Raw genomic sequence first — 54,763 nt, forward strand, 5'->3', positions numbered from 1 at the left:
GGCTCACCGTCTGCCGCTGCGCCTCCAGCACCGCGGCCTGGTCGTCACCGGCCTGCTCGACGAAGACGTTCTTGACGTACTGCTGCGTCAGCGTCGAACCGCCTTGGGACACCCCGGCCGAACCGACGTTCTGCGACAGCGCCCGGAGCGTGCCCTTGAGGTCGATCGCGCCGTGCTGGTAGAAGCGGGCGTCCTCGATGTCGATCAGGGCGCTGCGCATTACCGGGGCGATCTGGTCCAGCGGCACCACCGTGCGGTCGCGCGAGTACACCTTGGCGATGACCCCGCCCGCCGAGTCGTAGAGCGTGGACGCCTGCGACAGGGCCGGGGCGGTGAAGCTGTCCGGGATCGCGTCGAAGTCGGACACCGCGGCCTTGCCGGTCAGTCCGAGCCCGCCCACCAGCGGGACGGCCAGCCCGGCCACCAGGCAGCCCGCCACCACGCTCGCCCCCAGCAGCCGCACTCCTTGGGTGGCCAGGTGCGCGGGGGACCCAGGACCGAAACGCTTCGCCGACATACCAACACCCTAGGCAGCGGTCCGAGCACGTAGCGTGATCTGTTAGCCCGGCCGTGTCGCGCCGCTCGGGGGCTCGGCCGCTCGGGGGCTCGGGGGCTCGGGGCTCGGCCGCTCGGGGGCTCGGGGGCTCGGGGGCTCGAACACCTTACGGTGCGTCAGCGGACGCGGGGTCACTTGCGCGGGTTCAGCCGCCGGGTCGGCGGGGCGGTGGACGGGTCCTCGGGCCACGGGTGGCGCGGGTAGCGCCCGCGCAGGTCGGCGCGGACCGCGCGGTAGCCGTCGGCCCAGAACGAGGCCAGGTCGGCGGTGACGGCGGCCGGGCGGCCCGCCGGGGAGAGCAGATGGACCGTCAGCGGGACCCGTCCCCCGGCCAGCGCCGGGGCGTCGGTCCAGCCGAACAGCTCCTGGAGCTTGACCGCCAGCACCGGCCGCTCCCCGGTGTAGTCGACCCGGACCCGGGAGCCGGACGGGACGGCGATCCGCTCGGGGGCGAACTCGTCCAGCCGTCCGGCCGCGCCCGAGGCCCAGGGCAGCAGTCGGGACAGGGCGGAGGCGGTGTCGATCCGCTCCAGGTCGGCGCGGCGGCGGGCCCGGGAGAGCTCGGGTTCCAGCCATCGCTCGGCCTCGGCGAGCAGCGCCTCGTCGGCGACGTCGGGCCAGGGGTCGCCGAGGGTGCGGTGCAGAAAGGCCAGCCGAAGGCGCAGCGTGGCCGCCCGCTCCGGCCAGTTCAGCAGCGTGCTGACGCCCTCCCGGGCGAGGCCCTCCAGCAGGGCGGCCCGGACCAGGGCCCGGTCCGGGGCGGTGAGGGCCTTGGCGGAGAGCTCGACCGCGCCCAGGGCGCGGACCCGCCGCGCCGCGACATCACCGCGGCGGCTGCCCGGGGGCACCGCCCAGCGGACCTCCTCACGCTCGCTGAGGAGCGCTGCCCCGGCCCGCAGCGCGGTCTCCTCGTCGAGCACGGCCGCCAGCTGGATCCGGGCCGAGGCCCAGCCGGCCGGACGGTCCGCCACCGCCACGGCCAGCCATCCGGCCGCGGCCAGCGGGGAGCCTGCGGCGGTGGCGGCGGCGGTTCCCGAGGCCATCAGGAAGGAGGCGCTGGCCCCGACCTCGGGGGCGGCGGCAGGAGCGGTGGCCCGGGTCCGGGCGATGCGTTCGGGGAATGCCAGCGCGGCGACGAGCCCGGCGGCGGCCCCGTCCGCCAGCCCCAGCGAGCCGTCGCTGCGGCCGGCTCCCCTGGCTCCGTCGGTTTCGCCGCCGACATGGCGGCGCAGCCGGCGGACCTCCTCGCGCCAGCGTCCCGCGTAGGGGTCGTGGGCCTGGCGGACCGCGCGGCGGACGGCCGCCAGGTCGTCGCCCAGGGCGCGCGGCGGCTCCTCCGACAGCAGCGCGACCAGCTCGGCCGCCCGGACCGCACCGACCAGCGGTGCTCCGTCCAGCAAGGCACGGGCCAGCCGGGGGTGCAGGGCGGTGCCGGCGATGCGGCGGCCCCGGGCGGTGGCCTGGCCTGCGGCGTCGACCGCGCCCAGCGCGGTGAGGGTCTCCCGGGCCGCCGCCATCGCCCCGGCCGGCGGGGGTTCCGGCAGGGCCAGGCCGCGGGCCTGCGGGTCGCCCCAGCAAGCGGCCTGCAGAGCGAAGGTGGTGAGGTCGGCCAGGGCGATCTCGGGCGTGGGCAGCCGCTGCGCCATCGCCTCCTCGGCCTCCGACCAGCAGCGATAGACCGTCCCCGGCGCCTCGCGTCCGGCTCGGCCGGCCCGCTGACGTCCCGTCGCCAACGAGGCCCGGACCGTCACCAGGCTGGACAGACCCCGCGCGTGGTCGGTGCGCGGCTCGCGGGCCAGCCCGCAGTCGACCACCACCCGCACCCCCGGCACGGTCAGCGAGGACTCGGCGACCGAGGTGGCCAGCACCACCCGGCGTCCGCTGCCCGCGGCCAGCGCCGCGTCCTGGACCTGGGCCGGCGCCCGGCCGTGCAGCTGCAGGATCTCGGCCGCGCCGTCCAGCAGCCCGGCCACCCGGGCCAGCTCGCCCGCACCGGGCAGGAAGCACAGCACGTCACCCTCCCGCTCGCGCAGCGCCCGGCGCACGGTGGCGGCGACATGGGCCAGCAGCGCCGGGTCGGTACGGGTGCCCTGCGGCGGTCGGACCGGGCGCGGCGGGGGCGACCACAGCACCTCGACCGGGTAGGACACCCCGTGCGCCTCCACCACAGGGGCCGGACCGTCCTCCGCGCCGAGCAGCTCGGCCCAGGCCGCGGTGTCCGAGGTCGCCGAGGCGCAGAGCAGCTGCAGCTCGGGACGCAGCGTGGCGCGGACGTCGAGGAGGAAGGCCAGCGCGGTGTCGGCGTCCAGATGGCGCTCATGGCACTCGTCCAGCATCACCGTGTCCACGCCCGGCAGCTCCGGGTCGCGCTGGAGCCGCTGCAGCAGCACCCCGGTGGTGACCACCTCGACCACGGTGCGCGGGCCCACCCGGCGCTCGCCGCGGATGGTGTGGCCGACCCGCCCGCCGATGCTGTCGCCGGGCTGCTCGCCCGCTCGCTCGCCCGGGCGCTCGTCCGCTCGCCCGCCGGGTCGCTCGTCCAGCAGCCAGGACATCCGGCGCGAGGCGGCCCGCACCGCGAGTCGCCGCGGCTCGGCGACCAGGATCCGCCGGGGCGCGGTCGGGTACGCCTCGACCAGTCCGGCCAGGGCCAGCGGGACCAGGGTGGTCTTCCCCGTCCCCGGCGGCGCCGCGAGGACGGCCGTCCCCCGGGCGGCCAGGGCCTGCTGCAGTGCGGGGACGGCTTCGCGGACGGGGAGGTCGAGCCAGGCGGGATTCACCCCAGAAGTGTCGCCGACTCCGCGGGGTGCCGTTCCACGGGGTGCCGTGCGTTGGCCGCCCAGGTGAGCAGTGCGGCGATGGCCACAAAGGCCACCGTGACCAGCGCCGAGGCGGCCGCGACATGCGCGTAGCCGTGCGGCCGGGGGTCCAGGAAGGGGTACGGGTACCAGTGCGCGTGCGGGCCCCTGAGCAGGGTGTAGACCAGGTAGGCGAGCGGGAAGACGAGCCAGCGCGCGGTCTCGGACCAGCCCAGCCGCCGGACGGTCCGCAGCAGCAGCCAGTCCCCCAGGGCCACCAGCGGCAGCAGCTGGTGCAGCACGGTGTTGGTCCAGGGCAGCATCGCCGTGTCGATGTCGGACAGCGCGACCGCGTAGACCAGGCCGGTGACCGCCATGTAGAGGGCGGCCGCGCCCCGGAGCAGGTCGGGGCAGCCGGGCCGGTCCAGCAGGACGGCGAGGCCGCCGTAGCCCAGCACCAGGACCAGGACGCAGTTGCTCAGCACCGTGAAGTAGCTGAAGAAGTTGTCCAGGCCGAGCCCGGTGGCGCGGGCGTGGACGGCGGTGGCGGACAGCGCCGCCGCCCCGAGCAGCGCGAACGCGATCCGCAGTACCGCTACCAGGCGCACCAATGCAGACCTCCACCTCGGACGGGCCGGTCCCGCCGCGGGGGCCGGTCCGATCATCCTCGGTCGCCCGGAGCGGTTCGGCCCGGAGGCGGGGCCGATTGGATCAGCCCGGACCCGAGGAAGTCGCGCCCGCCCGCCATCCCCGGCAGCGCGAAGAAGTAGCCACCGCCGGTCGGCTGGACGTAGTCCACCAGCGGCTCCCCGGCCAGCCGGGCCTGCACCGCCTCGAACTGGCGCACCACGTCCTGCTGGTAGCTGCAGAACAGCAGGCCGACGTCCAGGTTGCCGTTGCTGTCGACGCCCCGGTCGTAGTTGTAGCCGCGGCGCAGGATCTGCTGGCTCCTGGTGGCCCGGTCGCGCGGGTTGGCGAGCCGGATGTGCGCGCTGAGCGGGACGGCGACGCCCTGCGGGTCGGCGGCGTAGTCCGGGACGTCGGTCTCGGCCGTGCCGTCCAGCGGGGCTCCGCTGTCCCGGCGGCGGCCGATCATCGTCTCCTGCTCGTGCAGCGAGACCCGGTCCCAGAACTCGACCAGCATCCGGATGATCCGCACCACCTGGTAGCTGCCGCCGTCGGTCCAGGCGGGCTCGCCGTGCTGCCCGCCGCTGGTCCACAGCAGCGCGGCGGTCACCGCGGGGTCCGCGACGTCCGGGTTGGCGATGCCGTCCTTGAAGCCGAGCTGGTTGCGCGGGACCCCGCTGGGACGCGGCGCGGCGTGGAAGCCGTCGGCCTTCCAGTTCAGCTGCATCCCGGTGCGGGTGTGCTTGGCGATGTCGCGCAGCGCGTGCATCACCGTGTCCCGGGAGTCCGCGCACAGTTGCAGGCAGAGGTCGCCGTGCAGTTCGGTCGACCCGGCCAGATGGTCGTCCGGGAACACGGGCATCGGCTTCAGCCGGGCGGGCTTGCGGGTGGCCAGGCCGTAGCGGGCGTCGAAGAGCGAGGCGCCGACTGCCACCGTCACGGTCAGCCCGTCGGCCGGGACGGACGGGCCGAGGGTGGCGCTGTCGGCGGGCACCGCGGCCACCCCGGCGTCGGGCGGGGCGCCACCGGCCGTCAGAAACCGGATCCGCGCGGTGAGGGTGCGCAGCAGCTGCTCCAGGCCGGCCCGGTCGGCGGCGGTGACCCGGAACGAGGCGAAGGTGGCCGCGGCCTGGGGTGGAGTGGTGATCCCGGCCTGGTGCGGGCCCTCGCAGGGGATCCGGCGGTCGGCCCCGGGGTCTGCCGACGCCGCCGCAGCGCTCTGGAGGCCCTCGACGCCCTCGGTGCCGAGGACCCCGACGCCGACCGCCGCGGTGCCCAGGGCGGCGCCGCGCAGGAAGGTACGCCTGCCCAGAGCTGAGGGCACTGCGTCGGCGGTCATGCGGAGGGCCTTCCCTGGAGCAGGTCGGGGACGGTCGACAGCTGTTCGAGCAGGCCGTCCAGGGCGGCGTCAAGATGCTGACGCTGCGTCAAGGGCAGTGCGGCAGGCGGGATCCAGGCCCCGGCCTGGGTGCGGTCGGCGGACAGTTCCGCGTCCAGCCGGGTGAGTCCGGTGTCCAGGGCGGTGAGCAGCTCCGGGTCGCGCGGCTCGATCAGGGCCCGCAGCGTGCCCAGTACCGCCCGCGTCCCCTGGACGTTGGCGTCAAGCGTCGCCAAGGTGCTGCCGCTGCCGTAGTCGGAGGCGCCGGTGAGTTGGAACTGCAGGGCGTTCTCCAGGATCTCGTGGCTGCGCAGCGGCAGGTCGCCGGGGTCGATGTCGGCGCTGGGGAAGTCCGCGATCATGTCCTGGATCGAGCCGACCAGACCGTGGGTGAGCGGCCGCAGCTCGGTGGCGCTTTCCCCGTGCCACAGGCCGTACTCGATCCGGTGGAAGCCGCTCCAGGAGGGGTCGGCGGTGCCCCCGGGCAGACCGTCGGCGGTGCCGTCGATGGCGGCGTCGAAGTCGCCGAAGCTGTTGTAGGCCGCGCCCAGGCGCTCGTAGTCCAGGTGGGCGGTGAGCCAGGCCGTGCGGGCCCGGGGCAGGTCGCCGGCGGCGATGTCCGCGTCCAGTCGGCGGCTGTCAGCGAGCAGTGCTGGCAGCGACTTGTCGACATAGCCACGGTAGGCGTTGACGGGTGCGGCCAGCTCCAGATCGGGCAGCGGCAGCACGCCGGGGACGGGATTGGCGGCGGTGCCGGTGAGGGTGCGCACCGGGGAGGTGCGGACCGTCCCGTCGGTGAAGACGCAGCGCAGCGCGTAGCGGCCGCCGTCGAGGGTGGTGGACAGCGCCCTCGGCACGCCGGGCAGCAGCGACAGCACCTCGGCGTAGACCGCGCCGCTGCCGGGCGCGATCAGATAGACCTCGGCCGGGTCCCGGGCGGTATCGCTGAGCTGCAGCGACTGCGGTCCGGCCGCGGTCGGCAGCCATCCGGAGCCGCAGTCGCGCTGACTGACCGTCACCACGGCGGCGGTACCGGCCGCGGGCCGCAGGCCGACCGCGCCGCCGAGCAGCGCCAGCGCGGCGACGGACACGGCGGCGGCTGCCAGGGCGCGGGACGGCAGCCGCCGGGCGTTGGAATGCAAGCTGCTCAGTTCCAGATGTCGGTGATGGCGGGGGCGGTGGCGCTGGAGCCGACCGGCGTCAGCCCGTACATCTGCTCCAGGGTGGCGAGCAGGTTGTAGTGGTTGATGCTCTCGTCGTAGTGCCCGGTCTTCACGGACTGGCCGACCACGATGGTGGGGATCTGGTTGCTCTCGGTGTAGTCGTCCTCGTCCCAGGTGACGATCAGCAGGCTGTTGTTGGCCTTGGCCCAGGTCGCGTAGGCGGACAGCTTGCTGTTCAGCCAGCTGTCTGCGCTGGCGATGCTGCCGTCGTGCATGTCGTCGTTGAGGTTGGGGATGACGAACGACAGCGTCGGCAGGCTGGCGTAGTTCGTGGGGAAGGAGGTGAACGGCAGCGAGTCGGCGGTGGGGACGTTGCTGAAGTTGATCCAGGGCGAGTGCTTCCTGGCGTACTTGCCGGAGCTGCAGGTGGTCGAACCGGTGGAGGGCAGGCCCTCCGAGTAGCCCTTGAAGGTCTTGCCCGCGGCGAGCAGCTCGGAGCCGAGGTTCGCGACGTTGCCCTTGTTGACCGGGCAGGTGTCGGCGCTCAGGCCGAAGGTGCTGCCGGCGAACAGCGCCATGTAGTTGGGCTCGCTGGGGTGGGTGACCCCGAACGAGGAGGTGAGCAGCGCGCCCTGCCCGGCCAGCGCGTTGAAGTAGGGGGCACTCGAGTTGCCGATGATGTCGGCGTAGGAGTGGTTCTCCTCCATCACCACGACCACATGGGCGGGGGTGGGCACGGTGGCGGAGACGGCCTGCGCGGCAACGGGGGTGGCGGCGGGGGCGGCAGCGGGCTGGAGCACAGCGACGGTGCTGAACGCGGCGACGGCCGCGGTGGCGGCGGCCAGGGACCAGAGCGTGCGGGACCTCGAACGCATGCATGACTCCACAGAAAGGGGGGCCGGGCAGGCGGCGGCCCGCCCGTTGCTACGGATCAGCAGCCTAGGGAGCCGGAGTGACGCCGAATCGTCCGTTCCCCCCGCACTTGGTGAACTGCACATGCCATACAAGTGCCGCAGCGGCGGCTGCGGACGAGGCGACCAGCCGCCCTGGGTTGTGCTCACCAGCCCGCCAAGTCCTCCCCGACGTCGAGCCCGGTGTCGTGCAGCCACCGCTCCGCGATCTCCTCGGAGTTCCGGGTGCCGATGGACAGATAGACGGTGTGCACACCCGGTGCGGACGCGCTGCACTGCACGGTCCAGACGCCGTTGAGGCACAACTGGACGCCGCAGAGCTTGGGGGCCGGCAGGCCGCGCAAGGGTGAGTCCCAGGCGATGTCGACGGTCAGCGGGCCGGCGGCGGCAACGGCGATGTCAATCTCCGGCTCGATCCATGTGTGTGCCGCACTGAAGGGGAAGGTGTCCGGCGTCCTCCCCTCCTGCAACTGGAACTGAACGCCCTCGGGCAACGGCCACAACGCCGCGAGCTGGGGCTGAAGTTCCGTCTCCACCCAGAGGCCCTCGTACTTCTCCTCGAAGCCCCAGCGCGCCAAGGTCCGCCAGAACTCACGGTACCGGGGGTCGTGGAGGTAGCGCTCATCGCCCATGAACGTCCCGTGGTTGAAGTACCGGCGCGCGTATTGGAACTGCTCCACGGTCGCTATGTCATTGAGGGAGAAGTCCGCGCGTGCGGCCGTCCCGGTCCCGAATCGGGTCAGCAACTGACGCGCGAACGCAAGCGCGCTGCTCACGTCGGGCAGCGCGTCCCCCACCTGGTACAGCGTCGATGCACCCACCGGCGACCTCCTGCCCGAACACTACTGGCGACCGTCAGCCGGTTGCATCGGGAATACGCCTCGGGAGTCCGGCTCCGCACCTGACCACGTGCCATGACCTCACCCCACCGACGCACCCGGCGCCAGCACCAGTCCCGCTGCCGCGAGAAAGTCCTCAAGGCTGATGACACCGCTGTCGGTGCCGTCGTCCCATTCGATCAGGAGTCCCGAGAGGCCATCGTTCCAGGACTCCGGCGTGTCGGCATCATCGTCAGGGCCGGGATGCCACTCGACGCAGCCCTCACCATGCCGGTATCGGAGATACAGGTACTGGCCGTCCGCCGTCCAGGCATCCCACTGTGATGGGCATGCCGAACACGTCTGCACAACCCGCGTCAGCTTCCGACCCTCATCCCTCTCCATCCGACGATGGTCGCGCACCGGCGGACGCCCGGCAATCGACATCAGGCCCCTCGTCACATGCGCCTCAAGCAGCAGCCAGACGCACGTCATCAATGATCGGCCGGACAGCTCTCAGGAGTCGGCCCTGGTCCAGAACTGACGAGGAGCGAAGCCCTCACGTCTCAGCCAGTGCTCCGTATAGACGATCCGCTCGGCCTCCACCAGAACCACGGGTCCGGTCGGTGGCTCGGTCAGCGGAAGGGAACGCTCGACATGGTCGGACTGCCACCGGAAGGCCGGCCAGTAGTGCGCGAATTCCGCGTCATCGGGCCCCAACACCCGGGCCTGCCCGAAGATCTGAGCCCCTCGGCTACTGGCCTGGCCCACCAGCGGGGCGAAGACGCCGATCGACACGCGGGGGTCCGCCGCGATGTTCCGCATCTTCGGGGACACCGCCGACGCGGTGAACATCAGGGCGAAGTCGAGGTGGTAGTAGCGAACCGGCGTTGCCAGCGGCCCAGCAGCCCCCGACGTCGCCACCACGCACATGTTCTGGGACGACAACAGGTTCAGGATGCGTTCTTCAAGGCGCTCACGATCGAGCCGATCCTCGGGGGCTGAACCGGCCAGCCACGGGTTGGTCACAGGCATGGCCAATAGTCGCACAGCGCCGGCCCGACCCACCGGCCACCAGGACGCCGCCCGCATCGTGGCGCGTGGCGGTGGCGTGCGCCTCAGCGTCGATTTTTATATCTCGTAGCCGAGTTCAGGACTAGGGGCAGGTCGCTCCGTCGTCTGGCGCACCCCGTGGACGGCACATGCAGCAGGCGGGTCAGTCCAGGCAGAACTCATTGCCCTCGATGTCCTGCATCAGCAGGCACGACTCGTTCTCCTCGTCGGCGAGCAGCAGCCGCCCGCGCACCGCGCCCAGCGGCAGCAGACGCGCGCACTCCGCCTCCAGCGCGGCCAGCCGCTCCTCGCCGACGAGCCCGGTCGCGACCCGAACGTCCAGGTGCACCCGGTTCTTGACGACCTTGCCCTCGGGCACCCGCTGGAAGTACATCCGGGGACCGACGCCCGAGGGATCCATGGCGACGAATCCCATGTCCCGCTTCTCGGGCGGCAGCGAGGCGTTGTAGGCGTCCCAGCTGTCGAACCGCTCCGGCGGCGCCGGCACGACGTACCCCAGCACCTCGCACCAGAAGCGGGCCACCCGCTCGGGCTGGGCACAGTCGAAGGTGACTTGGAACTTCTTGATCGTCGACATCGCGCCACCCTAGTGCAGCGCACTCCCGTTCACACCAACAGCGCATCGAACGGGGAACGTGAACGTCCGGTCGAGTCGTTGGTTCACCTGGAGAGGGGTTTCGGTGAGGACACGTCAGAGGGACCGCGGGGCACCCGAACCGCAGGCGCCGTGGGACGAAGTGAGGCCGGGGCTGTGGCTGGGCGGACACTTTTGGGCCGGATCTGACGGGGAGGTGCAGACCGCTGTGGTCGGTGCTGAATTCGACCTGGTCATCAGCCTGTTCACTCGAGCGGGCCACGGGCCTGCCCCCGGCGTCGACCATCTGGTCAGGGAGATCCCCGACGGTCCGCTGACGGCCGAGCAGCTCCACTCGGTCCAGCGGTTGGCGGTCACCGCCACGGAGGCTGTACGGAACGACCGCACCGTGCTCGTGCGCTGCCACTCTGGTTACAACCGCTCCGGCCTCGTCGTCGCACAGACCCTGATCGAGCTAGGCCAGGACGCCACGTCCGCCATCGCCCTCGTCCGACAGAGACGATCGCCGTGGGTCCTGAACAACCCGATCTTCGAGCAGTACCTGACCACCGGACTCGACGTCGCCTATCTCCTGGCCGGACTCGAATCCGCTTCCTGAATGTGCGATCTCGCATGAGCCATGACTCCTGACGAGATGCTGTTGGCCGCGATCACTGTCGCGGAGGAGGGGCTGGCCGCCGGGGAGTTGCCGATCGGGGCGGTGGTGGTGATGGGGGACGAGGTCGTCGGCCGGGCTTTCACTGAGGACATGGGGCGGAAGCGGCGGCTGGTCCATGCCGATCTGCTGGCGATGATCCAGGCCGACGAGCGGCTGGGGTGGGGTCGGCGAGCGCAGCCGCTGCGGCTGGCGGTGAACCTGGAGCCCTGCGTGATGTGTCTGGGCGCGGCGATGGCGCTGGGGGTGGCCGAGGTCTACTTCGGGTTGGAGTCACCCGCGGACGGCGCGGCCGGGATCGCGGCGGGCTGGCAGCCGGCCAGTGCGGACCTGCCGGGGTACGGAGTTCCGGTCGTGGTGGGTGGCCTCCGGCGGGAGGAGTGCCGGGAGCAGTTCAGCCGCTATTGCCGGACGGCGCCGGACAACGGGTTCCGCCGCTGGGCGCAGACGCTCGTCGACCTGCCGGGCTGAGCCGGTTCCCGCGCAGCGATGACGGACGCGTCCGGGCGGCGGCGCAGGCGGCGTGCCCTCGGCGCAGCTTCTACCCGGGTGGGACGACCAGGCCCAGCTCATAGGCCTTGATGACCAGTTGCACCCGGTCCCGGGCTTCGAGCTTGGTGAACAGCCGCGCCACATGGGATTTGGCGGTGGCCACGGTGATGAACAGCTGCTCGGAGATCTCATGGTTGGAGCAACCGAGGCCGACCAGGGTCAGCACCTCGCGTTCGCGTTCGGTGATGCCCTCGACGGCGCGTGCGGGGCGCCGGCCGGAGGCAGGGGAACCGGCGGACTGGGCCCCGGGGCGGGCGACGAAGTCGGCGATCAGGCGGCGGGTGACCCCGGGCGCGATCAGTGCGTCCCCGGCGGCGACCACCCGGATCGCCGTGAGGATGTCGTCCAGGGCCATGTCCTTGACCGCGAAGCCGCTCGCCCCGGCCCGCAGCGCGCCGTAGACGTGGTCGTCCTCGTCGAACGTGGTGAGCATCAGGACCCGGGTGGGGCCGCCGGAGGCGGTGATCCGGCGGGTGGCCTCGATCCCGTCCATGCCGGGCATCCGGATGTCCATCACCACCACGTCGGGACGCAACTCCCGGGCCAGGTCCACCGCCTCCTGGCCGGTGGCGGCCTCGCCGACCACCTCCAGGTCGGGGGTGTCGGCGATGAGGACCCGTAGGCCGGAGCGGATCAGCGGCTGGTCGTCGGCGAGCGCGACGCGGACCGTCATCGGACCGGCTCCTCGGCGGAGGCCCCCGCAGGGGCGGGTGCGGCGGCGGCGGCCACCTCCGGCAGGGGCAGTCTCGCTGCGACCCGGAAGCCGCCCCCAGCCCCCGGTCCCGCGCTGAACTCCCCCCGCAGCAGCCCGGCCCGCTCGCGCATGCCGGTGATGCCGAAGCCCCGCCCGGGTCGGCGCCCGGCGCCCCCGTCCCCGTGGTCGACGACCTCCAGCGAGAGCGCGTCCGTCCCGTAGTCGACGGCCACCCGGCACTGCCGGGTTCCGGCGTGGCGGACCACATTGGTGACCGCCTCCTGCACGATCCGGTACGCCGACAGGTCGATGTCCGCCGGCAGCGGACGCCGCTCCCCCGTCCAGTCGATCTCGACCCGGACGCCCGCTTCGGCGGTGACCGTCGCCAGCCGTCCGAGGTCGGCCAGACCCGGGGCGGGCAGCAGCGCGGCCTGGTCGGCCCGGGCCGCCGGATCGCTCTGGCGGAGTGCGACCAGGGTGCGGCGCAGCCCGGACAGGGTCTCCCGGCTGGTGGCCTCGATCGCGGCCAGCGCCTTGCGGGCCTCCTCGGGCTGGGTGGTGATGACCCGGCTGCCCACCCCCGCCTGGATGGCGATGATGCCGATACTGTGGGCGACCATGTCGTGCAGTTCCCGGGCGATCCGCAGCCGCTCGGTGGTGACGGCCTGCTCGGTGGCCTGCGCCAGGGCGGTGGTGGCGGCCTCCCGGCTCTGGTGGATCGAGTTGCCGAGCAGCCAGGCGAAGACCATCACCATGACCCCGGGCCAGTCGATTCGGTTCAGCAGGACGGCCCTTCCCTGCATGGTCTGGTTGACCTGCATGGCCCGGTCGACCTGGTAGACGGCGAGCATCACCAGCGACAGGCCCAGGGCGGTCAGCCCCACCCGGCGCGGCCTCGTCGCCGCGATGTAGCAGAGGGCGACCAGGGCGGGGAAGCTCTGGGCCAGCGTCACCTGGCGCTGCCAGGGATCCGACACCGCCATGGCGAGGGCGAAGGTCAGCAGCAGCCCCAGCACGGTCATCGGGAAGCGCCGCAGCAGCAGGGCGGCCAGCACGTCCGAGGCCGCCACCGACAGCGGGCCCAGGTGCTTGACGCCGCCCTCGTCGCTGAACGGCGGTTGCAACTGGTTCGCGCAGAAGATGATGACCAGGATGGTGGCCGCCGCCCACAGCAGGGCGTTCCGCAGGCGGTGCGGGGGGCCTTCGGTGTCGCCGGAGGGCGACGGCTCGGCCGGTGTGGCGTCCATCCCGCTGGCGTGCATCCCGCTGGCATCCATCCCGCGAGCGTAACCGGCGGCCGGGCGCCGGACATTGGCCCGGGGACGTACGCCCACGGGATGACCGCCGGTGCGGCGATTGTCGTCCCCGGACCGATGCCCGGCCCCGGCCCTGCCCGGCAGGGTTGCGGTTGTGATCGAAGTCAGCGAACTCTCCAAGCGCTACGGCCGCAAGACCGCCGTCGACCAGCTCTCCTTCACCGTGACGCCCGGTCAGGTCACCGGGTTCCTCGGCCCCAACGGGGCCGGCAAGACCACCACGCTGCGGATGATCCTCGGCCTGGACGCGCCCACCGGCGGCGGCGCCACGGTCGGCGGGGTCCCCTTCCGCACCCATCCGCGCGGGCTGCGCCACGTCGGCGCGCTGCTGGACGCGCAGCAGGTGCACGGGGGCCGCAGCGCCACCGCGCACCTCCAGGCCCTGGCCCGCAGCAACGGCATTCCGCTGCGGCGAGTGGACGAGGTGCTGACGGAGGTGGGCCTGACCGAGACGGCGCACCGCCGCATCGGCGGCTACTCGCTGGGCATGAAGCAGCGGCTGGGCATCGCCGCCGCGCTGTTGGGCGACCCGCCGGTGCTCATGTTCGACGAGCCGATCAACGGCATGGACCCGGAGGGCGTGCTCTGGGTGCGCCACCTCTTCCGGCGCCTGGCCGCTGAGGGCCGCACCGTCTTCCTCTCCAGCCATCTGATGACGGAGATGGAGAACACCGCCGACCAGCTCGTCGTCATCGGCCGGGGCCGGCTGATCGCCGCCGAGTCGGTGCGCGCCTTCGCCGCCCGCGGCAGCAGGATCGGCGTCCTGGTGGGCACCCCGCAGGCGGCGGAGCTGACCGTGCTGCTGACCGCCGCGGGCGCCTCGGTGCAGCCGGAGGGCTCGGCCGGGACCGAGCGGCTCACGGTGACCGGGCTGCCGGCCGAGCGGATCGGCGCGCTGGCCCTGGAGCACCGGATCCTGCTGCACGAACTGACCACCCGTACCGCTTCACTGGAGGACGCCTTCATGGAACTCACCGCCCACAGCGTCGAATACCTGGCAGGGCAGCCCCGATGACCGCGCTCACCGAGGTCTCCCCCGCTCCGTCGGCCAGGGCGACGGCCGAGCCGCAGGCCCGGTTCGCGGACCTGGTCCGCTCCGAGTGGATCAAGATCCGCTCGCTGCGCTCCACCCCGTGGACGCTGCTCCTGCTCACCCTGTTCGTGGTCGCATCCTCGGCCTTCGCGGCGCTGGCTGACAACCACGACCGGCCGACCCCGCTCCCCGCCGGGCAGGTCAACATGGGCGCGCTGCACGACGCCTTCGCCCCGGCCGGATATATGACGCTGATGCTGGTCGCCGGCTGCATGGGCGCGATCGCGGTCGTCAGCGAGTACAGCAGCGGGCTGATCCGGACCACCACGGCCGCCGTCCCGGCCCGTGGATCGGTGGTGCTCGCCAAGGCCGTGGTGCTGACTGTGCTGTGGACGGCAGTCGGCGCCGTGGCGGCCTGCGGCTCGTTCTGGCTCTCCCAGGCCGTCCTGAGCGAGAAGAACGCCGGGATCCCGATCACCCACCCCGCCGCGTTCCGGGCGCTGGCGGCGTCGGCGCTGCTGGCTCCGGTCTGCGCGCTGATCGGGCTGGGGCTCGGCGTGCTGATCCGGCACAGCGCGGGCAGCATGGTCAGCGCCGCCTTCACCCTGCTGATGCTGCCGGCGTTCTTCACCTCCAACCACCGCTGGTCCGCCGACCTGGCCCACACCCTGGTGGAGAACGGTTGGGAGCGGCTGACCGTGGACTGGACGCCGCCGAGCGGGTTCCACGGGATCTACTTCGCCACGGTCACCGGCTCCTGGGTGGTGTATGCGGTCTGGCCGGTGGCCGCGGTGGTCCTGGCCCTGCTGGTGGTCTGGCGCCGGGACGTCTGAGCTGGTCGACAATGCGGAAAGCGGGCGGTCAAGGCAGGATCTCGACGTAGCCGTCGGTCCCGTGCACGCGGATCCGCTGCCCGTCCTGGATCAGCCGGGTGGCCCGGTCCACGCCCACCACGGCCGGCAGGCCGTACTCCCGGGCGATCACCGCGCCATGGGTCATCAGCCCGCCCACCTCCGTCACCAGGCCCGCGATCCCGACGAACAGGGGCGACCAGCTGGGGTCGGTGTGGACGGTGACCAGGATGTCGCCCGCCTCGAGATCGGCCTTCGCCATGTCGAGGATCACCCGGGCCCTGCCCTCGACGGTCCCGGCGGAGACCGGCAGGCCGATCAGGGCGCCGGCCGGGGCGTCGTCGCGCCGGTACGCTCCGTTGACGGCCTCGCCGTCCGAGGTGAGCACCCGGGGCGGGGTGAGCGCCTGGTACGACCGGAACGCGTCCTTGCGCTGCTGGATCAGTCGGCCGTCCACCTGGTGCGAGCGCACGGCGTCGCGGAACTCCTGGAAGGTGAGGGAGAAGACGTCCTCCCGCTCAGCGAGCACCCCCGCCTGCACCAGGCGCTCGGCCTCCGCCAGCAGGGCCTGCTTGTAGACGAAGTAGCGGCTGACGATGCCGTACTTCGGATACTCCCGGTAGCCGATGAAGCTCCTGACCTGGTCGATCATCCGCTTGGTCTGGTCGGCTTTCCGCTCCCCGTCCGGCAGGGCCCGCAGCCGGGACAGCACGTCCTGTTCCTTCTGCCGCGCCTGCTGCCGCCCGTGCTCGAAGCGCCGCTCGGCGGCGCCCGGCTCGAAGTTCCTGACATTGTCGAGGATCACCGGCACCAGCGTGCTGGGGCGCTCGCGCCAACGCGGTCTGCTGATGTCGATCTCGCCGACGCAGCGCATGCCGTACCGGTCGAGATAGGCCTCGATGGCGTCGCGTGCTTCGGCTCCGCCCGCGAGCTTCGGCAGTTCGTCCAGGAAGTCCTCGTCCTCGACGGCCCGCAGGAACGCCACCACCTCCGGGTGCGGGCGGATCACGTCGGCGACGTCGAGCAGCGCCAGCCCCATCTCCGAGGTGACATTGTCGGGGGCGGACAGGGTGAGCGTGTCGGCCGCGTTCTTCTCGCCCAGCCACTCCAGCAGCTTGTCGTTGAGCCACCAGGTGGCCTCCATCCCGGCCATGATCGCCTGAATGTTCAGCGGATCACTGAGGACCCGCTTGTGCTCCTCGAAGGCCTCCAGCAGGAAGTCGAACAGCGCCGGTCCGCTCTTCGTCCGGATGTCGCGCTCCAGGGCGGCGATGGACGCCCGGCTGCGCCCGATCAGCGCGGTGACGATGGCCGGATCAGCCTCGACCGGGGCGGACCCGGCCCGGGCCGGCGGCCCGCCGGGAGCCGCGTCCGGGAGCGACGGGACGAAGTCGCCGCGGTCGAGGACGGTCTCCAGTGCGTCCCTGACCAGCGGATCTCCCCTCCCCATGACGTCCAGCAGGGCGGCCCGGCTCGCCGGCGGGCCCAGCCGGGCGGTGACGTCGACGAACAGCCGGCCGCCGGCCTCGTGCATCGGCACCATGGCCGTGAGCTGCCACATGGAGAAGCCCAGGGGCTTCATGGGGTCGGTCATCATCTGCTGATGGCCGACGGAGACATAGACATGGTTCTCGACATCGCCGGGCGCGGGCGCCGGGACGGGGAACAGGGTGGTGATCGGCCGACTCTGGACGATCTGGAAGTCGTCGTCGGCCAGGCACCACTCGATGTCCTGCGGGCGGCCGAAGTGCGCCTCGATCCGCCGCCCGATCCGCACCAGCCGCAGGACCTGAGCATCCGTCAGCGACGGTCGCTGGTCGGCGACGATCGCCTTGGCGACGACCGCGCCGTCGCGCACCGTGAAGACGTCCGGGTTCACCAGGCCTGAGACCAGGGCCTCGCCGAGACCGAAGCCGGCGTCCACGGTGGCGGTCCTGCGGTTGCCGGTGACCGGGTCGGCCGTGAACAGGACGCCGGACGCCTCCGGGACGACCATCTGCTGCACGACCACGGCCATCTGGACCGTGCGGTGGTCGATGCCGTTCCGCCGACGGTATGCCACGGCCCGCTCGGTGAACAGCGAGGCCCAGCACCGGCTGATGTGGTGAAGGATCGCTGCCGGCCCGACGACCTTCAGGTAGGTGTCCTGCTGGCCGGCGAAGGAGGCGGTCGGCAGGTCCTCCGCCGTCGCACTGGAGCGGACGGCATAGGCGGTCTGCTCGCCGTAGCGGGCGAGCGCGCGGGTGATCGCCGCCGCGAGATCGTCGGGGAGGGCGATCCCTTCGATGGTCGAGCGGATCTCCGCGCTGAGCGTGCGGATCGCCTCCCGGTCGTCCGGGCCGATGCCCGACAGCTGATCGAGCAGATGGTCGATCGACGGCGCTTGCGCCAGGATCCGCCGGAAGGCCTCCGTCGTCACACAGAAGCCGACCGGCACCTGAATGCCCTCGATCCGCGACAGCGCACCCAGGGACGCGCCCTTGCCGCCGACGACCGCGACCTCGGCCCCGTCAATGTCCTGAAGATCCCGCACGTACTGCTCAGTCACCGCTGTTCCTCACGTCGTGCCCTCATTTCCGCAGGTTACGGCCTCGGTCGACGATTCTGCGGGACGACCCGGGCCTTGCCGCAAGCCCCCAGGTGCGCTATACGTTAGGAGTGGCAGGGAGAGGGATCTCCTTGCCATTTGTCTTTGTCCCGGCAGCGATGAGTTCGGGTCCGCTGCTTCGTCCTATGTTCCGGAGGAGCCCGCACCGGGCCCCGGGACAGAGGAGCAGAGAGATGAGTCTTCCGCGGATCGCCTCACGCGAGGAGTGGCTCGAGGCCCGCCGGGATCTGCTGGTCCGTGAGAAGGAGCAGACCCGGGCCCAGGACGCGCTGAACGCCGACCGGCGGCGGCTGCCGATGGTCCTGGTCGACAAGGAGTACCGCTTCGAGGGGCCGGACGGCAAGGCCGACCTGGCCGCGCTCTTCGGCGGGCGGCGGCAGCTGATCGTCCAGCATGTGATGTTCGACCCGGCCTGGGAGGACGCCTGCGACAGCTGCTCGGCCGGGCTGGACGAGGTCTCCCCCGGCCTGATCGCGCACCTCGGGGTCCGCGACACCGCGTTCGCCCTGGTCTCCCGGGCGCCGCTGGCGAAGATCGAGCCCTACCGCAAGCGCAAGGGGTGGTCGTTCGCCTGGTACTCCTCGTTCGGCAGCGACTTCAACTACGACTTCCATGTCTCGGTCGACCCCGCGGTGGCCCCGGTGGAGTACAACTACCGGGGCGGTGAGGCGCTGGCGCAGGCAGGGCAGGGCTGGCTGCTGGAGGGCCCCATGGAGATGCCGGGCTTCAGCTGCTTCCTGCGCGAGGGCGACCAGGTGTTCCACACCTACTCGACCTTCGGCCGGGGAACCGAGCAGCTCGGCAGCGCCTACGGGTTCCTGGACATCACCGCGCTGGGCCGCCAGGAGGACTGGGAGGAGCCCAAGGGCCGCGCCGACGTCGCCCGCCCGGCGAACCCCAACTTCGCGGAGTAGCAGGGCAAGTGAACGAACTGCGGCCCTCCCGCCCGGCTCCGTCAGGGGAGCCGGTGGGAGGGCCGCAGGCCGGTCAGGAGGTGTAGAGGTTGGCCTCGGCGACGCTGAACCAGCTGCCGGAGCTCCCGGTCTGGGTCACCCGCACATACCGCGCCGTGGTGGACGGGAAGGAGACCGTGGTCACCTGGCCCGAACCCGCCCCGGTGGCCAGCGTCGCGCCCCAGGTCACACCGTCGCTGGAGGTCTGCACCGTGTACCCGCGCGGGTAGTCACCCGTACTGGCCGAACCCGTGTCCAGCACCAACTGGTTGAACGTCTTGGCACTGCCCAGGTCCAACTGGAAGTACTGACCCGACACCTGCGCCGCACCCGTCGACCAACGCGTCCCCGCGTTGCCGTCGATGGAGTTCGACGCCGGATCCGCCGCCGCCGAGGACGACGCGGACGCCGTCCAACCGGTCCGCGGCAGCACGGTCTCGGTGGCCGGAGCGCTGTAGAGGTTGGCCTCGGCGACGCTGAACCAGCTGCCGGAGCTCCCGGTCTGGGTCACCCGCACATACCGCGCCGTGGTGGACGGGAAGGTGATGGTGGTCAGCTGACCGGATCCCGCACCGGTGGCCAGCGTCGCGCCCCAGGTCACACCGTCGCTGGAGGTCTGCACCGTGTACCCGCGCGGGTAGTCACCCGTACTGGCCGAACCCGTGTCCAGCACCAACTGGTTGAACGTCTTGGCACTGCCCAGGTCCAACTGGAAGTACTGACCCGACACCTGCGCCGCACCCGTCGACCAACGCGTCCCCGCGTTCCCGTCGATGGAGTTCGACGCCGGATCCGCCGCCGCCGAGGACGACGCGGACGCCGTCCAGCCAGTGCGCGGCAGGACGGTCTCGGTGCCGGTTCCGCCGCCGGTCCCGGTGTTCCAGGTGAAGGTGGCGGTGGTCTGGGCCGGGAGGGTGTAGGAGAAGGTCTCACCGTTCCAGTTGACCGTCACCGCCTTGGAGGCGCCGGACTCGTTGTAGGCCACCAGCGCCTTGGAGCCGTCCGGGTTGAGCCAGGCCACGTTGGGCACGCTGGTGCTCGCGGTGGAGTCGATCCGGTAGGCGCCGGGCTTCACGAACTTGGTGAGCTGGCCCATGTCGTAGTACTCGATGTTGTAGTCCACCTGCCCGCTGCGGCTGTCGCCGTTGTGGACCGTGATCAGCCCGGTGCAGGTGCCGCAGCCGCCGTTGTGCGGGCCCATGTTCTGGTCCACCGCGAGCGACCACTTGACCACCGACTGACCCCAGTTGCGGGTGTAGTCGATGATGTTGTTCATGTCCTCCTGCTGCTGGTTGGCGATCCAGGTGCCGCCGGAGTGCTCGGTGTCGAAGGCGGGCACCGAGGGGTACTGGTTGTGGATCGTGGTCTGCTCGCTGACGTCGCCCTCGTAGCCGTGCCAGGCGATCCCGCCGAACAGCGAGTCGTTGCGGATCGCGGCGTCGTTCACGGTGGGCGCGCCGTAGGAGGCGTAGGAGTCCCAGTTCCAGTCCAGGGCGAGGACCTTGGTGCTCAGCCCGGCGGCGTGGAAGGCGGGCAGCAGGTTGGTGCCGGTGAAGTAGTCCAGGCCGTTGCCGTCCCACTGCATCGACGGGTAGCCGGAGCAGCAGGTCGGCTCGTTCTGCACGGACACGTAGTCGATCGGCACGCCCTGCGCCTGGTAGGCCTGCACGTACTTGACGAAGTACTGCGCGTAGGCCGGGTAGTACTGCGACTGCAGGTAACCCTGGCTGTAGGCGCCGCTGTCCTTCATCCACGGCGGCGCGGTCCACGGCGTGGCCATCACCTTGAGGTTCGGGTTGAGCTGCTGCGCCTGCTTGGTCAGCGGCAGCACGTCGACCAGGTCGTGGCTGATCGAGAAGTGGGCCAGCGAGGCGTCGGTCTGGCCCGCGGGCAGGTCGTCGTAGGTGTAGTTGCTGCGGGCCAGGTCGGAGGCGCCCATCGGGTTGCGCAGGAAGTCCAGGCCGATCCCGGTGGTCGGACTGAACAGGTTGTTCATCACCGTGGTGCGGGTGGCGGCGCTGAGCGCGCCGCTGCTGTTCATCAGATAGGCGGCGGTGTCCGTGAAGGATGCGCCCGCTCCGGTGAACTGCTGGTACTTGGTGCCCTCGTTGACGTTGATGACCTGGCCGCTGCTGCCGGTGCCGGCCGCGAAGTTGACCGGTGTCTGCTGCTGCAGGCCTCGGGTGACGGTGCGTCCGCCCGAGTCGGAGGTGGTGGTCAGGGCGATGCCGACCTGCTCACCCGCGGCGTGGGCGGTGGTGGCCGGCCCGGCCAGGATCAGGCCGCCCGCCGCGAGGGTGCCCGCCAGCACGGTGGGGAGGACCGTGCGGCGGCGTAGAGGTGTTCGGGTGGTCATGGAGTGCGGCCCTTCGGTGGGGGTGTCATGGGCATGACGGACCAGAGGGCAGGCCTTCACCGGCCGCCCTCGATTGACCTGACCATATTTCAACTCATGAATAAAGCCGGGGGCAAGAGTCTTGGCATGCTTCATTACTTGGAGACAGAAGATGCAGGTGGAGATGATGGGAAGGGATACGCTCGGCCCACGGGGGGATCATCCGACCCAGAAAGGCGCAGCATGTCTGACGCGCTGTTGGCAGAGACCGTCACCATCACCGGGGACGGAGGCGTGGAGATCGAGGCGTACGCGGCCCGACCGCAGCGCTCCGAGCCGCTGGGCGGCGTCGTGGTGATCCACCACATGCCCGGCTACGACCTCCCCACCAAGGAGATCACCCGCCGCTTCGCCGCCGAGGGCTACAACGCCGTCTGCCCCAACCTCTACACCCGCGAGGCCCCCGGCGCGGCCCCGGACGACGCCGCGGCGGCGGCCCGGGCGCTCGGCGGGGTGCCGGACGACCGGCTGGTCGGCGATGTCGCAGGCGCCGCGGCCTATCTGCGCGGACTGCCCAACTCCAACGGCCGGGTCGGCGTGATCGGCTACTGCTCCGGCGGACGGCAGTCCTTCCTGGCCGGCTGCAGCCTGGACCTGCAGGCCGCGGTGGACTGCTACGGAGCCTTCGTCACCGAGGCGGTGCCGGAGGGCTTCCCGCTGAAGAGCGGCCCGATCGGCCACCTGGCCAAGGACCTCTCCTGCCCGCTGCTCGGCTTGTTCGGCGCCGAGGACAGCCACCCCTCGCCCGAGGCCACGGCCGAGCTGGAGCGACTGCTCAACGAGCACGGCAAGGAGTACGAGTTCCACACCTTCCCGGACGCCGGACACGCCTTCTTCGCGGTGGAGCGGCCCGCGTACCGGCCGCAGGCGGCGGTGGAGGGCTGGAAGCTGCTCCTCGACTTCTTCGGACGGCACGTCAGCGGCGCCTGACCGCCCAGCTCACCGACGACCACCACCGACCACCACTCCCAAGGAGTCAGCCGGCCATGTGCACCTATCTCACCGAGCAGGTCGACATCGAGGGCAGCGGCAAGGGGCCGAACGGCTACTTCCCGCTCACCCGGGCCATGGTCTATGTCGACCACCCGCAGCACGCCCCCTTCGGGCACACCGTCAACGTCGACTTCCTCAACCCCGGCCTCGGCCCCTCGGCCCGGGTCGCCGTCGAGCTCACCGAGGAGGCGGCGCTGGCGCTGATCGACGCCCTGCGCTCGGCCCTGGCCTCCGCCCCGCCGGGGCTGGCCTCGGCGAACGCGCCGGTCTGAGCCGCAGCGCGGCCTCAGGGCGCTGCTCGGGCCCGGCGGAAGCCGGGGGCGAGCAGCAGCAGGAGTCCCGCGGCCTCGATGCCGCCGCAGAGGGCGTAGGCCCGGTCCAGGCCGATCGCCGCGATGGCGAAGCCGGTGGCGGCCGAGGCCAGCGGGACCACTCCGAGCGAGACCAGGGCGTTGACGGAGGAGACCCGGCCCCGGAACGCGTCCGGGGTGTGGGTCTGCGTCAGCACCGAGCAGAGCACCGCCATCGGCCCGCTGCACAGCCCGACCAGCGCGGTCATGGCAACGGCGGCGCCGAGGCCGGGGGCGAGCGCCGTACCGAGGAGGGCGACGCCCTCGACCGCCCCGCAGACCGTGATCCACAGCGCCGGGCGGCCGGTGCCGCGGATCCTGGTCGTCAGCAGCGCGCCCAGCGCCGCGCCGAGGCCGAACCCGGCGAGCATCAGCCCGATGCCGCTCGCGCCCCAGCCCCGGTCGGCGCAGAGTTCGGCCATGCCGATGTTCATCGGGCCGACGAAGCCCAGGTTGGTCAGCAGGATCACCAGGGTGAGCGGACCCAGCACCGGGTGCCGGGCCAGGAAGGCGATGCCCGAGCGGAAGTCCCCGTGGTAGGTGCTCGCTGTTGCGCCGACTGACCCCTGACTCCCGGTCAGGGCCCGCGGCCGGACCGAGGCGATCGCGGCGGCGGAGACCGCGAAGGTGGCCGCGTCCACCACCAGGGCGAGCGGGACGCCGCCCCAGGCGACGACCAGGCCGCCCAGCGGCGCGCCCAGCGAGAGCGCGATCCGCGCGGCCATCCCGGCGACCACCGCTCCGGACCCGTACTGCTCCGGGCGCAGCAGCCGGGGCTGCATCGCCCCGGCCGCCGGGAGGAACAGCGCGTCCACGATGCCGAAGCCGACGGCGAGGAGCGCGAGCACCGTCAGGCCCGGGGTGAGCAGGACCGCTCCGGCGGCGGCCAGGGTGATCGCCACCCGCACCAGGTCGCTGCCGATCATCAGCCTGCGGATGTCGTAGCGGTCGGCGATGACCCCGCCGAAGAGCAGCAGAAGCAGTCGTGGCAGCGCGGAGACGGTGAGCAGCAGTCCGGCGGTGCCGGCCGAGCCGAGGTGGACCGCGGTCCAGGACAGCGCCACCCACCAGACCTGGTCGCCCAGCTGGGACAGGCTCTGCCCGGTCAGGTAGCGCAGATAGGGGCGTTCGCGCAGAACGGAGTTGCCGCGTCGGTCGATGCCGGCGGCCGGGGCGGCGAGGACGCTCATGGCTTCTCCGGGAAGGCGTGCAGGAAGAGGAAGACGTTCTCGCGCTGGTCGTCGGTGCGGTCCTCGGGGCGGGTGTGCGGGTCTGGTCGGCCCAGGTCCGCCCAGCGCCGCAGCACCTCGTTCAGCTCGTCGTTGAGGGCGTGCAGCTCGGCGGGGGTGAGCCGGAGGTAGTTGTTGGAGGTGGTGGCGGCGCCCACCCATTCCTCCGGCCAGGTCTGCTTGCCGGCCTCGAAGGCGCCCAGCCGCTCGAACTGGTCGGCGACCAGATCCCGGTACACGGTCTCGGCGACAGCCCGGTCGGCCGGGTCGTCGAACTGCTGGAGCGACCAGGAGACCGCGCCCGGGACCACCCGCCACCAGCGCTCCCGACGGTCCCTGGCCAGCTCGGGGGCCTCCTCGATGAAGCCGCGGCGGCCGAGTTCGCGCAGGTGGTAGCTGAGCTGTCCGGGGTCGGCGTCGACATGCTCGCCGAGCAGGGTGACGGTGGCGGGGCCGAGCTGCATCAGCAGCCGGTAGAGCCGGCGGCGCAGCGGGTGGGTCAGGCCCTTGAGCATGTCCGGGTCGGTCAGTCGTCGGGGCTCGGTCATGGCCCCACCGTAGATGCAGTAGATTTCTTCTGCAAGAGAATTACCGCAATATAGTTACTGCGATGTTCCGGCTGCGGGCCCACCAGGGGCGGCCCTTAGGATCGCCTTCACCCCCCGGAAGGATGCCGATGGACCAGAACCGCGCGCCCTATGAGTACGCAGTCGCCGCAGCCGATGAGATTCGCTCCCTCAACTACGGGACGCTGCAAGGGGGCTATCAGACCCCCGGTGATGTCTACGATGTCGCGCACGCGCTGAAGACCCTGTCCCAGCGGCTGCCGCAGGCGATCGAGCAGCTCGGGATCGGGTTGGCCGTGCTCGCGGACGGCGACCAGGTGCGGATCACCTCGGGCGCGGCCGGGCACGACACGGTGCCCGAGCGGCGCGAGAAGATAGCCGACTCGCTGAAGTCCGCGCTGGAGGCGGTGGGCACGCTGGAGGAGGCCATGGCCGTGGTCACCCGGCTGACCAGCGACCTGGTCTGATGGCCTGGCCCGACACACGGACCGGGCCGGTCCCGCGAGTGCGGAACCGGCCCGGCCGGGACGTTCGGGGTGTTCGGGGCGTTCGGGGCGTTCGGGGCGTTCGGGGTCAGGCGGCGGGGACGGCGGCGACCGCGGCGGCGACCTTGGCCAGCACCAGCGGGAGCTGCTCGGCGACCTCGGCGTCGTCCTTCGGGTGCAGCTCCGCGAAGCGGACGACCGAGCCGGGGACGGAGAGCGCGGCGTCCTCGACCAGCACGCCGCCGGCGATGCCGACCGACTTGCGGGTCTCGTCCTGCGCCCACAGGCCGCCGAACTGGCCGTAGGCGGTGCCGACCACGGCGACCGGCTTTCCACTGAAGGCAGAGGCGCCGTAGGGGCGGGACAGCCAGTCGATGGTGTTCTTCAGCACCGCGGTGATGGTGCCGTTGTACTCCGGGGAGAACAGCAGGAAGGCGTCGGCCGAGCCGGCCGCCTCACGCAGCTTGGCGGCGGCGGCCGGGACGTCGCCGGCCACGTCGATGTCCTCGTTGTAGAAGGGAACCTCGGCCAGGCCCTCGTAGATGACGACCTCGACGCCCTCGGGGGCGTGGTGGACGGCTGCCTCGGCAAGCTGGCGGTTGTGCGAACCGGCGCGAAGGCTGCCGACGAAAGCAAGGATGCGTACGGACACGACGGACTCCTGAGGAAGATGAGCAGGCCGGTCCGTGAATGCGGACCGTGCTACGAGTACAGGTGTAGCACCCAAAGCGGACTGCGGTCCACTTTCCTGGTTTCCGGACTATCCTGCTTGCATGGACCTGCACCTCCAACCCCACGCCGACCGCGAGCTCCCCGTCCTCGGACAGCCCCCCAGGGAGCGCGCCGACGCCGCGCGCAACCGGGCCCGCCTGCTCGACGCCGCCGCGGACCTGGTCGGCGAGCTGGGCGCGGAGCACGTCACCATGGAGGCGGTGGCCGCCGCCGCCGCCGTGGGCAAGGGCACCCTGTTCCGCCGCTTCGGCGACCGGGCCGGGCTGATGCTCGCCCTGATCGACCACGCCGAGCAGGAGTACCAGCAGGCCTTCATCTCCGGACCGGCCCCGCTGGGCCCCGGCGCGCCGCCGCTGGAGCGGCTGGAGGCGTTCGGGATCGCCACCATCCGCTTCGGCCTCCGCTACCTGGACCTCTTCCTGGCCGCCGAGCCGTGCGCGTCCAAGCGATGTCTGGTGCCGGCCAGGGCCGTGCGGGTCACCCATGTCTCCGCACTGCTGCGCCAGGCCGGCAGCGGCGGGGACACCGAGCTGCTGGCCCAGACCCTGGTCGGCTATCTGGACCCGGTCCTGCTGAACCACCTGCACAAACAGCGCAACCTCCCGCTCGCCCGGATCGAGGACGGCTGGCGGGAACTGGCCGGGCGGATGACGGACCGTCAACTTCCCTGTACGAACCCTTGACAGAGTGACCCCCGGCGCGGGCGGGGCGGTCCCGGCACGGTAGCCTTCACGCCGTTCGAGACGCTTTCGTACGAGAGCGATGACTCCGGACGTAATATGCTATTTCCGTATATACCTTCCGTAGGATCATCCATGGAGGCGGGAGGAGCTGTCCGATGGGTCCGACCGAGGAGTACGACAGCGTCGTCCCGCCCCTGCGGAGCGTGGACGTGCTGGCCGCCGTCGGCATGGGGGTCTGGCGCTGGAACAAGGCCGAGGACGCGCTGGAGATGGACCCGGTCTGCGCCCGGCTGCTCGGGCTGGACGGGTCGGTCGGGCGGCTGCGGGAGCGCAGGCTGAGGTCGCTGCTGCACGCCGAGGACTTCATCCGGCTGCGGTCGACCGCACTGCTGTCCATTGCCGAACGGCGGCCGTTCGAGCTGCGCGTTCGAGTGCTCACCGAGCAGGGGCGGCTGCTCCGGGTGCTGCACCTCCAGGTCGCCGTGGGCACCCCCGAGGACGCCTACACGGTGCAGGGCACGGCGCTGGACGGGCACGTGGCGGAGGCCGAGGGCGAGGCTGCGGCCCTGGGGGCCCGCTCCGGGAGCAACGGCTCGGCGCCGGACCCGCTGAAGCCGGACTCCTTGGCGGTGGACCCCTTGGCGGTGGACCCCTTGGCGGTGGAACGGCAGCAGATCGACGCGCTGAACCAGGCCAGGGGCCCGCTGACGCCCGCCTCGACTCCTCCGGCCCCGATCCGGCCGCCGGCCCGGCGCGACCTGGAGTCGCAGTTCCGCGGCCCGCTCGCGCCCGCCCCGCCGCCCCGGCACCTGCGCCGCTCGCGGGAGGCGTTCCTGCTGGACGCCGGACGGGCGCTGGCCGAGGCCGGCACCACCAGCGAGGTGCTGCGGGTGGTGGCCTCGCTGTCGATGCCGGGCTTCTCCCCCGATGGCCTGGCGGTGTTCGGGGTCGAGGGCGGGCTGCTGACCGTGGTCGGGCAGCACGGCCACCAGGAGGGCGCCGAGCACCCCTTCACCATGCCGCTGGAGACCGACTACCCGGCCGCCGAGGTGGTCCGCACCGGGCGGGCGGTGTACCTGTCCACGCCCGAGGAGTACCAGCGACGGTTCCCGGCCACCTGGCCGCTCGCGGCCGGCTTCGGCCGGCAGTCCTGGGCGTTCCTGCCGCTGGTCAGCGCCGGACGCACGACCGGGGCCTGGCTGGCCTCGTTCCGTACCCCGGTCAGCTTCTACCCGGACGAGCGGGCGGTGTTGTCCACCGTGGCCCGGATGCTGGCGCACGCCCTGGAGCGGGCCCACACCAATGAGTCCGAGCGGGCGCTGTCCCGGGGGCTGCGCCGCAGCATGGGCACCGGCACCCCGACCACGCCGGGGATGACCGTCGCCACCCGCTACGTGCCCACCGGCGGCGGACTGATGGTCGGCGGCGACTGGTACGACATCATCGACCTGCCCGGCGGCCGGATGGCGCTGGTGATCGGCGACGTGCAGGGCCACGACGTGCACGCGGCCGGACTGATGGCGCAGCTGCGCACCGCCGTGCACGCCTACGCCGCCGAGGGCCACCGCCCGGACGCGGTGCTGGCCCGAACCTCGCGCTTCCTGGCCGCGCTGGACGACGACCGCTTCGCGACCTGCATCTACATCGAGGCCGACCCGGCCCGCGGCACCCTGCACATCGCCCGGGCCGGCCACCCGCACCCGGTGATCCGGACCCCGGACGGCACCTGCCTGATCCGGCACGTCGAGGGCGGCCTGCCGCTGGGGCTGATGCCGGAGGAGGAGGACTGCCCGGTCACCACGCTGGAACTGCAGCCCGGCGAGGTGATGCTGCTCTGCACCGACGGGCTGATCGAGACCGGCGGCCACGACATGTTCACCGGCTGGATCCGGGTGCGGGACACCATGTCCCCCGGGCCCGCCGAGGATCTGGAGGGCATGGCCGACGCGCTGATCCAGGCCGTGCATGGGCCCGCCTCGCACGGCGACGCCGGGCACCTCGCCGACCGGCGCGAGGACGACATCGCGCTGCTGCTGCTCCGCCGCGACTCGGTCGGCGTCCGCCCCGAGCCGCCCGGGCGGCGGCTGGTGCTGACGGTCGCCCAGGACCAGCCGGAGCGGATCGCCGGGGCCCGGCAGGAACTGCGCTCGATCATGCACGACTGGGCCACCCAGGACCAGGTGGACGCGGCGGTGCTGCTGGCCTCGGAGCTGCTGGCGAACGTGCTGGTGCACACCGAGACCGAGGCGGTGCTGGTGGCCGGGATGACCGGCCCGGCCGGCACCCGCCGGCTCCGGATCGAGGTCGCCGACCGCAGCGACGAACTGGCGCACCGCCGCTCCCCCGGCGAGATGGCCTCGTCCGGCCGCGGCCTGATCCTGCTGGACCTGCTCTCCGACCGCTGGGGGATGCAGCCCAGGGGCGAGGGCAAGGCGATCTGGTTCGACCTGGACGAGGCCCAGGAGGGCCCGGCGGCCTGACCCGTCCGAACCGGGTGGAGTTGCCACTGGGTGGTCTGTCGCGGTTCCGCCGACGGGCGGCACAATGATCCGATGCGCATTCGGACTGCCCGCGTCGAGGATCTGCCGCTGCTCCAGGAGATCGAGCGGGCCGCGGGCGATCCGTTCCGGGAGATCGGGATGGCGGAGATCGCCGACGACGAGCCGCCCTCGCTGGAGGAGCTGGCCCGGTACCAGCAGGCCGGCGCGGCCTGGGTGGCGGTGGGCCCGGACGACCGGCCGGTGGCGTACCTGGTCGCCGAGCGGGTCGACGGCTGCCTGCACGTGGAGCAGGTCTCGGTCCACCCGGCCCACGCCCGCGGCGGCGTGGGCCGCTCCCTGCTCGACCACCTCGCCGAAACTGGCCCGCGGCGCAAGCGTCCCGGCGCTGACCCTGACCACCTTCACCGACGTCCCCTGGAACGCCCCGTACTACGAACGCTGCGGCTTCCGCCGCCTGGCCGAGGCCGAGCTCACCCCGGAACTGCGCGCCGTCCGCGAGTGCGAAGCCGCCCACGGCCTGGCCCGCTGGGCCCGCGTCTGCATGCGCCGCGACCTCTAGGAACCGGGGCGGGTCGGCGGCTACGACGTTGCGTCGGGAGTGGCCCTCGCCGGTTCGCGGACGGCGGCGCGGCGCTGCTCGGGACGGGTCAGCAGATAGCCCGACGCCAGGGCGGCCAGACCCGCGACGGCCAGGAGCAGGAGCCGGTAGTCCATCAGCGCGATCAGCGCGGCGCCCACGGCGATCGCGATCGTCTGCGGGACGGACAGCACCAGGCCGAGCGCCGCGTCCGTCCGGCCCATCAGCTCCGGTGGAGTGCGCCGCTGAAAGAGCGTCATGATGCCGACCGTGATCCACGGCAGACTGGAGCCGATGAGTGCGCAGCCCGTGAGGACGGCAGGCGTCGACGCGGCTGTCAGCAGCAGGAACCCGACCGCGGCGCCGGCCAGGCCCAAGGCGACCAGCAGGCCCTCGCTGAGCCGTCGCATCAGTGGGGCCGCGGTCACCCCGGCCGCGACCGCGCCGACTCCCTGGGCCGAGATCAGGACGCCCAGGAAGGCGTCCGGACGGTGCAGCCCCGTACTCACCACGGCGAAGACAGCGGTCTCCGAGAATCCGAAGGCAATCATGATCAGCGCACCGGCCAGGGTCAGTTGCCGCAGCACGGGGGTGTCCCGGATGTGGCGTGCCCCGGCGGCGGCCTCGGTGAACCGGCGGTGGCCGGACGGGGCCGGCGATTCCTCGCGCACCCGCAGGGCGAGCAGGGTGGCCGTGGCGACCAGGAAGGTCACCACGTCACCGATGATCACCGGCGTCGCGCCGAAGGTGGTGAGCAGTCCGGCACCGAGCAGCGGGGTGACCAGTCTCAGCCCCCACTGCGCGGTCTGCATGGTGCTGTTGGCATGGCCCAGGAGCTGCTCGGGGACGATCCGCTGCAGCAGGGCGGTCTGGGCCGGACCGAGGACGCCGGCCGACAGGCCGTAGCCGAACATCACCAGGTAGATCAACCAGACCTGGCCCCGGCCATGGACCAGCAGCAGGAGCAGCACCAGCGCCGCGGTGGCCAGGTTGGCGGCGATCAGCAGCGGTCGACGGCGCAGCCGGTCGACGGCGCAGCCGGTCGGCGAGCACGCCGCCGACCGGCCCGCCCAGGGTGCCGAGCGCGAACATGAAGAAGGACAGGCCGGCGGCCGAGGCACTGCCGGTGAGCATCTTGATCCAGATGCCCAGGGCCAGCCACAGGGCGGAGTCGCCGAAGGTCGACAGGATGTCCCCGGCCAGGTAGAGCCGGGCGTCGCGGTTCGCCCAGAGCAGTCGCATCCCGGTCAGGCCTCCGGCTCGGCCGGGTCGGGCTTGGCGGCGTCGGGCTTGGCCGCGTCGAGGGGGTAGGTGAACAGGAGCATCTCGACCGGCAGGCTTCCGGCGGGGCGGCGCGACGCGTCCTCCAGCCGGTCCCGGTAGCGGTCGAGGACCTCACGGAGGTCGGCGGTCAGCTGCTCCGCCTCGTCCGGCGTCACATAGGCCAGGTTCTCGACGCCGCTGGTCACCTGCTGCCAGGCCCCGGTGAACCGGGAGCGGCGGGCGTTGACCGTGCCGGCCCGGTTGAGCCAGGTCTCCCACAGCAGGTGGGCCAGGGCCTCGGAGGCGTGGGACAGCTCCGGATCACCCTGGTTGCCGTCGAACGAGAAGCCGATGTGCTTGAGCCGCCAGGGCCTGCGCCGGCCGGGGGCGTCACCGGCCTCCTCGACGAAGCCGTACTTGGCCAAGGTGCGCAGGTGGAAGGCGCAGTTGGTCGGCGACTCCCCGATCACCTCGGCGGCCTCGGTCGCGGTGAGCGGCTCCCGCTGCGCGAGCGCCTCCAGCAGCGCGAGCCGGGTCGGATGGGCCACCGCCCGCATCGCCCTGGGGTCCGCAAGCGGACGGACCGGACGTGAGCGTGCTTCTTCGGAAGACATGTTTCGAGACACTACGCTCGAAACACTTCTTTCGACAAGGTTCAGTTCACGATGCCTCGGGGTGGTGGACGGTGAGGGCGGGAAGGTTGACGACGACGGCTTCCTGGGTGCTGCGGGCGATGACGACGACGGCCTCGGTCGCGGGGTCGGGGTTCTCCTCGCGGTGGGGGACGTAGGGGGGGACGAAGATGTAGTCGCCGGGGGCGGTGCGGAGACGGACCTCCTCCGTCGCTCCCCCCTCCCCCGCCTCGGCGAGGAAGACGAACTCGGGGTGGCCGCTGACGATGTAGATCGCGGTCTCGGACGCGCCGTGGTGGTGGTCGGCGGAGGAGGTCGCGGGGGCGACATGGGTCTGGCCCATCCACATCCGCTCGGAGCCGACCCGGTCACCGCTGATCGCCGCGAAGCGGCGCATCCCGCCGGTCTGGGCGGTGTCGCCGTCCAGGTCGTCGGCGCGGATGTGGTGCACTCGGCTGCGCGCGGACGGGTCGGCGGACGCACCGGTGTGCTGGTGGTCGGGCAGGTCGGGGTGGAAGCCGTCGTGGGGGGCGAGCTCGCTGGTCATCGGGGCCGTCCTGGGAGGGGTCGCGGTCTGGTGACCGTAGGAGCCGCGTGGAAAGGATGTCAAGAGGTGTCCATTGCGCGCGCGGCGCCCGGATGGGGATAATGACGACCATGCACATATCCGCGAAGGCGGACTACGCCGTGCGGGCCCTGCTCGAACTCGCCCAGGACACAGCGCGTCCGCTCACCTGCGAGAGCATCGCCTCGTCGCAGGAGATTCCGTTCCGGTTCCTCAAGTCCGTGGTCGGCGATCTGCGCCGGGCCGGCCTGGTCCGCAGCCAGCGCGGCTGCGAGGGCGGCTACTGGCTCGGCCGGCCGGCCGAGGAGATCAGCCTGCTGGACGTGGCGCTCGCCGTCGACGGCGAGCTGATGACGCTGCGCGGGGAGACCCTGGGCGGGCTGGCCTATCCGGGCCCCGCCGCCGGGGTCCCGGACGTGTGGCGCGACGTCGAGGCCCACGCGCGCCGCATTCTGGACAGCACCAGCGTGGGCTCGCTGCTGGTCGAAACAACAGCCGCCGACCGGGCCGTCGAGAGAGTCGCAGTGTGACCGCGGCGCCGCTGGAGGTGGTGGAGTACACCGATCCGCTGTGCCCCTGGGCCTGGGGCTCGGAGCCGGTGTTCCGGCAGCTGCGGGCCGCGCTCGGCGCCCGGGCGCACTGGCGCCGGGTGTACTCGATCCTGTTCGACGCCGATGACGACCCGGCGCCCGACCCGGCCGCGGAGACCGCCTGGTACAGCCGCTATGTGGCGGAGGTCGCCGGGCACACCGGCGCTCCGCGCGCGGCGGTGCTGGACCGGGTGGCGCGCAGCAGCTGGCCCGCGTCGCTGGCCGCCCGCGCGGCCGAGGCGCAGGGCCCGCTGGTGGCGGATCGGGTGCTGCGCCGGCTGCGCGAGTCGATGTTCGTGCTGGGCCGGCCTGCCGACACCGAGGCCAGGGTCAGCGACTGCGTCCGGGGCGTGCCGGGGCTCGACCTCGAGCGGCTGATGGCCGACGCGGCCTCACGCTTCGTCGCGGCCTCGGTCGACGCGGACCGGGTGGAGGCGCGGGCGCCACTGCCCGAGGTGCTGGAGCTGGACGGCCCGGCCCCGCATCCGGGCCGCGCCAAGGAGCTCGACGAGGGCTTCCGCTACGCCCTGCCCACACTGATTTTTCGCAGCGCGGCCGGGCACCGGGTGGTGCCGGGCTGGCGTCCGGCCGAGGCCTACGCGGAGGCCGTGCTGCAGCTCCGGCCGGGCCGCCCGGCCGTCCCGGCCCGACTGCCGTCCGCTCAGGTGATGGACGTTCAGCGCAGCCTGACCGGGCGGGACTTGGAGCTTCTGACCGTGGACGGAGCGATTCCGGACCGGGCGGTCCGGGTGGACACCGCCGGGGGTCCGCTGTGGCTGCACCCGGACGAGGCGGCCGGGCATCCGGCGCTGAGATCGAACTCCTGAGCTGCTGAGGAACATCCGTCCGACCAATGGGACACCTTTTGGTGTCCATTGACAGTGGCAGGTCGGGCCGCCACGATAGGCACATGCTTACGACGCACCCCGCCGTGGTGTGCCGCTACGTGGACCTGCGGCGCACCTCCAGCGCCCTCTGTCGCTGACCCGCCGACCTCCCCCAGTCGGCTCCGACGGACTGCCCCACGTCCGCACCGTGCCCAGCGCCGGTGCCCCGCTCTGACTTCCTGAACTTCCCCTGCCCGCGCCGACGGCCGTTCCGTCGCGGCGCACAGCGCTGCCCGGATCCCCCCTTCGCGGGGCAGTTCGGCGCGCCCCGACAGAAGGTGACGATCCGTCATGACTGCTGCCCTGAAGTCCGCTGTCGCCAGCCCGCTCGCCAGACGCTCGTTCCTCGGACTCAGCCTCGGTGCCGGCGCGGCCCTCGCTCTGACTGCCTGCGGAAGCGGCACCTCCACCGGTGCGGCCGGCGGCTCGACCGGCACCGTGAAGTGGGGCTGGGAGCTGCCGACCTCCTGGGACCCGATCTTCTCCTCGGCCGGCTGGGACGTCCACGACCTCTCGCTGGTCTACGCGGGGCTCACCAAGCTGGACCCGCACGGCACCGCCGTCCCGGCCCTGGCCAGCGCCTGGTCGTACAACGCCAAGGGCGACGAGATCACCTTCACCCTGAAGCCGGGGCTGACCTTCAGCGACGGCAGCCCGATCGACGCCACCGCCGTGAAGAAGAGCCTGGACCGGGGCCGCACCGATCCCAAGTCGCTGGTGTCGGCGCAGCTGGCGCACGTCGCCAAGGTCACCGCGAGCAGCCCGACCACGGTGGTGCTCAGCCTCACCCAGGCCGACTACCAGATACCCAACCTGCTGGCCGGCAAGACCGGGATGATCGTCAGCCCCAAGGCCTTCGAGGCCAACGCGGCCGGGCTGGCCACCCAGCCGGTCGGCGCGGGCCCGTTCACGCTCACCTCGTACACCCAGAACGCCAAGGCGGTGCTGAAGCGCAACCCCACCTACTGGGACGCGGCGAGCATCAAGCTGGAGAACTTCGAGGTCTACCCGCTGCCGGACGCCTCGACGGTGATCGCCTCGCTGCAGTCGGGCCAGTACAACGTGGCCCAGATACCCGGCAGCCAGGTCGCCGCGGCGAAGGCGGCCGGGCTGGAGGTGCAGGTGATCCCCTCGCTGGTGGTCGCGGTGCTGGACATCAACGCCGCGAAGGCCCCGTTCGACGACCCCAACGTCGCTCTGGCGCTGCAGTACGCGATCGACCGGCAGGCGCTGCTGAAGACCCAGCAGTTCGGCTACGGCAGCGTCAGCAACCAGCCCTTCCCGCCCGGCTACGTCGGCCACGACCCGGCCTCGGACAACCTCTACCCGTACGACCCGGACAAGGCGAAGGCGCTGCTCGCCAAGGCCGGCCACGCCAACGGCCTGGACGTCACGCTGACCACCACCGCCGCGGAGGGCGTGCCGGAGCAGGTGCAGGCGCAGCTCAAGGCGGTCGGCATCAACGCCAAGATCTCGGTGATCCCGGCGGCGCAGGCCACCCAGATCGTCTATGTCCAGCACTCGCAGCAGATCTTCACCGACCAGTTCGCCGGACGTGACTCGGCCGCCCAGGCGTTCCAGGTGCTGTTCGGGCAGCAGGGTCTGATGAACCCGGGCCGGACCACCCCGCCGGACCTGCTGGCGGCGGTGGCCAAGGTGTCGGCAACGCCGCTGGACTCCCCCGACTACCCGACCGTGCTGCAGGCCGCGACCGGGCTGGCGGTGCGCAGCATGCCGAACGTCTTCCTCTACACCGTGCCGCGGATCCTGGCCCGGCACCACAGCGTCTCGGCGATCCCGTCCGACCTCGTGGTGCAGCGGTTCGAGGGGGTGTCGGTCGCATGAGCGCGGTGACCACGCCCGTCGGCGCGAGCGGGACCGGGGTCGCCGATCCCGGCGGCCTGCGGCTGCGGACGCTGCTGGGCGGGGCGGCCCGGGCGCCGAAGCCGCTGGGGCGGGGGCTGGTGACCACCGGCACGGTGTTCCTGCTGTCCTCGCTGCTGACCTTCGCCCTGGGCGCGCTGTCCAGCTCCAACCCGGGCGCGGCGGTGCTCGGCGACACCGCGACCCCGGCCGACATCGACCGGATGAACCACCAGTTCGGCCTGGACCGGCCGCTGCCGGTGCAGTTCGTCAGCTGGATCGGCCATGCGCTGCACGGGGATCTGGGCCGCTCCTGGTTCACTACGGTGCCGGTGTCGCAGAGCATCAGCCAGGCGCTGCCGGTGGACCTGTCGGTGGCCGGTCTGGCGCTGCTGATGGCCATCGTGCTGGGCGGCGCGGCCGGGATCGCGGCGGCGCTGAGCAACGGCGGGCGCCTTGACCGTACGGTCACCGCGGTCTGCGCGGTGCTGGGGACGCTGCCGGCCTTTGTCATCGCCATCGGACTGATCGCCGTGGTGTCGGTGCAGCTGGGGGCGCTGCCCTCGGGCGGCTATGTGCCCTTCGGGCAGAACCCCGGGCAGTGGCTGCGGTTCGCGCTGCTGCCGGCCTTCGCGCTGAGCCTGGAGGCGGCGGCCGGGATCGCCCGGCAGCTGCGGACCTCGCTGGTGGGGGCGCTGCGGGAGAACTATGTGACCGGCGCGTCGATGCGCGGCCTGTCCAAGCGGCGGGTGCTGTTCGGCCATGTGCTGCGGAACGCGGCCGGCCCGGCGCTGACGGTGCTGGGGATGAGCGTGCCGATGCTGATCGGCGGGGCGGTGGTCACCGAGCGGATCTTCAATCTGCCGGGGATCGCGCAGCTGTCGCTGCAGGCCGCGCAGGAGCACGACGTCCCGGTGATCCAGGGCACGCTGCTGGTCACCGTGGCGGTGGTACTGGTCGCCAACCTGGCCGTGAACGCGGGGCTGACGGCGCTCAACCCGGCCGGGCAACGGCGGCAGGCCGCCGAGAAGCGAGGGAAGTCGGCATGAGGACGTTCCGCAACACCTGGCGGGTGCCGATCGCGCGGGGGGCGCTGGTGGTGCTGGTGCTGGTGGGTCTGCTGGCGGTGTTCGGCGGGCAGTTGGCGCCGCAGGACCCGCTGGGGCAGGACACCGCCCATGTGCTGCAGGGCCCGAGCGGAGCGCATCTGCTGGGCACCGACTACCTCGGCCGGGACGTGCTCAGCCGGCTGCTCTCCGGGACCGGCCTGTCCGTGGCCGGGGCGCTGGAGGCGGTGGGCGCGGCACTGGTGCTGGGGATCCTCCCCGGGCTGGCCTCGCTGTGGCTCGGCCGGGCCTTCGAGTGGATCTCGCTGCGGGTGGTGGACTCGCTGATGTCGCTGCCGTTCACGCTCTTCGTCATCGCCGCGGTCGGCGTCCTCGGCAATGGGCTGCACCAGGCGATGCTCGCCCTGGGCGTGCTGCTGGCGCCGCTGTTCTACCGGGTGACCAGGGCCGCCGCGCTGGGGCTGCGCCAGGTGCCCTATGTGGAGGCCGCCGAGCTGATGGGGGCCTCCCGGAGCTGGGTGCTGCGGCGGCACATCTGGAGCAAGGTGCTGCCGACGGTCGCGGTGACCACCGCGCAGGCGCTGGCCACCGCGCTGCTGACGGTCGCCTCGCTGACCTTCCTGGGCCTGGGCGTCCAGCCGCCGGCCCCGACCTGGGGCGGGATGCTCGCCTCCGACCTGGGCTTCCTGGCCCAGCAGCCGTGGGCCCCGGTGCTGCCCGGGCTGCTGGTGATGGTCACGGTGGGGGCGCTGCACCTGCTCGCCGACGCCATCAGGGACGGCGGCGCCGCACCCGTGCTGCCGGTCGCGGCGGCGGCTTCCGTCGGCACCGCGTCAGATCCGGTCGCCGACCGTCGATTCAGCGAGGAGAAGGCCGATGCCGATATCGCCGCCTAGCGAGGCCCCTGGGGAGGCCCCGGTCCTTGCCGTCGAGGGGCTGCACATCACTGTCAACGGCGGTGCCACCGAAGCGGTGCGGGATGTCTCCTTCACCGTGCGGGCCGGGGAGTCGGTCGGCCTGGTCGGCGAGTCCGGCAGCGGGAAGACACTGACCTGTCGCTCGGTGCTGGGGTGCTGCCCCCCGGCTGCGAGGTGTCGCAGGGGTCTGCGAACCTGTCCGGCACCGAGCTGACCGCGCTTGACCGGCGCGGCTGGGAGCGGCTGCGCGGGGTGAGCCTGGGCGCGGTGTTCCAGGACCCGGCCTCGTACCTCAACCCCTCGCTGACGGTGGGTCGGCAGCTGGCCGAGCCGCTGCGGGTGCGGCACGGTCTCTCCCGCAGCGAGTCCCGCCGCCGCGCGGTGGAGCTGCTGGGCTCGGTCGGGCTGCACAAGCCCGAGGAGGTGTTCCACCGCTACCCCTTCGAACTGTCCGGCGGCATGCTGCAGCGGGCGCTGATCGCCACCGCGATCGCCGGGGAGCCGGAGCTGCTGGTCGCCGACGAGGCCACCACCGCGCTGGACACCGTGGTCCAGGCCGAGGTGCTGGACCTGCTGGCGTCGCTGCGGGCCGAGCGCGGCCTGGCCCTGCTGCTGGTCAGCCATGACCTGGCGGTGGTCGCCGAGGTGTGTGACCGGATCCTGGTGTTCTACGCCGGGGAGATCGTCGAGGACGGCCCCACCGAGCAGGTGCTCGCCGCCCCGGCCCACCCGTACACCCAGGCGCTGCTGCGGGTCGCCTCGATCGGCGACTGGGAGCGGCGCGAGCTGGCGGTGATCCCCGGACGCCCGCCGGAGGCCGGCGCGGCACCGTCCGGCTGCCGCTTCGCCGAGCGCTGCGACTATGCGCGGGCCGAGTGCGGTGCGGAGGAACTGCTCTCGCTGCGGCCCTTCGGGGAGCAGGGCTCGCTGGGTGAGCGGCGCACCCGCTGCGTGCGGGCCGATGAGTTGTCCCTGTCCGGCACGGTTCTCCAGGAGGTGGGGGCATGAGCGAGGCGCTACTGCGGATCGAGGAGCTGTCCGTCGCCTTCGGCCGGCGCGGCGGTCGCGGCGGGCAGCAGGTGCTGGACCAGGTGTCGCTGGAGGCGCGCTCCGGGGAGATCCTGGGCGTCATCGGCGAGACCGGGTCCGGCAAGACCACGCTGGCCCGGGCCGTGGTCGGGCTGTCGCCGGTGACCGGCGGCCGGATCTCGGTGGACGGGGTGGAGCTGACCGGGCTGCGCGGCCGGGCGCTGCGCGAGTACCGCCGCTCGGGCGCCACGCAGTACCTGTTCCAGGATCCGCTGCGGGCCCTCGACCCGGATCTGACGGTGCGTGACCTGGTCTCCGAGCCGCTCGCGGTGACCGGCGCGGCCGGCCGGGAGCAGCGCGCCGAGCGCGCCGCCGCGGCCCTGCAGCAGGTGGGCCTGGACCCGGCGCTGGCGGACCGGCTGCCGGGGCAGCTGTCCGGCGGCCAGCGGCAGCGGGTGCTGCTGGCCCGGGCCGTGGTCACCCGGCCCCGGCTGCTGCTGGCGGACGAGCCGGTGAGCGCCCTGGACGCGTCCAACCGCAACCATGTGCTGCGGCTGTTCGACCGGCTGCGGCACGAGCTGGACGTCGCGGTCGTGGTGATCTCGCACGACCTCAGCTCGCTGGCCGGGATCGCCGACCGGATCGCGGTGCTCTACCGCGGCCGGCTGGTCGAGCAGGGGCCGACGGCCGAGGTGCTGTCCCGTCCGCTGCACCCCTACACCGCGCTGCTGACGGCGTCCGCGCCGAGCGTGAAGCGCGAGCACGACCTGCGTCCGGCGCAGTTGCTGGCCACCACTCCCTGGGAGGGGGCGGGCTGTGTGTTCGCCGCGCGTTGCGCCTTCGCCGAGGACGCCTGCCGGGTCGCGCCCGCGGCGCAGGCCCGTCCGGGCGACCGGGAGGTGGCCTGCCACCACGCCGACGACTGGCGGGCTCGGCTCGCCCAGCCCGTGCTCACGCACTGACCATTGATCAATTCATCGACAAAGAGATGAGGACAGCCATGTCCATTGAGTTCATCGGCATCGCCAACACCGCCCCGTTCAGTGAGAGCGGGGGCGCCGGCGGATGGTCGATCATCGACCCCGCGTATCTGAAAGAGCTGGCCCGGGCGCATGAGACGGCCGGTTTCGACCGGGTGCTGGTCGCGCACTCCTCGGCCAGCCCGGACGGCTTCACCATCGCCGACCAGGTGCTGACCCACACCGACAAGCTCGGCGTGCTGCTGGCGCACCGCCCGGGCTTCGTCTCCCCCACCCTGGCCGCCCGCAAGTACGCCACCCTGGACGCCTTCCACCCCGGCCGGATCGCGCTGCATGTGATCACCGGCGGCGACGACGCCGACCAGGCCCGCGACGGCGACCTCAGCGACAAGCCGACCCGCTACCGCCGCACCGACGAGTTCCTGGACGTGGTCCGCAAGACCTGGACCGCGACCGAGCCGTTCGACTACGAGGGCCAGTTCTACCAGGTGCGCGGCGGGAAGTCGGCGCTGCTGCCGTCCCAGCCGATCCCGGTCTACTTCGGCGGGGCCTCCGACGACGCGGTCCGGGCCGGGGCCAAGCACGCGGACGTGTACGCGTTCTGGGGCGAGCCGCTGGCCGGGATCACCGAGCGGATCAAGCAGGTCCGCGCGGCCGCCGCGCCGTACGGCCGCACCCCCAACTTCAGCGTCAGCCTGCGTCCGATCCCGGCCGCGACCGAGGCCGAGGCCTGGAAGCGGGCCGAGGAGATCCTGAAGCTCACCAAGGAGCGCTCGGGCGAGCTGCGCAAGGCCTACAACATGGACCACTCGGCGCAGGAGGGCTCCAAGCGGCTGCTGGAGACGGCGGCCAAGGGCGACGTGCACGACAAGCGGCTGTGGACCGCGGTCGCCAAGGCCACCGGCGCGGCCGGCAACTCGACCGCGCTGGTCGGCTCGTACGAGCAGGTCGCCGAATCGCTGCTGGACTACACCGCGCTGGGCGTCGGCACCCTGCTGATCCGCGGCTTCGACCCGCTGGCGGACGCCCGCGACTACGGCACCCTGGTGTCGCTGGTCCGCGCGGAGACGGAGCGCCAGGAGTTCGTCGGCAACAGGGTCCTGGTCAACGCATGAGCCGCGGCCCGGGTGGCGCGACGACCACGCCGACCACCTCGCACTGGGGTGCGTTCGGGGTGCGGCACTCCGCCGACGGCACGGTGGAGGCGGTGCCGCACGCGGCGGACCCGTCCCCCTCACCGCTGCTCGGCGGCGTGGCCGGGTCGCTGCGGCACGCCACCCGGGTCCGCCGTCCCGCCGTCCGGCGCGGCTGGCTGGAGCACGGCCCCGGGCCCTCGACGGCCCGGGGCAGCGAGCCCTTCGTCGAGGTCGGCTGGGACGAGGCGCTGCACCTGCTCGCCGCCGAGCTGCTCCGGGTCCGGACCGAGCACGGCAACCGGGCGGTGTTCGGCGGCTCCTACGGCTGGGCCTCGGCCGGGCGGTTCCATCACGCGCAGAGCCAGCTGCACCGCTTCCTGAACCAGTACGGCGGCTACACCGGCTCGCGCAACTCCTACAGCCTGGGCACCTCGCTGGTGCTGCTGCCGCACCTGGTCGGCGACGCCGACGCGGTGCTGCGGGCGGCCTCGTCCTGGCCGACCATCACCGAGCACACCGAACTGATCGTGGCCTTCGGCGGCATCCCGGAGAAGAACGTCTATGTCACCCCCGGCGGCGTCACCAGGCACTCCACCCCCGGCCACCTGGCCGCGCTGGCTGCAAGCGGGACCAGGATCGCCCTGGTCAGCCCGCTGCGGGCGGATCTGCCCGAGGACATCGACGCCGAGTGGCTGCCGGTCGTCCCCGGCAGCGACACCGCGCTGATGCTGGGTCTGGCGCACACCCTGCTCGCCGAGGAGCTGCACGACCGGGCCTTTCTGGACCGCTACTGCAGCGGTTTCGACACCCTGGCGGCCTATCTCGACGGCAGCGCGGACGGCACCGTCAAGGACGCCGACTGGGCCGCCCGGCTCAGCGGCATCGAGGCCGGGCGGATCCGCTCGCTGGCCCGGGAGATGGCCGCCGCCCGGACCCTGGTGACCGTCACCTGGTCGCTGCAGCGGGCCCGCTACGGTGAGCAGCCGGTCTGGGCCGGTCTGGCGCTGGCGGCGATGCTGGGTCAGATCGGGCTGCCCGGCGGCGGTTTCGGGCACGGCTACGGCTCGATGGGCGACGTCGGCGACACCGGGCCCACGCTGCGGCTGCCGTTCCTGCCGCAGGGGCGGAACCCGGTGCCGGACTTCATCCCCTGCGCCCGGATCTCCGACCTGCTGCTGAACCCCGGCCAGGAGTTCACCTACGACGGGGCCCACTACACCTACCCGGACATCCGGCTGGTCTACTGGGCCGGCGGCAACCCCTTCCACCACCACCAGGACCTGGGCCGGCTGCGCCGCGCCTTCGCCCGCCCGGACACCGTGGTGGTGCACGAGCCGCACTGGACCGCCTCGGCCCGGCACGCCGACATCGTGCTGCCGGTCACCACCACCCTGGAGCGCGAGGACCTGGGCGGCGGACGCCGGGACACCCATCTGATCGCCATGCACCAGGCGGTCGCACCGGTCGGCGAGGCCCGGGACGACTACACCGTGCTGGCCGGGCTTGCCCAGCGGCTGGGCTTCGAGAAGGAGTTCACCAAGGGCCGCAGCGCCCGCCAGTGGCTGGAGCACCTTTACACGGAATGGGCAAGTGACTTGACTATATGGTCAAGCCACTTGACTGAAAGCGGAATCGCCAGCCCCCCGCCGTTCGAGCAGTTTCTGGGCGGACGGCGAGTGGCTGCTGCCGCCGGGCCCGGAGCAGCACACCCTGTTCGCCGACTTCCGGGCCGACCCGGAGGCCGCGCCGCTGGCCACGCCCAGCGGCCGGATCGAACTGGCCTCGGCCGGGATCGCGGCCATGGAGCTGCCGGACTGCCCCGGGCACCCGAGCTGGGTGGAGCCGGAGGAGTGGCTGGGCGGGCCGCAAGCGGCGCGGTATCCGCTGCTGCTGATCGCCAACCAGCCGTCCACCCGGCTGCACAGCCAGTTGGACACCGGCGCGGTCAGCCTGGCGTCCAAGGTCGCCGACCGCGAGGCCCTGCAACTGCACCCGGCGGACGCCGCCGCCCGCGGTATCAGCGCCGGGGATCTGCTGCGGGTCTTCAACGACCGCGGCGCCTGCCTGGTCGGCGCGGTGCTGACGGACCGGGTCAGAAGAGGGGTGGTCCGGCTGCCCACCGGTGCCTGGTTCGACCCGGTGCCGGGAGTGGAACCGCCGCTCTGCGCCCATGGCAACCCCAATGCACTAACCGCCGATCTGCCCAGCTCCCGGTTGTCCCAGGGCTGCACCGGGCAGCACGCCCTGGTGCAGATCGAACGCTGGCCCGACGACGTGCCGCCGCCCCCGGTGACAGTGCGTCAACCGCCGCTCTTCACCGCCGACCCCCGCCCCTCCACCCCGGACAGGGAACTGGACCAATGACCGATCATCACTGCTGAGGGCTGACCCCACCGGCCCTGGACCGACTCCCCCAGGTCGCCGCCGCGCTCGCGATCGACGCCGCCGAGCACGACCGCGACGCCACGTTCCCCTACCAGGGCGTCGCCGCCGCGCATGACGCCGGACTGCTCACCGCCACCGTCGGCACCGAGTTCGGTGGCCCCGGCGGCGGGCTGGCCGACACCGTGCGGATCCTGGGGGCCCTCGGCGGCGGCGACCCGGCAGTCGCCCTGGTCACCGCGATGACGCTGTTCACCCATGCCGCGCAGGCCCGGGTCGGCGGCTGGCCGGCGGAGGCGTACCAGCTGCTGCTGAGCGAGGCCGCCACCCGTCCGGTGCTGGTCAACGCATTGCGGGTGGAACCCAAGCTGGGCTCCCCGGTGCGCGGCGGACTGCGGTCACCATCGCCCGGCGGCAGGAGGACCACTGGGAGCTGACCGGCCACAAGATCTTCTCCACCGGCGCGGAGGCCCTGGGCTGGATGCTGGTCTGGGCCCGCACCGACGAGACCCCGACCCGGGTCGGCTCCTTCCTGGTCCGCGGCGGCGCCGAGGGCGTGACCGTGCTGCCGACCTGGAACCACGTCGGCCTGCGCGCCTCGCGCAGTGACGATGTGCTGCTGGACCGGGTCCGGGTGCCGCTGGACTACGTCGCCGGGCTGGCCGAGCCGGGCGCGACCGGGGGGCGGGACGCGGTCGGCGGGGCCTGGAACTCGCTCGGGCTGACCTCCCTCTACCTCGGCGTCGCCCGGGCCGCCCAGCACTGGCTGACCGGCTTCCTGCACGAGCGGATCCCCACCGCGCTGGGCGCGCCGCTGGCCACACTGCCCCGCTTCCAGAGCGCGGTCGGCGAGATCGAGATCGCCCTCAGCGGCGCCGAACGGCTGATCCGGGCCCTCGCCGAGGACGTGGACGGCGGCGACCCCGCCGCCGCCGAACAGGCGAGCGGCGCCAAGGTGCTGGGCACCCGGGCCGCCCTCGGCGCGGTCGAACAGGCCCTCGCCCTCACCGGCAACCACGGACTCACCTACGACAACCCGCTGCAACGGCACCACCGCGACGTGCTGTGCAGCCGGGTGCACACCCCTCAGGACGACATGTCCCTCCTCGCCGCCGGCCAGGCCACCCTGGCCCGGCGCCGCACTCTCACAGAAGGCTCGTGACCCACCATGACCGTCGAATTCATCGGCATGATCGGCACCCGGGACGTCTCCGAGACCCGTCCGCCGTCAGGACCCGTCGTCGACCCCGACTACACCCGCCGTTTCGCCCAGGCCCATGAGGAGGCCGGCTTCGACCGGATCCTGATCGGCTACGGCTCCAGCAGCCCGGACGGCACCCAGGTCGCCGCGCATGTCGCCGCCCACACCGAGAAGCTCGGCCTGCTGGTCGCGCACCGCCCCGGCTTCGTCGCCCCGACCCTGGCGGCCCGTACCTTCGCCACCCTGGACCAGTTCTCCGGCGGCCGGGTCGCCGTCCACATCATCACCGGCGGCCATGACACCGAGCAGCGCCGCGACGGCGACCACCTGCCCAAGGACGAGCGCTACGCCCGCACCGACGAGTACCTCGACATCCTCAAGCGCGCCTGGACCGAGGACGAGCCGTTCGGCCTGGACGGCGACTACTACCGCTTCGCCGACTTCCACGCCGAGGTGAAGCCGGCCCAGAGCCCCCGGATCCCCTGTACTTCGGCGGCTCCTCCCCCGCCGCCTACCGGGTCGGCGGCAAGCACGCCGATGTGTTCGCGCTGTGGGGCGAGCCGCTGGCGGAGACCGCCGAGCAGATCGCCTCGGTCCGGGCCTCGGCCCTGGCCGCCGGTCGGACCACGCTGCCCGGCATCAGCGTCTCGTTCCGACCCGGCGGATCCGCTTCATCGTCGCCCTGCGCCCGGACGCGCTCAACCCCACCCTCGCCGCGCAGATGGCCGCCACCTTCCAACGGGTCTCCGGCGGACGGCTGCTGCTCAATGTGGTCACCGGCTCCGACGACGAGGAGCAGCAGCGCTTCGGCGACTGGCTGGACCACGACGCCCGCTACGCCCGGACCGCGGAGTGGCTGCGGGTGCTCCGCGGCGCCTGGTCCGGCGAGCCCTTCGACCACAAGGGCACCTACTACGAGGTGCGCGGCGCGACCGTCGCCGAGGCGCCGTCGCCGGTGCCGCCGGTGCTGCTCGGGGGCTCCTCCGGTCCCGCGCTTCAAGCCGCCGCCGAGTTCGCCGACGTCCATCTGAGCTGGGGCGAGCCGCCCGGCGACCTCGCGCCCCGACTGGCCCGGCTGCGGGAGCTGGCGCAGCGTCAGGGGCGGCGGTTGGCCTTCGGGGTGCGGCTGCATGTGATCACCCGGGACACCGCCGCCGAGGCCTGGGCGCAGGCCGACCGGCTGCTGCAGGCGATGGACCCGGCCGCGATCGCGCTGGCCCAGGCCCGGGCGGCGCGTACCTCCTCGGAGGGCCAGCGGCGGATGACCGCGCTGCACGGGGGCCGCAGCGACGGCCTGGAGGTGTCGCCCAACCTCTGGGCCGGCTTCGGCCTGCTCCGCCGCCACGCCGGGACCGCGCTGGTGGGCAGCCACCAAGAGGTGGCCGAACGCCTCGCCGAGTACCACGCGCTGGGCGTCGAGCACGTGCTGCTCTCCGGCCAGCCGCATCTGGAGGAGGCGCACTGGTTCGGCGAGGGCGTGCTGCCGCTGCTGCGCCGCGAAGGCCTGCTCCCATGACACCTACCACTGACAAGGAATCAGCCATGACCGTCACCAGCGACCGCTCCGCCACCGACACGCTCGCCCCGGCCGACCTGCTCCGCCGCACCCTGCGCCGGCACGCCGCCGGGGTGACCGTGCTGACCGTGCCCGGTCCGGCCGGGTTCACCGCGACCTCGTTCACCTCGGTCTCGCTGGAACCCGCCCTGGTCTCCTTCTACCTCTCCAGCACCGCCTCCACGGCCGGCGCGGTGCTGGACGCCGACGTCTTCGCGGTGCACGTCCTGGGCGAGGCCCAGCACGCGATAGCCGAACGCTTTCGCCCGCAGCGGCGTCGACCGGTTCGCCGGGACGGGATGGTCGCCGGGGCCGCAGGGGGTGCCGCTGCTGGACGGCGTGCCGGCCTGGCTGACGGCCCGTCCGGTGCTGAGGCAGGAGGTCGGCGACCACCTGCTGGTGGTCGGCGAGGTGCTGGACGCGGGCGGCGACGGCGGCGCCGGGCTGCCGCTGCTGCACCACAGCGGCGCCTTCGGTGCCTTCCGCCCACTGCACTGAGCCGATCGCACCCGGTCCCATTGCAGAGCGGTCACAGAATCTCCGCAACAGCTGCCCGAGATGCCCCGGTACCGCTACCTTCGGGCCGTGACCACGATCGCGCCTCCGCTGCCCGGCGACCCGGACCGTATCTCCAGCTACCGGATCATCGGCCGACTCGGGACCGGGGGCATGGGCACCGTCTACGCCGCCCTGGACGGACAGGGGAAACGGGTCGCGATCAAGGCGGTGCACGCGCACCAGGCCACCGACAGCAGTTCCGGCTGCGCTTCCAGCGCGAGGTGCAGGTGCTGCGCCGGGTGTCGGGTCCGTGCCTGGTGCCGCTGCTGGACTCGGACCCCGCCGCGCAGATCCCCTGGCTGGCGACGGACTACGTGCCGGGACCGACGCTGCAGCAGCACCTCACCACGCACGGCCCGTTGACGGGTATTCAGCTGCACCTGTTCGCGGCCGGCACGGCCGGGGCGCTGACCGCGATCCACGCGGCCGGGGTGGTGCACCGGGACCTCAAGCCGGCCAATGTGATCCTGTCCCCGCAGGGCCCCAAGGTGCTGGACTTCGGCATCGCCGGGGTCGCCGACGGGACCTCGCTCACCGCGACCGGCGTGGTCGCCGGAACGCCCGGGTGGATCAGCCCCGAGTACTACACCCAGGGCGTCAGCGGCCCGGCCGGGGACGTCTTCGCCTGGGGCGCGATGATCGCCTACGCGTCCAGTGGACGGCTGCCCTTCGGCAGCGGTCAGGAGGCGGCGGTCGCCTACCGGGTGATCAGCGAGGAGGCGGATCTGCACGGGGTGCCCCAGGAGCTGTCCGGGATCGTCGCCTCCTGCCTGGCCAAGGACCCGGCCCGGAGGCCCCGCGCTCGCGATCGCCCAGGTCACCGGGGAGCTGCTGGGGCGGCAGGCGACCCAGCTGCTCGGCCCGCACCAGCAGCCCACGGTGCTCGGCTCAGGACCGTCGGCGGTGCAGCAGCTGATCGTGGAGCAGTGGCACCAGCCCGCCCTGGACGACCCGACCTGGGCCACCGCGGTCAGCCGGCAGCGGCGCCGGCGCGGCGGGCTGATCCTGGCCACCGCGCTGGCGGTGTTCGCCGTCGCCGGAGCCGCCACCTGGGCCGCCACCAGCCTCAACGACCCGCAGCGGAACCCCGTGACCAAACCCCCACGTCCGCATCCGCTTCTGCTTCAGCCACCCCCGCGCTGGCCCGGACCCAGGTGAACACCATCGCCCCCTGGAACTCCTCCGGCCAGCTCAACGCCGGAGTGACCATCGCCGGGACGGCGAAGGGCAGCTGCTTCACCACCGCCGAGTCGACCTCGCGCACCGACGCCTTCCGCTGCAACGGCGGCAACAGCCTCTACGACCCCTGCTTCGCCCCGCTGACCCCGGATCCGACCGCGGTGATGTGCCTGGGCACCAGCCCGACCAAGCTCTACAAACTCACCCTGACCCAGCCGCTCCCGGACGCGCCGCCGGTGGCCAGCCCGTCCCCGGTCGAACCGCTGATCATCATCCTCACCGACGGAGTCTCCTGCGGCATGGTCACCGGCGGCACCACCGACCAGGCCGGCCAGCGGCTCAACTACGAGTGCACCAACCAGGGCGGCCTCTACGGCTATCCCGACAAGACCGGAGTCGTCTGGACCATCAGCTACCTGGCCAAGGGCAGCGCGGTGGGCACCAGCGTGCCGATCGGCACCTCGTACCAGTAACTCAGGCCACCGCGAAACTCAGGCCACCGCGCCGGGGTCGAAGACCGGGCCGAGGACCAGGCCGGCCGCGCCCAGGGCCACCGCCTGTTCGCCGGCCAGGGCCACCGACACCGCGACCCGCTGCCAGTCCGGATCCGGCAGCCGCTGCCGCAGGACCGCCGCGACCGTGTCGCAGTACAGATCAGGATCCGCGAGTACGGTGCGCCCGCCCAGGACGATCTCGTCCAGGTCGAGCAGCCGGACCAGGTTGGCGACGCCCTCGCCGAGCAGCTCGGCGGCGCGGGCAGGCTCACCCGCCGCCAGCGCGGCCCGGCAGAGGGCTTCCAGGCAGCCGAGGCTGCCGCAGGCGCAGCGCGGTCCGCCCAGGTCGACCACCTGGTGGCCGAACTCCCCGGCGTTGGTCCTGGCACCCCGCTGCACCCGGCCGCCGAGGGCCAGGCCGGCCCCGAGCCCGTCGTCCAGGTAGACGAATGCGCGGTCGGCCGAGCCGGGCTGGCTGAGCACTCCGGCGGTGGTGTCCTTGTCCACGGTGACCGTCGCGGCCTCGGGCAGGTCCAGCCGGGCGGCGAGTTCCTCGCGCAGGGCGACGCCGTTCCAGCCGGGCAGCCCGGTGACCTGGTGCAGCACCCCGGTGCGGTGGTCCAGCGGCCCGGGGCAGGCGACGCCGACGCCGAGCACCCGGGCGGACGGCACGTCGGCCAGCAGTTCGCGGATCCCGGCCGCGAGCAGGTCCAGGGTGCGCGCCGGGTCGGCGTCCCGGGCCAGCGGCAAAGCATCAGACCGGACGATCCGGCCGCCGAGGTCGACCAGCACCAGGGTCGCCGCGTCCCGGTGCAGCTGGGCGCCGACCACCCAGCGGGCCTGCGGCACCAGCCGCAGCAGGGTGCGCGGCTTGCCGCCGGTGGAGGGGCCCTGTCCGACCGCGGTGATCAGGCCCTCGGCGGCCAGCCGCTGCACGATCTTGCTCACCGCCTGGGCGCTCAGCCCGGTCGCGGCGGCGAGTTCCACCCGGCTGGTCTCCGGCGCGGCGCGGATCCGTCCGAGGACGGCGGCGGCATTGTGGTCCCGCAGCGCGGTGAGGTTGGCCATCAGTTCATTATGCCGGAGCTTGCCACTTTCTCCACAGTGTTGTTTAACTGGACTCATGGCTACTTCCTCCTCCCCCTCCGTGTCGGACTGATCGGCTACGGGCTGGCCGGCTCGGTCTTCCACGCGCCGCTGATCAGCACCACCCCCGGCCTCGAACTCGCCGCCGTCGTCACCGGCAACCCGGAGCGGCAGGCCCAGGTCCGCCGCGAGCACCCGGGCGCCCAGGTGCTGGACGACGCCGAGCAGCTCTGGACGGCCGGCCTCGACCTGGTCGTCGTCGCTTCCCCCAACCGCACCCATGTCGCCCAGGCCACCGCCGCGCTGGAGGCGGGCCTGGCCGTGGTGGTGGACAAGCCGCTGGCCGCCACCGCCGCCGAGGGCCAGGCGCTGGCCTCGCTCGCCGAGCAGCGCGGGCTGGTGCTGAGCGTGTTCCAGAACCGGCGCTGGGACGGCGACTTCCTGACCGTCTCCGAGCTGGTGCGGTCCGGCCGGCTGGGCACGGTGAACCGCTTCGAGTCCCGGTTCGAGCGCTGGCGTCCGCAGCTGAAGGGCGGCTGGCGCGAGCTGGGCGACCCGGCCGAGGCCGGCGGCCTGCTCTACGACCTGGGCAGCCACCTGGTGGACCAAGCGACCACCCTGTTCGGCCCCGCCGTCGAGGTCTACGCCGAGCTGGACTGCCGCCGCCCGGGCGCGCAGTCGGACGACGACGCCTTCGTCGCGCTGCGGCACGCCGACGGCACCCGCTCGCACCTGTGGATGAGCGCGGTGGCCGGCGACCTGGGCCCGCGGTTCCGGGTGCTCGGCAGCGAGAGCGCCTATGTGGTGGACGGCCTGGACGGGCAGGAGGCGGCGCTGCGCGACGGCGGCACCCCGGCCGACCCGGACTGGGGCGTGGTGGCGCCGGCCGACTACGGCCGGCTCGGCGCGGGCGACGAGGCCGCCCCGTTCCCGACCCTGCCGGGCGCCTACCAGGAGTACTACGCGGGCGTGGCCGAGGCGGTGCGCGGACGGGCCCCCGTCCCGGTCGAGGCCAGCGACGCGGTGGCCACGCTGGCCGTGCTCGAAGCGGCCAGGACGTCGGCTGCCGAGAACCGGGTGGTCCAGCTGTGACGACCCCTCAGCAGACGCCACAGACCCCCGAACTGGAGCAGCAGGAACGGGACTTGCGGCTCACCAGGTTCGACAACGACGACGCCTGGCGGCTCGGCGTGCTGCTGGTCGGGCTGGCCCGGGACCGCGGCCTGGCGGTGACCGTGGACATCCGGCGCGGCGAGCAGCAGCTGTTCCACTGCGCGCTGCCCGGCACTAGCGCCGACAACGACGCCTGGATCGAGCGCAAGACCCGGGTGGTGCGCCGCTACGGCGAGAGCTCCTACCGGGTGGGACAGCGGTTCCGGGACGGCGGCTCCAGCTTCGAGGAGAAGTCCCGGCTCGCCCCGGACCTCTTCGCCGCGCACGGCGGCGCGTTCCCGCTGCACATCGCCGGGGTCGGCGTGGTGGGGACGGTGGCGGTCTCCGGGCTGCCCCAGGTGCAGGACCATCTGCTGGTGGTCGAGGCCCTGGGCCGCTTCCTCGCCGGCGCGTAGCCACCGGAGACGGCGTCCCGTCCTGCCACGGCCGGGACGCCGCTACGTCCAGACCAAGCGAACGTGCGAGAATTATGTCATGTACGCGGCTGGTGTGACCAGGGTCGGCCGTTTTCGCCGCCGCTCCGGATGCACCCGCGCCGGACCTGGGGCAGGGTCGGTCACGTGCCCCGCTCCGGGGCGCCCTGTTCTGAACGGAGACCGCGAGATGAGCGACATGTCGAACAAGGCCCAGGAAGTCGCCGGCAAGGCCAAGGAGAAGGTCGGCGACGTGACCGGCAACGACAAGCTCAAGGGCGAGGGCCAGGGCGACCAGGTCGAGTCCAAGGCCAAGCAGGCCATGGACGACGCCAAGGAGGCCGTCGGCGACGCGGCCGAGAAGATCAAGGGCATGTTCAAGCGCGACTGACCGAATGCGCACCCGCCGGGGGCGCGGCGCGGCCTTCGCGGCCCCGCCGCGCCCCCGGCGACGTGGTCAGGGGCCGAGCCAGCGCATCCCCGGCGTGCCGCGCTGGGCCTGCCGCCAGATCTCCAGCGCGTCGACGCCGGCCGCCAGCACCTCGGGCCCGTCGTCCAGTTCCAGCTCCAGATCCAGGTCCTCCTCGGCCGCGGCCAGCGCCGTCCCGACCGACAGCAACTGGCCCTGGACCAGGTCGCGGTAGACCTCGTTGCTGGCGAGCAGCTCGCTGTGGGTGCCGCTGCCGGCCACCTTTCCGGCCGCCAGGACGATGATCTGGTCCGCGTCGACCACCGTGGACAGCCGGTGGGCCACCGTCACCACGGTGCAGGAGGGCCCTGCGACGCTGCGCACGGTCTCCCGCATGGCCAGCTCATTGAGCGCGTCCAGCTGCGAGGTGGCCTCGTCCAGCAGCAGCACCCGGGGCGCGCCGAGCAGCGCCCGGGCGATCGAGATCCGCTGCCGCTCGCCGCCCGACATCAGCACCCCGGCGTCGCCGACATCCGTGTCCAGACCCTGCGGCAGCCGCTCGATCAACCCGGTCAGGCCGACCCGGGCGACCACCGCGGCGACGGCCGCGTCGTCGGCCTCCGGGCAGGCGTAGCGGATGTTCGCGCCGACGGTTCCGGCCAGCACCGGGGTCTCCTGCTCGACATAGGCGATCATGCGGCGCAGCCCGTTCAGCGGGACCTCGGTCACGTCGAGACCGTCGACCAGGACCCGACCGCCGTCGGTCTCGTAGAAGCGCTCCACCAGCGACAGCACGGTGGACTTGCCCGCGCCGGAGGGCCCGACGATGGCGGTGTGGCTGCCCGGGGGAATCCGGAAACTGACGCCGTTGAGGATCGGCCGCTCCAGATAGCCGAAGCGCACCTCCTCGAAGCGGATCTCGGCCGCGCCGCCGCCGGCGCCACCTCCAGCCGCGTGGGCGACGGTCTCGAACTCCGTCAGCATCTCCTGCAGCTCCAGATCCGCAGGCTGCAGGTCCTCCAGCCGGAGGTCGAGGATCTCGTTGATGCGGTTGAAGGACACCAGCCCGCGCTGCAGGTCGGACATCAGCTGACCGATGCTCACCAGCGGCACGGCCAGCGTGGTCAGGTAGAGCAGGAAGGTGATCAGATGGGCGATGCTGAGGTGCCCGGTGGCCACCTGCCCCCCGCCGAGGCCCAGCACCACCAGGAACGAGCCGTGCACGCCGAGGGTGATCGCCGGGGTGATCAGCGACTGGATCACCGCGAGCTTCAGGCCGCCCTCGTAGGCGCTGCGGGCCTGGACCTCGATCTCCCGCAGCTCCCGGTCCTCGGCCCGGCTGGCCTTGACCGTGCGGATCGCCCGCAGTGAGCGGTCCAGGCAGGCGATCAGCCGGCCGACGCCCTGCTGGGTCTGGATCGCCGCCGGCTTGACCCGGGGCAGGATCGCGAACACGATGCCGAAGCTCACCGCCATGGTGGCCAGGGTCGCGCCGAGCAGGGTGAGGTCGACCAGGGCCATCAGCACGATCGAGGCGACAAAGGTGACCGCCCCGGTGATCGCGGTGACCGGGCCGCTGGTGACGATGGAGCGGACCATCATGGTGTCGCCGCTGGCGCGGGACAGCAGATCACCCGCCCGGCGCTGGTCGTGCTCGGCGATGCGCATGTAGAGCAGGTGCGCGCCGAGCCGCACCCGCAGGTCGCGGACCACGGCCTCGCCGGTCCGGCTGAGCACATAGCCGCCGAAGCCGGCCAGGATCGCCGCCGCGATGAAGATCGCGACCAGGGTGAGCACGATCCCGAGCAACGGCCGTCCGGTGCCGACGGTCGACAGCAGCCGCCCGGTGATCAGCGGTTGGACCAGCGTGGCGGCGTCCGCCAGCAGGACCAGGACCAGGGCCGTCAGCAGCGGGCCGCGGCGCTCGCCGGCGAAGCGCAGCAGCCCGCGCAGGCCCTCCGGGTACTGCGGCGGCTGGGTGGGTGGGGGCGGTGCGGACGTACTCATGGGAGGCCATCCTTCGGTGGGAGCCGGGTGAGAAAACGGGAAGGGGGCGGCGGAGCATGGCTCCGTCGCCCCCTGGGCGGCACTACCGCGTGCCGCGGTCAGTACTCGGTCGGCCAGAGCAGCGCGCCCTGGTCGAAGGTGATCGTCATCTTGCGGGTCCGGTCGGGCAGGTAGGTCACCACGCAGAACACCGTGGGCCGGGCGTCGTCGAACCGGGACCGCTGCACGGTCATCCCCGGCGGCGGGGTGATCCCGCGCAGGGTGAGCTGCTCGGGGTCGAGCAGGACGGTCCGGACGAACCGGTCCTTCTCCGCCAGCGTCCCCAGCGTGTTCATCTCCGCCAGGACCGCCTGGAAGCCGGGAGTGCGGACGTAGGCGTAGATGTTCATGACCCCGTCGAGCATCCAGCCGCGCAGGGTCTCCAGATCGGCCTCACCCGGATCCGTAGCCTGCGCCGCCGGCTGGGCCACCGTTTCCACTGTCATGCCGAACCGCCCTCCTGGGTGGCGAAACTGTCGCCGTGGTCGAAGGTGATGGTGACGCGCTTCCACAGCGCACCCTCGGGGAGCGCCTGGCTGACGCAGAAGAGGGTGGGACGCCGGTCGCCGAACTCCGAGCGCTGGATCCGCATCCCGGACGGCGGGGTGAGCCCCCGCCGTGCGAGTTCCTCGGGGTCCAGCAGGACCGAGCAGACGAAGGTCGCCTTGCCCTCCGCCGACAGTTCCGCCATCTCGCGGTACATCCGGGCGAACGGCTCGGACGCCGCGTACTCCCTGATCGCTTGGAACCCGTCGGACATCCACCGGGCGAGATCGGTGTGCACCCCGTCGGCCAGGAGGTCGCCCTCGTCCTCGGCGTCGACGAGCGTCTGCGGCGCCGAGGTCACGCCGAGTCGGTCGATCCGTGGGAGACGCAGACGATCTCGCCGACCGAGATGCAGGTGGTGCTGCCCGGGGCCTGGTGGGCGAGCACGTCGTCGGCGGTGACCAGACCGACCTGCGGCGGCTCGAACCAGCGCGGGCTGATCCGCAGGCTCTCCGGGATGTCCAGGCCGCGGGCCCGCAGGGCGTCCACGGTGAGCAGGGTCTTGGTGGCCTCGAACCGGTCCTCCTGCGGGAGGGCGTTGATCTCGGCGGCCATCTCCAGGTACTGCGGGCTGGTGACGACCCTGATGAGCTGCTCGCTGGCTTCGCGGACGGATTCGGGGCTCAGGTCTTCGTTCATGGTGGGCCTCCTGGGCTGTCGTTGCCTGACCGGTGGTGCCGCGGGGGGTGCGGCGGGTCCGGGGCGCTCTGGAAAGGAAGCTAGAAGCCGCCGGTTCGAGAGCGGTATCGCGCAGGTATGCGACCGAACAGTCCGCACGCCACAGGCCGTTGCGGCCCCACGGACAACCGGAAATGAACCAACGGCAAGCCTGCTCGAAAGCCCGGTGGGCCATGCTCCCCCCATGCATCTGGCCGAGTACCTGACCCTCCGTCCGGTCCCGGCCGCCGGCGTCGTCATGGCGCTGACCGGCCGCTGCCCGCTGCGCTGCGCCCACTGCTCGACCAGCTCCACGGGGGTCGGCACCGACCTCCCGGCCGAGGTGCTGCTGCGCTTCGCCCGCTCGCTGGCCGGTCCCGACGCGCCCCGGGTGGCCCTGCTGACCGGCGGCGAACCACTGCTGCGTCCGCTGCTGGTACGGGAGTTGGCCGGGGCCTGCCGCGATGCGGGCACAGCGGTGTTCCTGCTCAGCGGAATGTTCTTCGCCCGTGCCCGGCGGCTGCCGGCCGCGGTGGAGGCGGCACTGGAGTCGGTGGACCACCTCTCCGCGAGCCTGGACGTCTTCCATGAGCGGCAGGTACCGCGAAGCGCGGTATTCGCAGCGCTGGCCCGGCAGTTGGATCGCGGAAAGGACGTCAGCCTGCACATCACCGGCGCCGGTCCTGACGACCCCTATCCGGACGCCACCGCCGCCGCCGTCCGCCGCGAGTTCGGCGACCGCGTGCCGATGCTGGTCGGCCGACTCGCCCCGGTGGGCCGGGGCGCGGCGTTGGCCCTCAGCCCGATGGTCGGCGGCGGGGGCGGTGCGCTGCCCTGCGCCATGGCCGCCTGGCCGGTGGTGGGGGTGGACGGCGCGGTCACCGCCTGCTGCAACCAGCAGGTGCTGGACCAGCGGCCGACACCCGGCCATCTGCGGCTCGGACAGGCCGAGTCGGACACCTGGGCCACCGTCAGGACCCGGACGCTGACCTCGCCCACCCTGCGCGCCCTGCGCACACTCGGCCCACCCTCAGCCGGCTGC

53 protein-coding genes and 7 pseudogenes (2 of these 60 running past the window's edge) are annotated in these 54,763 nt (G+C 72.6%); 34 read left to right on the top strand and 26 right to left on the bottom strand.

All coding sequences use genetic code 11. The annotated features are described in order from the left end of the window. From ACXKR8_RS04475 to ACXKR8_RS04520, 10 genes are all read right to left on the bottom strand, one after another. Positions 1-517, bottom strand: the 5' end (the start) of a protein-coding gene (locus ACXKR8_RS04475; protein ID WP_458271594.1) for a transglycosylase domain-containing protein. Its footprint begins 1,715 nt before the window's first position; the window shows 517 of its 2,232 coding nt (coding positions 1-517); the start codon lies at positions 515-517; its stop codon lies off the left edge, out of view. Positions 518-687: 170 nt separating this feature from the next. Continuing rightward, entirely contained in the window at positions 688-3,336 is a 2,649-nt protein-coding gene (hrpB, locus tag ACXKR8_RS04480; protein WP_458271595.1) for an ATP-dependent helicase HrpB, read from the bottom strand. Further along, positions 3,333-3,962: a Pr6Pr family membrane protein gene (locus ACXKR8_RS04485; protein ID WP_458274897.1), complete on the bottom strand. Its 630-nt coding sequence runs from the start codon at positions 3,960-3,962 to the stop codon at positions 3,333-3,335. Before ACXKR8_RS04485 ends, hrpB begins: the two co-directional genes overlap by 4 nt. A gap of 53 nt (positions 3,963-4,015) precedes the next feature. Further along, positions 4,016-5,320 carry an iron uptake transporter deferrochelatase/peroxidase subunit gene (gene efeB / locus ACXKR8_RS04490; protein ID WP_458271596.1) on the bottom strand — a complete coding sequence of 435 codons (1,305 nt, stop codon included), beginning with the start codon at positions 5,318-5,320 and terminating at the stop codon, positions 4,016-4,018. Beyond that, positions 5,317-6,501 carry an EfeM/EfeO family lipoprotein gene (locus ACXKR8_RS04495; protein WP_458271597.1) on the bottom strand — a complete coding sequence of 395 codons (1,185 nt, stop codon included), beginning with the start codon at positions 6,499-6,501 and terminating at the stop codon, positions 5,317-5,319. Before ACXKR8_RS04495 ends, efeB begins: the two co-directional genes overlap by 4 nt. Positions 6,502-6,506: 5 nt before the next feature. Continuing rightward, a complete protein-coding gene (locus tag ACXKR8_RS04500; protein ID WP_458271598.1) occupies positions 6,507-7,397 on the bottom strand; it encodes an alkaline phosphatase family protein in 891 nt (296 codons plus the stop codon). Positions 7,398-7,579: 182 nt separating this feature from the next. Further along, positions 7,580-8,254, bottom strand: coding sequence for a hypothetical protein (locus tag ACXKR8_RS04505; protein ID WP_458271599.1), 675 nt, complete (start codon positions 8,252-8,254; stop codon positions 7,580-7,582). A gap of 99 nt (positions 8,255-8,353) precedes the next feature. Then, positions 8,354-8,656 carry a hypothetical protein gene (locus ACXKR8_RS04510; RefSeq protein WP_458271600.1) on the bottom strand — a complete coding sequence of 101 codons (303 nt, stop codon included), beginning with the start codon at positions 8,654-8,656 and terminating at the stop codon, positions 8,354-8,356. Between the two features lie 111 nt (positions 8,657-8,767). Further along, positions 8,768-9,286 carry a pyridoxamine 5'-phosphate oxidase family protein gene (locus ACXKR8_RS04515; protein ID WP_458271601.1) on the bottom strand — a complete coding sequence of 173 codons (519 nt, stop codon included), beginning with the start codon at positions 9,284-9,286 and terminating at the stop codon, positions 8,768-8,770. A gap of 181 nt (positions 9,287-9,467) precedes the next feature. Further along, on the bottom strand, positions 9,468-9,902 hold the full coding sequence (locus ACXKR8_RS04520) for a VOC family protein (protein ID WP_458271602.1): 435 nt from the start codon (positions 9,900-9,902) through the stop codon (positions 9,468-9,470). 226 nt (positions 9,903-10,128) lie between these two features. Here ACXKR8_RS04520 and ACXKR8_RS04525 point away from each other — a divergent pair, with 226 nt between their 5' ends. Both ACXKR8_RS04525 and ACXKR8_RS04530 read left to right on the top strand, forming a co-directional pair. After that, positions 10,129-10,518, top strand: coding sequence for a protein-tyrosine phosphatase family protein (locus ACXKR8_RS04525; RefSeq protein WP_458271603.1), 390 nt, complete (start codon positions 10,129-10,131; stop codon positions 10,516-10,518). Between the two features lie 21 nt (positions 10,519-10,539). Then, complete coding sequence (locus tag ACXKR8_RS04530; protein ID WP_458271604.1) at positions 10,540-11,046, top strand: deaminase; 507 nt, start codon at positions 10,540-10,542, stop codon at positions 11,044-11,046. Between the two features lie 70 nt (positions 11,047-11,116). On the opposite strand, the gene ACXKR8_RS04535 is transcribed toward ACXKR8_RS04530, so the two are convergent. Then, positions 11,117-11,800: a response regulator gene (locus tag ACXKR8_RS04535; RefSeq protein WP_458271605.1), complete on the bottom strand. Its 684-nt coding sequence runs from the start codon at positions 11,798-11,800 to the stop codon at positions 11,117-11,119. Then, positions 11,797-13,098: a sensor histidine kinase gene (locus ACXKR8_RS04540; RefSeq protein ID WP_458271606.1), complete on the bottom strand. Its 1,302-nt coding sequence runs from the start codon at positions 13,096-13,098 to the stop codon at positions 11,797-11,799. Before ACXKR8_RS04540 ends, ACXKR8_RS04535 begins: the two co-directional genes overlap by 4 nt. Positions 13,099-13,231: 133 nt before the next feature. On the opposite strand from ACXKR8_RS04540, the gene ACXKR8_RS04545 reads away from it, so the two are divergent. Both ACXKR8_RS04545 and ACXKR8_RS04550 read left to right on the top strand, forming a co-directional pair. Continuing rightward, positions 13,232-14,152, top strand: a complete 921-nt coding sequence (locus tag ACXKR8_RS04545; RefSeq protein WP_458271607.1) for an ATP-binding cassette domain-containing protein — start codon at positions 13,232-13,234, stop codon at positions 14,150-14,152. After that, entirely contained in the window at positions 14,149-15,003 is an 855-nt protein-coding gene (locus tag ACXKR8_RS04550; protein WP_458271608.1) for an ABC transporter permease, read from the top strand. The genes ACXKR8_RS04545 and ACXKR8_RS04550 overlap by 4 nt, the downstream gene beginning before the upstream one ends. A 28-nt stretch (positions 15,004-15,031) precedes the next feature. Here the strand turns inward: ACXKR8_RS04550 and rph are convergent, their stop codons facing one another. Beyond that, positions 15,032-17,569, bottom strand: a complete 2,538-nt coding sequence (rph, locus tag ACXKR8_RS04555; RefSeq protein WP_458271609.1) for a rifamycin-inactivating phosphotransferase — start codon at positions 17,567-17,569, stop codon at positions 15,032-15,034. Between the two features lie 233 nt (positions 17,570-17,802). Between rph and ACXKR8_RS04560 the strand changes: the two genes are divergently transcribed. Continuing rightward, positions 17,803-18,543 carry a DUF899 domain-containing protein gene (locus ACXKR8_RS04560; protein ID WP_458271610.1) on the top strand — a complete coding sequence of 247 codons (741 nt, stop codon included), beginning with the start codon at positions 17,803-17,805 and terminating at the stop codon, positions 18,541-18,543. A 73-nt stretch (positions 18,544-18,616) separates the two neighbouring features. Here the strand turns inward: ACXKR8_RS04560 and ACXKR8_RS04565 are convergent, their stop codons facing one another. Beyond that, entirely contained in the window at positions 18,617-19,015 is a 399-nt protein-coding gene (locus tag ACXKR8_RS04565) for a discoidin domain-containing protein (RefSeq protein WP_458274898.1), read from the bottom strand. A gap of 45 nt (positions 19,016-19,060) precedes the next feature. Beyond that, a pseudogene (locus ACXKR8_RS04570) lies at positions 19,061-20,938 on the bottom strand (discoidin domain-containing protein); the annotation flags it as partial. A gap of 222 nt (positions 20,939-21,160) precedes the next feature. Between ACXKR8_RS04570 and ACXKR8_RS04575 the strand changes: the two are divergent. Further along, positions 21,161-21,907: a dienelactone hydrolase family protein gene (locus tag ACXKR8_RS04575; protein WP_458271611.1), complete on the top strand. Its 747-nt coding sequence runs from the start codon at positions 21,161-21,163 to the stop codon at positions 21,905-21,907. 56 nt (positions 21,908-21,963) lie between these two features. Next, on the top strand, positions 21,964-22,242 hold the full coding sequence (locus ACXKR8_RS04580) for a DUF6295 family protein (RefSeq protein ID WP_458271612.1): 279 nt from the start codon (positions 21,964-21,966) through the stop codon (positions 22,240-22,242). Between the two features lie 14 nt (positions 22,243-22,256). On the opposite strand, the gene ACXKR8_RS04585 is transcribed toward ACXKR8_RS04580, so the two are convergent. Together ACXKR8_RS04585 and ACXKR8_RS04590 are read right to left on the bottom strand one after the other, a co-directional pair. Further along, on the bottom strand, positions 22,257-23,510 hold the full coding sequence (locus tag ACXKR8_RS04585; protein ID WP_458271613.1) for an MFS transporter: 1,254 nt from the start codon (positions 23,508-23,510) through the stop codon (positions 22,257-22,259). Beyond that, complete coding sequence (locus tag ACXKR8_RS04590) at positions 23,507-24,097, bottom strand: helix-turn-helix domain-containing protein (protein ID WP_458271614.1); 591 nt, start codon at positions 24,095-24,097, stop codon at positions 23,507-23,509. The genes ACXKR8_RS04585 and ACXKR8_RS04590 overlap by 4 nt, the downstream gene beginning before the upstream one ends. A 128-nt stretch (positions 24,098-24,225) precedes the next feature. On the opposite strand from ACXKR8_RS04590, the gene ACXKR8_RS04595 reads away from it, so the two are divergent. After that, positions 24,226-24,582, top strand: a complete 357-nt coding sequence (locus ACXKR8_RS04595) for a hypothetical protein (protein ID WP_458271615.1) — start codon at positions 24,226-24,228, stop codon at positions 24,580-24,582. 106 nt (positions 24,583-24,688) lie between these two features. Here the strand turns inward: ACXKR8_RS04595 and ACXKR8_RS04600 are convergent, their stop codons facing one another. Then, positions 24,689-25,252: an NAD(P)H-dependent oxidoreductase gene (locus tag ACXKR8_RS04600; RefSeq protein ID WP_458271616.1), complete on the bottom strand. Its 564-nt coding sequence runs from the start codon at positions 25,250-25,252 to the stop codon at positions 24,689-24,691. 121 nt (positions 25,253-25,373) lie between these two features. Between ACXKR8_RS04600 and ACXKR8_RS04605 the strand changes: the two genes are divergently transcribed. The 3 genes and pseudogenes from ACXKR8_RS04605 (at position 25,374) to ACXKR8_RS04615 (ending at position 29,075) form a co-directional block, all read left to right on the top strand. Then, positions 25,374-26,015 carry a TetR/AcrR family transcriptional regulator gene (locus ACXKR8_RS04605; protein ID WP_458271617.1) on the top strand — a complete coding sequence of 214 codons (642 nt, stop codon included), beginning with the start codon at positions 25,374-25,376 and terminating at the stop codon, positions 26,013-26,015. A gap of 155 nt (positions 26,016-26,170) precedes the next feature. Further along, positions 26,171-28,495, top strand: a complete 2,325-nt coding sequence (locus ACXKR8_RS04610) for a SpoIIE family protein phosphatase (RefSeq protein WP_458271618.1) — start codon at positions 26,171-26,173, stop codon at positions 28,493-28,495. 72 nt (positions 28,496-28,567) lie between these two features. Further along, positions 28,568-29,075: pseudogene (locus ACXKR8_RS04615) on the top strand (GNAT family N-acetyltransferase). A 20-nt stretch (positions 29,076-29,095) separates the two neighbouring features. Here ACXKR8_RS04615 and ACXKR8_RS04620 read toward each other — a convergent pair. The 3 genes from ACXKR8_RS04620 to ACXKR8_RS04630 all read right to left on the bottom strand — a co-directional run bounded on the left by ACXKR8_RS04620 (position 29,096) and on the right by ACXKR8_RS04630 (position 31,535). After that, positions 29,096-30,214, bottom strand: coding sequence for an MFS transporter (locus ACXKR8_RS04620; RefSeq protein WP_458271620.1), 1,119 nt, complete (start codon positions 30,212-30,214; stop codon positions 29,096-29,098). A gap of 126 nt (positions 30,215-30,340) precedes the next feature. Beyond that, entirely contained in the window at positions 30,341-30,970 is a 630-nt protein-coding gene (locus ACXKR8_RS04625) for an ArsR/SmtB family transcription factor (RefSeq protein WP_458271621.1), read from the bottom strand. A 46-nt stretch (positions 30,971-31,016) separates the two neighbouring features. After that, positions 31,017-31,535: a cupin domain-containing protein gene (locus ACXKR8_RS04630; protein ID WP_458271622.1), complete on the bottom strand. Its 519-nt coding sequence runs from the start codon at positions 31,533-31,535 to the stop codon at positions 31,017-31,019. A gap of 110 nt (positions 31,536-31,645) precedes the next feature. Between ACXKR8_RS04630 and ACXKR8_RS04635 the strand changes: the two genes are divergently transcribed. The 19 genes and pseudogenes from ACXKR8_RS04635 to ACXKR8_RS04725 all read left to right on the top strand — a co-directional run bounded on the left by ACXKR8_RS04635 (position 31,646) and on the right by ACXKR8_RS04725 (position 47,370). Next, a complete protein-coding gene (locus tag ACXKR8_RS04635; protein ID WP_458271623.1) occupies positions 31,646-32,083 on the top strand; it encodes an RrF2 family transcriptional regulator in 438 nt (145 codons plus the stop codon). Continuing rightward, positions 32,080-32,970 carry a DsbA family oxidoreductase gene (locus ACXKR8_RS04640; protein ID WP_458271624.1) on the top strand — a complete coding sequence of 297 codons (891 nt, stop codon included), beginning with the start codon at positions 32,080-32,082 and terminating at the stop codon, positions 32,968-32,970. Before ACXKR8_RS04635 ends, ACXKR8_RS04640 begins: the two co-directional genes overlap by 4 nt. A gap of 351 nt (positions 32,971-33,321) precedes the next feature. Further along, entirely contained in the window at positions 33,322-34,875 is a 1,554-nt protein-coding gene (locus tag ACXKR8_RS04645) for an ABC transporter substrate-binding protein (RefSeq protein ID WP_458271625.1), read from the top strand. After that, positions 34,872-35,942: an ABC transporter permease gene (locus ACXKR8_RS04650; protein WP_458271626.1), complete on the top strand. Its 1,071-nt coding sequence runs from the start codon at positions 34,872-34,874 to the stop codon at positions 35,940-35,942. The genes ACXKR8_RS04645 and ACXKR8_RS04650 overlap by 4 nt, the downstream gene beginning before the upstream one ends. Next, on the top strand, positions 35,939-36,856 hold the full coding sequence (locus ACXKR8_RS04655) for an ABC transporter permease (RefSeq protein ID WP_458271627.1): 918 nt from the start codon (positions 35,939-35,941) through the stop codon (positions 36,854-36,856). The genes ACXKR8_RS04650 and ACXKR8_RS04655 overlap by 4 nt, the downstream gene beginning before the upstream one ends. Then, entirely contained in the window at positions 36,837-37,091 is a 255-nt protein-coding gene (locus ACXKR8_RS04660) for an ATP-binding cassette domain-containing protein (protein ID WP_462100325.1), read from the top strand. Before ACXKR8_RS04655 ends, ACXKR8_RS04660 begins: the two co-directional genes overlap by 20 nt. After that, positions 37,052-37,885 (top strand): ABC transporter ATP-binding protein, encoded by an 834-nt coding sequence (locus tag ACXKR8_RS04665; protein ID WP_462100326.1) that lies wholly within the window; start codon positions 37,052-37,054, stop codon positions 37,883-37,885. Before ACXKR8_RS04660 ends, ACXKR8_RS04665 begins: the two co-directional genes overlap by 40 nt. After that, positions 37,882-38,868: an ABC transporter ATP-binding protein gene (locus tag ACXKR8_RS04670; RefSeq protein WP_458271629.1), complete on the top strand. Its 987-nt coding sequence runs from the start codon at positions 37,882-37,884 to the stop codon at positions 38,866-38,868. The genes ACXKR8_RS04665 and ACXKR8_RS04670 overlap by 4 nt, the downstream gene beginning before the upstream one ends. Before the next feature lie 38 nt (positions 38,869-38,906). Next, on the top strand, positions 38,907-40,001 hold the full coding sequence (locus ACXKR8_RS04675; protein ID WP_458271630.1) for an LLM class flavin-dependent oxidoreductase: 1,095 nt from the start codon (positions 38,907-38,909) through the stop codon (positions 39,999-40,001). Continuing rightward, positions 39,998-41,473 (top strand): annotated as a pseudogene (locus ACXKR8_RS04680) (molybdopterin-dependent oxidoreductase); the annotation flags it as partial. The gene ACXKR8_RS04675 and the pseudogene ACXKR8_RS04680, both read left to right, overlap by 4 nt. A 349-nt stretch (positions 41,474-41,822) precedes the next feature. After that, positions 41,823-42,386 (top strand): molybdopterin dinucleotide binding domain-containing protein, encoded by a 564-nt coding sequence (locus ACXKR8_RS04685; protein ID WP_462100657.1) that lies wholly within the window; start codon positions 41,823-41,825, stop codon positions 42,384-42,386. A 71-nt stretch (positions 42,387-42,457) separates the two neighbouring features. Continuing rightward, a pseudogene (locus ACXKR8_RS04690) lies at positions 42,458-42,589 on the top strand (acyl-CoA dehydrogenase family protein); the annotation flags it as partial. Further along, a complete protein-coding gene (locus tag ACXKR8_RS04695; RefSeq protein ID WP_462100327.1) occupies positions 42,590-42,841 on the top strand; it encodes a hypothetical protein in 252 nt (83 codons plus the stop codon). It begins immediately after the preceding pseudogene. An 11-nt stretch (positions 42,842-42,852) separates the two neighbouring features. Then, positions 42,853-43,566, top strand: a complete 714-nt coding sequence (locus ACXKR8_RS04700) for an acyl-CoA dehydrogenase family protein (RefSeq protein WP_462100658.1) — start codon at positions 42,853-42,855, stop codon at positions 43,564-43,566. A gap of 27 nt (positions 43,567-43,593) precedes the next feature. Beyond that, a pseudogene (locus ACXKR8_RS04705) lies at positions 43,594-43,719 on the top strand (LLM class flavin-dependent oxidoreductase); the annotation flags it as partial. Positions 43,720-44,087: 368 nt separating this feature from the next. Beyond that, positions 44,088-44,174 (top strand): annotated as a pseudogene (locus ACXKR8_RS04710) (hypothetical protein); the annotation flags it as partial. Further along, the gene (locus ACXKR8_RS04715; protein WP_458271633.1) at positions 44,156-45,121 is read left to right on the top strand and encodes an LLM class flavin-dependent oxidoreductase; all 966 of its coding nucleotides are present in this window, start codon (positions 44,156-44,158) and stop codon (positions 45,119-45,121) included. The pseudogene ACXKR8_RS04710 and the gene ACXKR8_RS04715, both read left to right, overlap by 19 nt. Before the next feature lie 26 nt (positions 45,122-45,147). Beyond that, a pseudogene (locus ACXKR8_RS04720) lies at positions 45,148-45,658 on the top strand (flavin reductase family protein). 299 nt (positions 45,659-45,957) lie between these two features. Next, positions 45,958-47,370: a serine/threonine-protein kinase gene (locus ACXKR8_RS04725; protein ID WP_462100328.1), complete on the top strand. Its 1,413-nt coding sequence runs from the start codon at positions 45,958-45,960 to the stop codon at positions 47,368-47,370. An 18-nt stretch (positions 47,371-47,388) separates the two neighbouring features. Here ACXKR8_RS04725 and ACXKR8_RS04730 read toward each other — a convergent pair whose 3' ends face one another. After that, entirely contained in the window at positions 47,389-48,459 is a 1,071-nt protein-coding gene (locus ACXKR8_RS04730) for an ROK family transcriptional regulator (RefSeq protein ID WP_458271636.1), read from the bottom strand. 36 nt (positions 48,460-48,495) lie between these two features. Here ACXKR8_RS04730 and ACXKR8_RS04735 point away from each other — a divergent pair, with 36 nt between their 5' ends. From ACXKR8_RS04735 to ACXKR8_RS04745, 3 genes are all read left to right on the top strand, one after another. After that, a complete protein-coding gene (locus tag ACXKR8_RS04735; protein ID WP_462100329.1) occupies positions 48,496-49,569 on the top strand; it encodes a Gfo/Idh/MocA family oxidoreductase in 1,074 nt (357 codons plus the stop codon). After that, positions 49,566-50,045 (top strand): heme-degrading domain-containing protein, encoded by a 480-nt coding sequence (locus ACXKR8_RS04740; RefSeq protein WP_458271638.1) that lies wholly within the window; start codon positions 49,566-49,568, stop codon positions 50,043-50,045. Before ACXKR8_RS04735 ends, ACXKR8_RS04740 begins: the two co-directional genes overlap by 4 nt. A gap of 208 nt (positions 50,046-50,253) precedes the next feature. Then, complete coding sequence (locus ACXKR8_RS04745) at positions 50,254-50,454, top strand: CsbD family protein (RefSeq protein ID WP_458271639.1); 201 nt, start codon at positions 50,254-50,256, stop codon at positions 50,452-50,454. A 66-nt stretch (positions 50,455-50,520) separates the two neighbouring features. Here the strand turns inward: ACXKR8_RS04745 and ACXKR8_RS04750 are convergent, their stop codons facing one another. From ACXKR8_RS04750 to ACXKR8_RS04765, 4 genes are all read right to left on the bottom strand, one after another. Then, the gene (locus tag ACXKR8_RS04750; protein ID WP_458271640.1) at positions 50,521-52,479 is read right to left on the bottom strand and encodes an ABC transporter ATP-binding protein; all 1,959 of its coding nucleotides are present in this window, start codon (positions 52,477-52,479) and stop codon (positions 50,521-50,523) included. 98 nt (positions 52,480-52,577) lie between these two features. Further along, positions 52,578-52,964 (bottom strand): hypothetical protein, encoded by a 387-nt coding sequence (locus ACXKR8_RS04755; protein WP_458271641.1) that lies wholly within the window; start codon positions 52,962-52,964, stop codon positions 52,578-52,580. Further along, positions 52,961-53,365 carry a hypothetical protein gene (locus ACXKR8_RS04760; protein ID WP_458271642.1) on the bottom strand — a complete coding sequence of 135 codons (405 nt, stop codon included), beginning with the start codon at positions 53,363-53,365 and terminating at the stop codon, positions 52,961-52,963. The genes ACXKR8_RS04755 and ACXKR8_RS04760 overlap by 4 nt, the downstream gene beginning before the upstream one ends. Beyond that, positions 53,362-53,703 carry a hypothetical protein gene (locus ACXKR8_RS04765; RefSeq protein WP_458271643.1) on the bottom strand — a complete coding sequence of 114 codons (342 nt, stop codon included), beginning with the start codon at positions 53,701-53,703 and terminating at the stop codon, positions 53,362-53,364. The genes ACXKR8_RS04760 and ACXKR8_RS04765 overlap by 4 nt, the downstream gene beginning before the upstream one ends. A 223-nt stretch (positions 53,704-53,926) precedes the next feature. On the opposite strand from ACXKR8_RS04765, the gene ACXKR8_RS04770 reads away from it, so the two are divergent. Continuing rightward, positions 53,927-54,763, top strand: partial view of a radical SAM protein gene (locus tag ACXKR8_RS04770; RefSeq protein ID WP_458271644.1) — the 5' portion only. 180 nt of this gene lie beyond the right edge of the window; the window shows 837 of its 1,017 coding nt (coding positions 1-837); it begins with the start codon at positions 53,927-53,929; its stop codon lies off the right edge, out of view.

The organism is Streptacidiphilus sp. PAMC 29251 (genome assembly GCF_054208735.2).

What these genes read in the sequence shown, in the direction of transcription:
- ACXKR8_RS04660 (WP_462100325.1), top strand. Translation starts at nt 36,837, where the DNA reads ATGCCGATATCGCCGCCTAGCGAGGCCCCTGGGGAGGCCCCGGTCCTT.
- ACXKR8_RS04650 (WP_458271626.1), top strand. Translation starts at nt 34,872, where the DNA reads ATGAGCGCGGTGACCACGCCCGTCGGCGCGAGCGGGACCGGGGTCGCC.
- ACXKR8_RS04550 (WP_458271608.1), top strand. Translation starts at nt 14,149, where the DNA reads ATGACCGCGCTCACCGAGGTCTCCCCCGCTCCGTCGGCCAGGGCGACG.
- ACXKR8_RS04745 (WP_458271639.1), top strand. Translation starts at nt 50,254, where the DNA reads ATGAGCGACATGTCGAACAAGGCCCAGGAAGTCGCCGGCAAGGCCAAG.
- ACXKR8_RS04575 (WP_458271611.1), top strand. Translation starts at nt 21,161, where the DNA reads ATGTCTGACGCGCTGTTGGCAGAGACCGTCACCATCACCGGGGACGGA.
- ACXKR8_RS04540 (WP_458271606.1), bottom strand. Translation starts at nt 13,098, where the DNA reads ATGGATGCCAGCGGGATGCACGCCAGCGGGATGGACGCCACACCGGCC.
- efeB (WP_458271596.1), bottom strand. Translation starts at nt 5,320, where the DNA reads ATGACCGCCGACGCAGTGCCCTCAGCTCTGGGCAGGCGTACCTTCCTG.
- ACXKR8_RS04765 (WP_458271643.1), bottom strand. Translation starts at nt 53,703, where the DNA reads ATGAACGAAGACCTGAGCCCCGAATCCGTCCGCGAAGCCAGCGAGCAG.
- ACXKR8_RS04515 (WP_458271601.1), bottom strand. Translation starts at nt 9,286, where the DNA reads ATGCCTGTGACCAACCCGTGGCTGGCCGGTTCAGCCCCCGAGGATCGG.
- ACXKR8_RS04605 (WP_458271617.1), top strand. Translation starts at nt 25,374, where the DNA reads ATGGACCTGCACCTCCAACCCCACGCCGACCGCGAGCTCCCCGTCCTC.
- ACXKR8_RS04580 (WP_458271612.1), top strand. Translation starts at nt 21,964, where the DNA reads ATGTGCACCTATCTCACCGAGCAGGTCGACATCGAGGGCAGCGGCAAG.
- ACXKR8_RS04585 (WP_458271613.1), bottom strand. Translation starts at nt 23,510, where the DNA reads ATGAGCGTCCTCGCCGCCCCGGCCGCCGGCATCGACCGACGCGGCAAC.
- ACXKR8_RS04655 (WP_458271627.1), top strand. Translation starts at nt 35,939, where the DNA reads ATGAGGACGTTCCGCAACACCTGGCGGGTGCCGATCGCGCGGGGGGCG.
- ACXKR8_RS04595 (WP_458271615.1), top strand. Translation starts at nt 24,226, where the DNA reads ATGGACCAGAACCGCGCGCCCTATGAGTACGCAGTCGCCGCAGCCGAT.
- ACXKR8_RS04530 (WP_458271604.1), top strand. Translation starts at nt 10,540, where the DNA reads ATGACTCCTGACGAGATGCTGTTGGCCGCGATCACTGTCGCGGAGGAG.
- ACXKR8_RS04520 (WP_458271602.1), bottom strand. Translation starts at nt 9,902, where the DNA reads ATGTCGACGATCAAGAAGTTCCAAGTCACCTTCGACTGTGCCCAGCCC.
- ACXKR8_RS04625 (WP_458271621.1), bottom strand. Translation starts at nt 30,970, where the DNA reads ATGTCTTCCGAAGAAGCACGCTCACGTCCGGTCCGTCCGCTTGCGGAC.
- ACXKR8_RS04635 (WP_458271623.1), top strand. Translation starts at nt 31,646, where the DNA reads ATGCACATATCCGCGAAGGCGGACTACGCCGTGCGGGCCCTGCTCGAA.
- ACXKR8_RS04750 (WP_458271640.1), bottom strand. Translation starts at nt 52,479, where the DNA reads ATGAGTACGTCCGCACCGCCCCCACCCACCCAGCCGCCGCAGTACCCG.
- ACXKR8_RS04630 (WP_458271622.1), bottom strand. Translation starts at nt 31,535, where the DNA reads ATGACCAGCGAGCTCGCCCCCCACGACGGCTTCCACCCCGACCTGCCC.
- ACXKR8_RS04535 (WP_458271605.1), bottom strand. Translation starts at nt 11,800, where the DNA reads ATGACGGTCCGCGTCGCGCTCGCCGACGACCAGCCGCTGATCCGCTCC.
- ACXKR8_RS04610 (WP_458271618.1), top strand. Translation starts at nt 26,171, where the DNA reads ATGGGTCCGACCGAGGAGTACGACAGCGTCGTCCCGCCCCTGCGGAGC.
- ACXKR8_RS04675 (WP_458271630.1), top strand. Translation starts at nt 38,907, where the DNA reads ATGTCCATTGAGTTCATCGGCATCGCCAACACCGCCCCGTTCAGTGAG.
- ACXKR8_RS04590 (WP_458271614.1), bottom strand. Translation starts at nt 24,097, where the DNA reads ATGACCGAGCCCCGACGACTGACCGACCCGGACATGCTCAAGGGCCTG.
- ACXKR8_RS04560 (WP_458271610.1), top strand. Translation starts at nt 17,803, where the DNA reads ATGAGTCTTCCGCGGATCGCCTCACGCGAGGAGTGGCTCGAGGCCCGC.
- ACXKR8_RS04500 (WP_458271598.1), bottom strand. Translation starts at nt 7,397, where the DNA reads ATGCGTTCGAGGTCCCGCACGCTCTGGTCCCTGGCCGCCGCCACCGCG.
- ACXKR8_RS04730 (WP_458271636.1), bottom strand. Translation starts at nt 48,459, where the DNA reads ATGGCCAACCTCACCGCGCTGCGGGACCACAATGCCGCCGCCGTCCTC.
- ACXKR8_RS04685 (WP_462100657.1), top strand. Translation starts at nt 41,823, where the DNA reads ATGGAGCTGCCGGACTGCCCCGGGCACCCGAGCTGGGTGGAGCCGGAG.
- ACXKR8_RS04645 (WP_458271625.1), top strand. Translation starts at nt 33,322, where the DNA reads ATGACTGCTGCCCTGAAGTCCGCTGTCGCCAGCCCGCTCGCCAGACGC.
- ACXKR8_RS04510 (WP_458271600.1), bottom strand. Translation starts at nt 8,656, where the DNA reads ATGGAGAGGGATGAGGGTCGGAAGCTGACGCGGGTTGTGCAGACGTGT.
- ACXKR8_RS04670 (WP_458271629.1), top strand. Translation starts at nt 37,882, where the DNA reads ATGAGCGAGGCGCTACTGCGGATCGAGGAGCTGTCCGTCGCCTTCGGC.
- ACXKR8_RS04755 (WP_458271641.1), bottom strand. Translation starts at nt 52,964, where the DNA reads ATGACAGTGGAAACGGTGGCCCAGCCGGCGGCGCAGGCTACGGATCCG.